Annotated in this window: 54 protein-coding genes and 2 pseudogenes (1 of these 56 running past the window's edge); 49 read left to right on the top strand and 7 right to left on the bottom strand. The window is 46.7% G+C overall.

The window, feature by feature from the left end; all coding sequences use genetic code 11:
• Both ACMP1L_RS09735 and ACMP1L_RS09730 read left to right on the top strand, forming a co-directional pair.
• On the top strand, positions 1–1248 hold the 3' portion of the coding sequence (locus ACMP1L_RS09735; protein ID WP_177304084.1) for an FAD-binding oxidoreductase. The gene continues 171 nt to the left of window position 1, outside the view; only the last 1248 of its 1419 coding nucleotides appear in the window; its start codon lies off the left edge, out of view; it ends in the stop codon at positions 1246–1248.
• A gap of 12 nt (positions 1249–1260) precedes the next feature.
• Positions 1261–1962 carry a FadR/GntR family transcriptional regulator gene (locus ACMP1L_RS09730; protein WP_373243006.1) on the top strand — a complete coding sequence of 234 codons (702 nt, stop codon included), beginning with the start codon at positions 1261–1263 and terminating at the stop codon, positions 1960–1962.
• A gap of 48 nt (positions 1963–2010) precedes the next feature.
• Here the strand turns inward: ACMP1L_RS09730 and ACMP1L_RS09725 are convergent, their stop codons facing one another.
• From ACMP1L_RS09725 to pdxR, 4 genes are all read right to left on the bottom strand, one after another.
• Complete coding sequence (locus tag ACMP1L_RS09725) at positions 2011–2343, bottom strand: nuclear transport factor 2-like protein (protein WP_177304082.1); 333 nt, start codon at positions 2341–2343, stop codon at positions 2011–2013.
• 14 nt (positions 2344–2357) lie between these two features.
• On the bottom strand, positions 2358–3149 hold the full coding sequence (locus ACMP1L_RS09720; protein ID WP_177304081.1) for an SDR family oxidoreductase: 792 nt from the start codon (positions 3147–3149) through the stop codon (positions 2358–2360).
• Positions 3150–3213: 64 nt separating this feature from the next.
• A complete protein-coding gene (locus tag ACMP1L_RS09715; RefSeq protein WP_418452894.1) occupies positions 3214–4365 on the bottom strand; it encodes an iron-containing alcohol dehydrogenase in 1152 nt (383 codons plus the stop codon).
• Between the two features lie 210 nt (positions 4366–4575).
• A complete protein-coding gene (gene pdxR, locus ACMP1L_RS09710) occupies positions 4576–6024 on the bottom strand; it encodes a MocR-like pyridoxine biosynthesis transcription factor PdxR (RefSeq protein ID WP_177304079.1) in 1449 nt (482 codons plus the stop codon).
• A gap of 167 nt (positions 6025–6191) precedes the next feature.
• Between pdxR and ACMP1L_RS09705 the strand changes: the two genes are divergently transcribed.
• The 4 genes from ACMP1L_RS09705 (at position 6192) to ACMP1L_RS09690 (ending at position 10933) form a co-directional block, all read left to right on the top strand.
• Complete coding sequence (locus ACMP1L_RS09705; RefSeq protein WP_418452893.1) at positions 6192–7232, top strand: transglutaminase domain-containing protein; 1041 nt, start codon at positions 6192–6194, stop codon at positions 7230–7232.
• A gap of 2 nt (positions 7233–7234) precedes the next feature.
• A complete protein-coding gene (locus ACMP1L_RS09700) occupies positions 7235–8197 on the top strand; it encodes a DUF3878 family protein (protein WP_418452891.1) in 963 nt (320 codons plus the stop codon).
• Positions 8198–8266: 69 nt separating this feature from the next.
• Positions 8267–8875, top strand: coding sequence for a biotin transporter BioY (locus ACMP1L_RS09695; RefSeq protein ID WP_475544537.1), 609 nt, complete (start codon positions 8267–8269; stop codon positions 8873–8875).
• Positions 8876–8962: 87 nt separating this feature from the next.
• Positions 8963–10933, top strand: a complete 1971-nt coding sequence (locus ACMP1L_RS09690; RefSeq protein WP_418452889.1) for an oleate hydratase — start codon at positions 8963–8965, stop codon at positions 10931–10933.
• A gap of 67 nt (positions 10934–11000) precedes the next feature.
• On the opposite strand, the gene ACMP1L_RS09685 is transcribed toward ACMP1L_RS09690, so the two are convergent.
• Together ACMP1L_RS09685 and ACMP1L_RS09680 are read right to left on the bottom strand one after the other, a co-directional pair.
• Positions 11001–12197, bottom strand: coding sequence for an iron-containing alcohol dehydrogenase (locus ACMP1L_RS09685; RefSeq protein ID WP_418452888.1), 1197 nt, complete (start codon positions 12195–12197; stop codon positions 11001–11003).
• Positions 12198–12269: 72 nt separating this feature from the next.
• Complete coding sequence (locus tag ACMP1L_RS09680; RefSeq protein WP_418452887.1) at positions 12270–13109, bottom strand: polysaccharide deacetylase family protein; 840 nt, start codon at positions 13107–13109, stop codon at positions 12270–12272.
• Between the two features lie 715 nt (positions 13110–13824).
• Between ACMP1L_RS09680 and ACMP1L_RS09675 the strand changes: the two are divergent.
• The 9 genes and pseudogenes from ACMP1L_RS09675 to hflX form a co-directional block, all read left to right on the top strand.
• A pseudogene (locus ACMP1L_RS09675) lies at positions 13825–14592 on the top strand (D-alanyl-D-alanine carboxypeptidase family protein); the annotation flags it as partial.
• A gap of 47 nt (positions 14593–14639) precedes the next feature.
• Positions 14640–15548, top strand: coding sequence for a metallophosphoesterase (locus ACMP1L_RS09670; protein ID WP_475544538.1), 909 nt, complete (start codon positions 14640–14642; stop codon positions 15546–15548).
• Positions 15549–15665: 117 nt separating this feature from the next.
• Positions 15666–16466: a segregation and condensation protein A gene (locus ACMP1L_RS09665; protein WP_418452883.1), complete on the top strand. Its 801-nt coding sequence runs from the start codon at positions 15666–15668 to the stop codon at positions 16464–16466.
• Positions 16467–16554: 88 nt separating this feature from the next.
• A complete protein-coding gene (locus tag ACMP1L_RS09660; protein WP_418452882.1) occupies positions 16555–17214 on the top strand; it encodes an IS607 family transposase in 660 nt (219 codons plus the stop codon).
• A complete protein-coding gene (locus ACMP1L_RS09655; RefSeq protein WP_418452881.1) occupies positions 17162–18325 on the top strand; it encodes an RNA-guided endonuclease InsQ/TnpB family protein in 1164 nt (387 codons plus the stop codon). Before ACMP1L_RS09660 ends, ACMP1L_RS09655 begins: the two co-directional genes overlap by 53 nt.
• 177 nt (positions 18326–18502) lie before the next feature.
• Positions 18503–19210 (top strand): SMC-Scp complex subunit ScpB, encoded by a 708-nt coding sequence (gene scpB, locus ACMP1L_RS09650; protein ID WP_418452880.1) that lies wholly within the window; start codon positions 18503–18505, stop codon positions 19208–19210.
• On the top strand, positions 19191–19625 hold the full coding sequence (locus tag ACMP1L_RS09645; protein ID WP_118731554.1) for a dUTP diphosphatase: 435 nt from the start codon (positions 19191–19193) through the stop codon (positions 19623–19625). Before scpB ends, ACMP1L_RS09645 begins: the two co-directional genes overlap by 20 nt.
• Before the next feature lie 5 nt (positions 19626–19630).
• Positions 19631–20386 (top strand): tetratricopeptide repeat protein, encoded by a 756-nt coding sequence (locus tag ACMP1L_RS09640; protein ID WP_418452878.1) that lies wholly within the window; start codon positions 19631–19633, stop codon positions 20384–20386.
• A 9-nt stretch (positions 20387–20395) separates the two neighbouring features.
• Positions 20396–21655: a GTPase HflX gene (gene hflX / locus ACMP1L_RS09635; RefSeq protein WP_373243034.1), complete on the top strand. Its 1260-nt coding sequence runs from the start codon at positions 20396–20398 to the stop codon at positions 21653–21655.
• Positions 21656–21697: 42 nt separating this feature from the next.
• Here the strand turns inward: hflX and ACMP1L_RS09630 are convergent, their stop codons facing one another.
• Positions 21698–22972 (bottom strand): peptidoglycan-binding protein, encoded by a 1275-nt coding sequence (locus tag ACMP1L_RS09630; protein ID WP_418452877.1) that lies wholly within the window; start codon positions 22970–22972, stop codon positions 21698–21700.
• A 276-nt stretch (positions 22973–23248) separates the two neighbouring features.
• Here ACMP1L_RS09630 and ACMP1L_RS09625 point away from each other — a divergent pair, with 276 nt between their 5' ends.
• The 34 genes and pseudogenes from ACMP1L_RS09625 to ACMP1L_RS09460 form a co-directional block, all read left to right on the top strand.
• Positions 23249–24340 carry a carbamoyl phosphate synthase small subunit gene (locus tag ACMP1L_RS09625; RefSeq protein ID WP_177304066.1) on the top strand — a complete coding sequence of 364 codons (1092 nt, stop codon included), beginning with the start codon at positions 23249–23251 and terminating at the stop codon, positions 24338–24340.
• Positions 24340–27534 (top strand): annotated as a pseudogene (gene carB / locus ACMP1L_RS09620) (carbamoyl-phosphate synthase large subunit); the annotation flags it as partial. The gene ACMP1L_RS09625 and the pseudogene carB, both read left to right, overlap by 1 nt.
• Before the next feature lie 560 nt (positions 27535–28094).
• Positions 28095–29111, top strand: coding sequence for an AAA family ATPase (locus ACMP1L_RS09615; RefSeq protein WP_177304064.1), 1017 nt, complete (start codon positions 28095–28097; stop codon positions 29109–29111).
• The gene (locus tag ACMP1L_RS09610) at positions 29108–29638 is read left to right on the top strand and encodes a hypothetical protein (RefSeq protein ID WP_177304063.1); all 531 of its coding nucleotides are present in this window, start codon (positions 29108–29110) and stop codon (positions 29636–29638) included. The genes ACMP1L_RS09615 and ACMP1L_RS09610 overlap by 4 nt, the downstream gene beginning before the upstream one ends.
• 372 nt (positions 29639–30010) lie before the next feature.
• A complete protein-coding gene (locus ACMP1L_RS09605; RefSeq protein WP_418452873.1) occupies positions 30011–30718 on the top strand; it encodes a CpsB/CapC family capsule biosynthesis tyrosine phosphatase in 708 nt (235 codons plus the stop codon).
• 68 nt (positions 30719–30786) lie between these two features.
• A complete protein-coding gene (locus tag ACMP1L_RS09600; protein WP_418452872.1) occupies positions 30787–31560 on the top strand; it encodes a YveK family protein in 774 nt (257 codons plus the stop codon).
• Complete coding sequence (locus tag ACMP1L_RS09595) at positions 31560–32360, top strand: CpsD/CapB family tyrosine-protein kinase (protein ID WP_177303534.1); 801 nt, start codon at positions 31560–31562, stop codon at positions 32358–32360. The genes ACMP1L_RS09600 and ACMP1L_RS09595 overlap by 1 nt, the downstream gene beginning before the upstream one ends.
• A gap of 11 nt (positions 32361–32371) precedes the next feature.
• Positions 32372–33463: an LCP family protein gene (locus ACMP1L_RS09590; RefSeq protein ID WP_418452871.1), complete on the top strand. Its 1092-nt coding sequence runs from the start codon at positions 32372–32374 to the stop codon at positions 33461–33463.
• A gap of 65 nt (positions 33464–33528) precedes the next feature.
• Positions 33529–34356, top strand: coding sequence for a hypothetical protein (locus ACMP1L_RS09585; RefSeq protein ID WP_418452870.1), 828 nt, complete (start codon positions 33529–33531; stop codon positions 34354–34356).
• 31 nt (positions 34357–34387) lie between these two features.
• Positions 34388–35842 (top strand): sugar transferase, encoded by a 1455-nt coding sequence (locus ACMP1L_RS09580; RefSeq protein WP_418452869.1) that lies wholly within the window; start codon positions 34388–34390, stop codon positions 35840–35842.
• A 156-nt stretch (positions 35843–35998) separates the two neighbouring features.
• Complete coding sequence (locus tag ACMP1L_RS09575) at positions 35999–37129, top strand: glycosyltransferase family 4 protein (RefSeq protein WP_418452867.1); 1131 nt, start codon at positions 35999–36001, stop codon at positions 37127–37129.
• A gap of 22 nt (positions 37130–37151) precedes the next feature.
• Positions 37152–38351 (top strand): glycosyltransferase, encoded by a 1200-nt coding sequence (locus ACMP1L_RS09570; RefSeq protein WP_418452865.1) that lies wholly within the window; start codon positions 37152–37154, stop codon positions 38349–38351.
• 24 nt (positions 38352–38375) lie between these two features.
• Entirely contained in the window at positions 38376–39392 is a 1017-nt protein-coding gene (locus tag ACMP1L_RS09565) for an acyltransferase family protein (RefSeq protein ID WP_418452864.1), read from the top strand.
• Positions 39385–40566: a radical SAM protein gene (locus ACMP1L_RS09560; RefSeq protein ID WP_418452862.1), complete on the top strand. Its 1182-nt coding sequence runs from the start codon at positions 39385–39387 to the stop codon at positions 40564–40566. The genes ACMP1L_RS09565 and ACMP1L_RS09560 overlap by 8 nt, the downstream gene beginning before the upstream one ends.
• Positions 40566–41255: a hypothetical protein gene (locus ACMP1L_RS09555; protein ID WP_118587475.1), complete on the top strand. Its 690-nt coding sequence runs from the start codon at positions 40566–40568 to the stop codon at positions 41253–41255. The genes ACMP1L_RS09560 and ACMP1L_RS09555 overlap by 1 nt, the downstream gene beginning before the upstream one ends.
• Complete coding sequence (locus ACMP1L_RS09550) at positions 41233–41880, top strand: glycosyltransferase family 4 protein (protein ID WP_418452861.1); 648 nt, start codon at positions 41233–41235, stop codon at positions 41878–41880. Before ACMP1L_RS09555 ends, ACMP1L_RS09550 begins: the two co-directional genes overlap by 23 nt.
• Before the next feature lie 27 nt (positions 41881–41907).
• Positions 41908–43077 (top strand): polysaccharide pyruvyl transferase family protein, encoded by a 1170-nt coding sequence (locus ACMP1L_RS09545; protein WP_418452860.1) that lies wholly within the window; start codon positions 41908–41910, stop codon positions 43075–43077.
• A gap of 63 nt (positions 43078–43140) precedes the next feature.
• The gene (locus ACMP1L_RS09540; RefSeq protein ID WP_418452859.1) at positions 43141–44277 is read left to right on the top strand and encodes a glycosyltransferase; all 1137 of its coding nucleotides are present in this window, start codon (positions 43141–43143) and stop codon (positions 44275–44277) included.
• A 23-nt stretch (positions 44278–44300) separates the two neighbouring features.
• Entirely contained in the window at positions 44301–44708 is a 408-nt protein-coding gene (locus ACMP1L_RS09535) for a 4Fe-4S dicluster domain-containing protein (protein WP_418452857.1), read from the top strand.
• Complete coding sequence (locus ACMP1L_RS09530) at positions 44693–45475, top strand: Coenzyme F420 hydrogenase/dehydrogenase, beta subunit C-terminal domain (RefSeq protein WP_055260476.1); 783 nt, start codon at positions 44693–44695, stop codon at positions 45473–45475. Before ACMP1L_RS09535 ends, ACMP1L_RS09530 begins: the two co-directional genes overlap by 16 nt.
• Before the next feature lie 43 nt (positions 45476–45518).
• Positions 45519–46730, top strand: coding sequence for a Coenzyme F420 hydrogenase/dehydrogenase, beta subunit C-terminal domain (locus ACMP1L_RS09525; protein WP_249236187.1), 1212 nt, complete (start codon positions 45519–45521; stop codon positions 46728–46730).
• Between the two features lie 86 nt (positions 46731–46816).
• Positions 46817–47770 carry a glycosyltransferase family 2 protein gene (locus ACMP1L_RS09520; protein ID WP_418452855.1) on the top strand — a complete coding sequence of 318 codons (954 nt, stop codon included), beginning with the start codon at positions 46817–46819 and terminating at the stop codon, positions 47768–47770.
• Positions 47771–47844: 74 nt separating this feature from the next.
• Positions 47845–49101 carry an O-antigen ligase family protein gene (locus tag ACMP1L_RS09515; protein WP_418452853.1) on the top strand — a complete coding sequence of 419 codons (1257 nt, stop codon included), beginning with the start codon at positions 47845–47847 and terminating at the stop codon, positions 49099–49101.
• 3 nt (positions 49102–49104) lie between these two features.
• Positions 49105–50145, top strand: a complete 1041-nt coding sequence (locus tag ACMP1L_RS09510; RefSeq protein ID WP_418452851.1) for a polysaccharide pyruvyl transferase family protein — start codon at positions 49105–49107, stop codon at positions 50143–50145.
• Between the two features lie 352 nt (positions 50146–50497).
• A complete protein-coding gene (locus ACMP1L_RS09505) occupies positions 50498–51904 on the top strand; it encodes a lipopolysaccharide biosynthesis protein (RefSeq protein WP_418452849.1) in 1407 nt (468 codons plus the stop codon).
• 215 nt (positions 51905–52119) lie between these two features.
• A complete protein-coding gene (locus tag ACMP1L_RS09500) occupies positions 52120–53088 on the top strand; it encodes a Coenzyme F420 hydrogenase/dehydrogenase, beta subunit C-terminal domain (protein WP_418452848.1) in 969 nt (322 codons plus the stop codon).
• A gap of 39 nt (positions 53089–53127) precedes the next feature.
• Positions 53128–54120 (top strand): Coenzyme F420 hydrogenase/dehydrogenase, beta subunit C-terminal domain, encoded by a 993-nt coding sequence (locus tag ACMP1L_RS09495; protein ID WP_418452846.1) that lies wholly within the window; start codon positions 53128–53130, stop codon positions 54118–54120.
• Positions 54092–54295 carry a 4Fe-4S binding protein gene (locus ACMP1L_RS09490; protein WP_418452844.1) on the top strand — a complete coding sequence of 68 codons (204 nt, stop codon included), beginning with the start codon at positions 54092–54094 and terminating at the stop codon, positions 54293–54295. Before ACMP1L_RS09495 ends, ACMP1L_RS09490 begins: the two co-directional genes overlap by 29 nt.
• 10 nt (positions 54296–54305) lie before the next feature.
• Positions 54306–55208 (top strand): sugar phosphate nucleotidyltransferase, encoded by a 903-nt coding sequence (locus ACMP1L_RS09485; protein ID WP_418452842.1) that lies wholly within the window; start codon positions 54306–54308, stop codon positions 55206–55208.
• 6 nt (positions 55209–55214) lie between these two features.
• Complete coding sequence (locus tag ACMP1L_RS09480) at positions 55215–55826, top strand: VanZ family protein (protein WP_418452840.1); 612 nt, start codon at positions 55215–55217, stop codon at positions 55824–55826.
• Between the two features lie 146 nt (positions 55827–55972).
• Positions 55973–56338 carry a DUF1878 domain-containing protein gene (locus tag ACMP1L_RS09475; protein WP_294647578.1) on the top strand — a complete coding sequence of 122 codons (366 nt, stop codon included), beginning with the start codon at positions 55973–55975 and terminating at the stop codon, positions 56336–56338.
• Positions 56339–56342: 4 nt separating this feature from the next.
• Positions 56343–56837 carry a hypothetical protein gene (locus tag ACMP1L_RS09470; RefSeq protein WP_294647579.1) on the top strand — a complete coding sequence of 165 codons (495 nt, stop codon included), beginning with the start codon at positions 56343–56345 and terminating at the stop codon, positions 56835–56837.
• Positions 56838–56925: 88 nt separating this feature from the next.
• On the top strand, positions 56926–57255 hold the full coding sequence (locus ACMP1L_RS09465; RefSeq protein WP_294647580.1) for a hypothetical protein: 330 nt from the start codon (positions 56926–56928) through the stop codon (positions 57253–57255).
• A 140-nt stretch (positions 57256–57395) separates the two neighbouring features.
• Positions 57396–57671, top strand: a 276-nt coding sequence (locus ACMP1L_RS09460; RefSeq protein ID WP_418452838.1) for a VOC family protein, incomplete at its 3' end; no start/stop codon positions are given.

Genomic DNA, 57671 nt, shown 5'->3' with positions numbered 1-57671 from the left:
GCGGCAGTCATGAAGATCTGCTACGAAAATACCATCCCGGTGACTCCGAGAGGCGCCGGTACCGGTCTTGCAGGCGGTGCGGTTCCGCTTCTTGGCGGTGTGCTCATGGATACCTCCAAGATGAACCGGATCTTAAGCTACGACATGGAAAACTTTGTCGTAGAGATAGAGAGCGGCGTGCTCTTAAATGATCTGGCCAATGACTGTATAAGCAAAGGAATGATGTATCCGCCGGATCCGGGCGAAAAATTTGCATGTGTTGGCGGAAACGTATCTACGAACGCAGGTGGCATGAGAGCAGTCAAATACGGAGCAACCCGCGATTACGTGCGTGCCATGACCGTGGTCCTGCCGACCGGCGAGATCACCCATCTGGGCGCGACCGTATCCAAGACCTCTTCTGGCTACTCCCTGCTGAACCTGATGATCGGCTCCGAGGGAACACTGGGTATCATCACGGAGCTGACCTTAAAGATCATTCCGGCACCAAAGGTAGTGGCATCCCTCATCATTCCGTTTGAGGATTTAAATACCGCGCTTTCCGCTGTTCCGAAGATCAAAATGTCCGGCTTAAATCCGCAGGCCATCGAGTTCATGGAGCGTGAGATCGTCTTAAGCTCCGAGCGCTACATTGGCCGCAGCGTATTTCCGCAGGAGCTGGAGGGACAGCAGATCGGTGCTTATCTTCTGGTGACCCTGGATGCAGGCAGCCAGGATGAGCTGGACAACATGCTGGAGCAGATGGCAGAGCTGGTACTGGATGCCGGTGCCATGGATGTGCTGGTAGCGGATACCCCGGCCAAGATCAAGGATGCCTGGGCAGCACGCTCCTCATTCCTGGAAGCAATCATGCATGAGACAAAGCTGCTTGATGAGTGTGATGTTGTAGTTCCGGTCAATAAGATCGCAGATTATCTGGATTTTGTCAATAAGACCGGTGAGGATTGCGGACTGGTGATCAAGTCCTTCGGTCACGCAGGTGACGGAAACCTTCACATTTACCAGTGCTCCAACGACCTGGAGGAGGAAGAGTTTAAGTCTCGTGTCGACAAATTCTTTGAGATTATTTATAGGGAAGCTACCAATTGCGGAGGTCTGGTATCCGGCGAGCACGGAATCGGCTCCGGCAAGATTAAATACCTGGTAGATTCCGTCGGAGAGACCAACATGGCTCTCATGGAAGGCATCAAGCGCGTCTTCGATCCGAAGATGATCCTGAATCCCGGAAAGGTCTGCTATCGTCTGTAGGAGGAATTTTACTTGGAAGAGAAAAGCAGCCAGAAAGCATACGAACGTGTATTTGATTATTTTACGGCGGAGATTACCTCAGGCAGTCTCCGCCTGAATGATAAGATCCCGACGGAGCGTGCTCTGTCGGAAAACTTAAAGGTCAGCCGCAATTCCGCAAGAGAAGCACTTCATGTTCTTGAGATGATGGGGCTGATCGAGTGCATTCAGGGAAGCGGAAACTATATCCGCTGCAATACCAGAGAGTATATGACAAAGCTCATGTCCCTGACCATGGTGCTGCAGCATATCAATCATACAGAAGTCTTTGAGATGCGCTGCGGATTCGAGCAGACGGCCCTGGCGGCAGCAATGGAAGGCGCTCAGCCGGAAGAGCTTGCCCGGATGAAGGAAGTACTGGAAAAGATGGATCAGCCCATGAGCGCACAGGACAGCGCAGCCCTGGATGTGAAGTTCCACAAGATTTTAATGGAGATGTCCCACAACCAGCTGATGATCTTCTACGTAGACCAGATGGAGGATCTGCTGAGGCTGTTTGTAAAGGATCTGAGATCGTCGATCCTTTCGGACCGCCGCCGCTCCGCCGTGCTACGCAAGGCGCACTGGGACATTTACGAAGCGCTTGTGGCCCACGATGAGGCAGCAGGCGCAAAAGCCCTGAAAAAGCATTTTAATGTGGTGCGCAAACATCTGCAGAAACTGATCGAAATCTGACATGGAAAAACGGAGGAAAACTGTCTGCCCGGCAGTTTTCCTCCGTTTTTATTTCGGACGCACGGTTAACCGGCGAATGTGCCCGTCCGCAGATAACTGCTGCAGTGTCACAATGGCCATCACATGATAGCCTCCGAAGCATGCAATGAACTCGGCCTGGGACGGGCTTAGTACCGTCGGCTCCAGAATGGAGTACTGGCGGCAGAGAAATTTATTCCGGAAGAACATGGAGATGGCCTCCCTTCCGTACAGGTGATAGTCGTGCTGGGCCGTTCCGTTGGCGCAGTAATCGCAGTAGTGCCCGTCCTTTGTGAAGAGGCTGCCCAGCCCCTCATAGTCTTTGTTTTCTATCGCATCAATGTATTTTTCAATTGGCAGCATCCGTCAGTCCTCCTCTAATAAACCTTTTCTGTATTTAACAGAGCATCTGTTCCGCCGTCCACAAACATGACAATGCCGTTGATGCCGCAGGCCTTTTCCGAAGCCAGAAATACGATGGCCAGCGCGATCTCCTTCGGATCCATAAAGGTTTCCTGGCCGTAACGGGTCGGGATCGGCAGGGCATTTAAGGAAGCTCTGGCGCTGTGGGACATGGTGGCTGTCATGGCGCTTCCCACGTTGCCAGGAGCCACCGCGTTGATACGGACGCCGTTGGCTGCGTAGGAGGCGGAATGGCGGCGCACCCAGCGAGCCAGGGCATATTTGGAGGCGGCATAGATGCTGTTGCCGATACTTAAGTCGGAGGCATCCAGGGAGGAGACCAGACTGCGGATCTTGTGTTCATCATCACCGTTGTTATTGAGCAGATCCGCAATGTCCATGCGGGAAATATCCTGGGAGATGATGTTGGAGGAAACCGCGACACAGCTGCCGTGCCTCTTCTCCAGCAGGTCATAAGTGCCTTTGATGACAGATACCGCACCGAAGTAGTTTAGAGAGATGATTTTCGTGAGGCTTCCGCAGGCGCCGGATACGGCGGCACTTAAGATGAGACCGTCAAGACCCTCCGGGTGCAGGGCATGCAGCTCATCAATGACCTTCTGGCGTCCCTCCAGAGTCACCAGATCTGCGGTGATGTCACCCTTTAACAGGTCAATGTTGATGACCTCATGTCCTTCCTTTTTCAGCAATTCTACGGTTTTGGCTCCGATTCCGTGAGAGCCGCCGGTGACAGCGTATATGCCCATGGTGAGTCCTCCTTCACAAACGCCGCAAAGCCCGGCGGGGCCAGGCTTGCGTGATTTTTTATTTTTAATAAGCAGCTTTGAAGATGCCGATAACCTGTTCCCTGGTTGCCTTTCTCGGGTTGGTAAGCTGGCATACATCCTTCATGGCGTTCTCTGCCATGATGCCGAAGTCTTCCTCCTTGACACCCAGCTCGCGCAGGTTCTTTGGGATTCCGACCTGCTCGGAAATCTGGCGGATGGCAGCAATGGCTTTTCTTGCCGCATCCATCGTTGAGAGACCGTCAATGTTTTCGCCCATAGCCTTTGCGATATCGCGGAAACGGTTTGCGTTGCCGATCAGGTTGAATTCCTCTACATGCGGAAGCAGAATCGCGTTGCAGACGCCGTGGGGCAGGTTGTAGAAGCCGCCTAACTGGTGAGCCATAGCGTGAACATAGCCAAGGGAAGCATTGTTGAAGGCAATGCCGGCCAGGTACTGGCCGTAAGCCATTTTATCACGGGCCTTCATGTAGGTGCCGTTTGCAACGGCCTTCGGCAGATACTGGGTGATCATGGTGATGGCCATGAGGGCAGCGGCATCGGTCAGCGGGTTGGCATCGGTGGAAACGTAAGCCTCGATCGCGTGAGTCAGAGCGTCCATGCCGGTTGCGGCAGTCAGTGACGGCGGCATGCCGACCATTAACTTCGGGTCATTGATCGCGATCTGCGGGGTGACGCGCCAGTCCACAATGGCCATTTTCACATGACGGCTGGTATCGGTGATGATGCAGAAACGTGTGATCTCGGAAGCAGTTCCGGCAGTAGTGTTGATGGCGATCATCGGGCACATCGGTTTCGTGGATTTATCCACACCCTCATAATCGCGGATATTTCCGCCGTTGGAAGCAACCAGACCGATAGCCTTTGCGCAGTCGTGGGAAGAACCGCCGCCCAGGGAGATGATGGAGTCGCAGTTTCCTTTCCGGAACACTTCCAGTCCGCTCACCACGTTGGTATCCTTCGGGTTTGGCTCTGCGCCGCCGAAAACGACACTGTGGACTCCTGCTTTCTGCAGGATCTCCTGAATGGAAGCGGCCATACCGGAGGCTGCAAGAAAGGAATCCGTTACGATCAGAGCCTTCTTTCCGCCAAGGCTCTGCATCAGGGTGCCGGCCTCCTGTACGGAATCTTCACCGAATAAGTTTCTGGTAGGTAAAAAATAGTAAGTTGTTGCCATGAGATACACGCTCCTTTTTTGTTATTTGAGTGTCAACAGGGAGGCTGTCTGTTTGGGTGGGGGAACCCTTGTGCCGCTTCTGTGTGTCTGACATGGCAATATCATAGCAATGATTTGGTGCTGACAAAACGACCAGAATAGAAAAAGATTCAGATACCAGATGACAGAACCCGGAGGATGGCTTTTCCCGGCGCAGCAAAGCGCCGGTAACTACCACTGGATGAAAATATTGCCTAGCCTCCGAACGGTCTCTGACAGTGTCCGCTCATCTAGATCACAGTAGTTTAAGACCAGTACATGCTCATATTCCGGGCGGATTTCTGTACAGAACTCCGAGAGACAGGCAAGGTTGATGCCTTTGCTTCTGGCTGCCCAGCGGATCTCCACATCCGTCAGCGAGGTGTCCAGATACACCAGAAGATGGGTGCCGCAGCTGCCTCCGGTGATGCGGGAGGAAGGAATCAGGCTGCTCTGCTTGATGATGCGTAAAAGCCGCTCGCCCTCCTGACGGTAGTATTTTTTCAGGCGGCTCAGATGCCGCTCGAAGGAGCCATTTTCGATAAACCGCGCCAGGGCATACTGCTCGCAGCTGGATGCAGAATTCGAGTAGAAATTGGCACGCGCGATATAGTGCTCCATCAGTTTCCTTGGAAGCACCATATAGCTGATGCGGATAGCCGGAGCCAGGCTCTTGCTGAAGGTGTTCATGTAGATGACCCGGTGGCTTAAATCCATGCTCTGCAGGGCAGGAATGCTCTTGGTGGAGTAGCGGAACTCGCAGTCATAATCATCCTCGATGATATAGCGGTCCGCGGCCTCTGCCGCCCAGGAAAGCAGCTCCTGGCGCCGCCCGGCGGTTGTGACAGTCCCGAGCGGATAGTGGTGCTCCGGGGAAACATGGACAACATTTGCGCCGCTTTCCCGCAGGCTGGCCATGCTGACGCCGGATTCATCCATTTCAATGCTTTTCCATGGAAGTCCGAATTCCTCGTAAATACGCGGAATCTTCCGGTATCCGGGATTTTCCGCGCCATAAACGGAGTGCTCCGGCAAAAGCTTGATGAGCTTTTCATAGAGATATTCGATGCCGGCGCCGATGACAATGCATTCCGGTGAAACATTCATGCCGCGGGAGCGGTACAGATAGTCCGCAATAGCCTTTCGCAGTGCCGGCACACCGAGAAAATGAGCCCGCTGTACCAGCTCCAGGTCGTATTCGCTCAAAACCTCCCGCATGGTCTTGCGCCAGAGGGAGAAAGGAAATTTCTCATAGATGGTATTGTTGGAGGTAAAGTCCGCATACCAGGTATCTTCTTTGTAAAGCGGTTCAGGGTCTTCGGAAGCAAAGTTCCGGTCGGCGGTCCGCTCCGGCGCAGACACGGAGCAGGCGGAAATAGAGGAGCGTTCCGGTGCGGTTTCCAGCTTTGCGGCAAAGTAACCGCGCTTCTCCTCAGAGGTGATATAGCCCTCCGTCAGGAGCTGGTCATAGGCATTTATGACCGTACGCACACTGATCTGGTTGTCTGCAGCCAGCTCTCGTTTGGACGGCAGCTTAGTGCCTGCAGGAATACGCCCGTTTAAGATGTCTGCCTTCAGGCAGTGGTAAAGATATTCGTAGAGGGGGTGTGTTCCCCGTCCGGAAAAGTCATAAATCAGCATAATCTGGTATCCTCGCTTATTAAAAATCTGGTATCGTTTTATTTCCGATTATAACACATTTTACCGATTTGTCAGCACTTTCAGATATGTTTTGAGAATTCGGTGCGAAAAGCAGAAAATAATGATATAATGTTTCCTGATAAGAAAATGAAAGAAGTGGAGACAACATGGCTGTAGCGTATTACTATGATCATATGACGAAACCGAAACAGGCGGCTTACCGCAGCATGCTGGCAGGCCTCACAGAGCTTTCAGACAGTTTTCAGCTTCCTCTTTTAGATGCAAGGGAGCTTTCGGAAGTATTTCTGCAGCTGCGGCTGGATCACCCGGAATTGTTCTGGGCATCGGGATTTCATTTCCTTCACTATCAGGATTCGCCGAACCTGATCATGAAGCCGGAGTATTTGTTTGATAAAGGCAAGGTCCGGGAGCACCAGAAGGCCATGGCATCCCGGGTGGAGAAGCTGGCGCGACCGGCCAGAACACTTTCTGAGTGGGAAAAAGAAAAATACATTCATGATTTTATCTGTGAGAATGTCCGCTACGATAAATTAAAAAAAGCCTATTCTCACGAGATCATAGGTCCGCTGGGACAGGGCGTGGGCGTCTGCGAGGGCATTGCCAAGGCGGTGAAGGTTCTCTGTGACGCACTTGGACTCTGGTGCATGATCGCCATCTGCGGCAATAACCCGGAAAAAGGCATCAAATACCGGCATACCTGGAATATTGTCCGAATTGATGGAGTTTATTACCATCTGGATGTCACGTTCGACAACAGTCTTGGAAAATGCAGTATGACAGGTGAGGAAATCCGCTACGATTATTTTAATCTGGATGACAAATACATCTTCCGGGATCACGAGCCGCTCATTGCCCCGGCGCCGTCCTGTACGAACGGAGATCATTTCTACTATAAAGAAAAGAAGCTGTCCTTCACAAAGCTGGAGGAGGTGAAAAAACGGGCGCTGCAGGCAGCAAAGAAGGGAAAACTTTTCACATTCCACTGGCGTGGCGGCTATCTGACCAGACAGGTTCTGGAGGAACTGCTGGAACAGATCACGGAAGCCGGAAAGGAGCGGGGGAAAACGCCTCATGTGAGCTTAAACTGGTCCCAGGCGGTCCTGCGGATTCGCTATACGGAAGAACCGGCGTCAGCACCGGAACCGGATGTAAATATGGAAGAAGCGAATGAGGGAGAGAAGGAATAGTTATGAACGTATATCGGATGCTGGAAATACTGGGAGAGCAGAATCAGTTTGAGCTTCTGGAGGGTGAAAACGGATTTCATACGCCGCAGGATATCCGTCTGGTGTATCTGATGAACGATGCGGTGGAGTGTTTTCTGACCTTTCGGAATGCGCGGATCACGGGAGAATATCTGCCGGACTACAGCGGAGAACTGGGAACCCGGCTGGACCGCAATGAAGAGCGCTCCTCCCTGGTGGTGCATCAGGGTCACAATGTATTTACCATTTTTTTTGAAAAGCTGGAGCTGGAATATGAGCTTTATAACTATGGCGAGATCGGCCATTTCTGGGTAAAGGGTTATGAATATCTGCGGCAGCTCGAATACCGCATTGCTATTTTGTGGGACAAATACGAGTACATGGGCGAGGACTGCTGCAGTGAAACGGAACAGAAGCTTGCGTGGCTGGCGAAATTTCCACCGTTAAACTTTACCAGCTACCCTTCTGTGCCGCCCCAGTATCTTCCGGACCGGGAGGATGGCTGGCAGCTGGCGCCGGAGGCTCTGGAGGTTATGACGGATCTGGCAAAGGAAGCCGCAGATGCGTCGTTCCTTCGCGCGCTGGAGCTTTACGGAAAACATTCCGGCAGGTGGATGACAAAGTACATTGCTGTACTTTTGCACCGGAAGAAGCACGCAAAGGTTGTGGATCTGCTGACAGAGAAGCTGAAGCAGGCATCGGCTGTCCATCCCTGCCGGAGCTTTGGACCGGAGCGGGATGCCCGGTATGCACAGATCATGAAGGCGGCAGTGGCAGGGCAGCAGGCCCTGGAAGAAAAGGGGATCCGGTCTGTTGTCCTTCGGGAAGAGCCCTTTGTCCATGCCAGTGACACGCTGGAGTTTAAAGCACATCTGATGATCTGGATGCCGGGATGGTTCAATCGGAAAACAGAGATCCGGACCTTTACCTGCGAAAAACCGGAATAGGCTTTTTTCTTGTTTTATTGCAGGAAAACGGTTATAATGGTCCGTGAATATTTATAAAAGGAATGAAAAATGCGAATGAAAGATAAAATCATAACATCCCGCAGTTCCTCCCGGAGCATTACCCAGGATGTGGCAGTCTGCGGCTTATTTACGGCTCTGATCGCCGTGGGCGCTTTTATAAAAATCGTGATCCCGGTGGGCGCGGATACCATGAACTTTACCCTGCAGTGGCTGTTTGTGCTGCTGGCTGGTCTGCTTCTTGGTTCGAAGCGCGCATTTCGCAGCGTCGCGGTTTATCTGATCACCGGTCTCATCGGCTTTCCGATCTTTGCGCGGGGCGGCGGCCCTGCTTATCTGCTGCGGCCGACCTTTGGCTTTCTGCTGGGCTTTCTCCTGGCAGCGTGGGTGATCGGCTTTTTATGTGAAAAGCTCCGGCCGGCAAAATCCATCACCTGTTTTTTCACCACGCTGGTCGGGTTTGTGCTCTACTACGGAACGGGGATCCTTTATTTTTACCTGATCACACATCTGATGGCATCCCGGACGCCGGTGGGAATGGGCGTGATCGTTGGCGTTTACTGTCTGCCGACCATGCTGCCGGACCTGATGCTCTGTGTGCTGGCGGTCATGCTGGCGGGACGTTTACGGCCTGCAGTTTCAGCAGTGCTCAAAGCCTGAATAAGGCCGGAGGGGTTTGGGAATACTTGACAGAAAATCATACATGCTTACAAATATATGTTTTTCAATAGGAAGGAGAAGACTGACATGAACAAGAAACTTGCAAAACTTGGGGCAGCATCACTGTTAGCAGTCGGTGCCGGAAGCGTGCTGATGAAAAAAAACCGAATGAAATCAGCAGATCCGGAGGCAAAAGCGCAGCGCGAGAAGGAATTAAAAGAGTTTCGCAACACCGAGCGGGGCAAACAGGCAAAAAACAGCAAGGGTATCTATTATTCCAACGGCAACTACGAGGCATTTGCCCACCCGGAAAAGCCGGAGGGCGTGGATGACAAATCAGCCTACATCGTGGGAAGCGGCCTGGCTGCCCTGGCAGCAGCCTGCTTTTTAGTCCGCGACGGACAGATGAAGGGCGGGCACATTCACATTCTGGAGGCCATGGACATTGCGGGCGGCGCATGCGACGGCATTGAAGATCCGCTCCGCGGCTATGTTATGCGTGGCGGCCGTGAGATGGAAGACCATTTCGAGTGCCTGTGGGATCTGTTCCACAGTATTCCGTCTCTGGAGATACCGGGAGCTTCCGTACTGGACGAGTATTACTGGCTGAACAAGCATGACCCGAACTATTCCCTCTGCCGCGCAACGAAAAACCGCGGAGAGGATGCCCATACAGACGGCAAGTTCAACTTGAGCCAGAAAGGCTGCATGGAGATCATGAAGCTGTTCTTCACCCGGGATGAGGACCTCTACGACAAGAAGATCGAAGATATCTTCGATGACGAAGTATTCGGTTCCACCTTCTGGCTGTACTGGCGCACCATGTTTGCCTTTGAAACCTGGCACAGCGCCCTGGAGATGAAGCTGTACTTCCAGCGATTTATCCATCATATCGGCGGACTTCCGGATTTCTCCGCACTGAAGTTCACCAAGTACAACCAGTACGATTCCCTGATCCTGCCGATGCAGAAATATCTGGAGAACGCAGGCGTTCAGTTCCAGTTCAACACCCGCGTGACCAACGTGCTGTTCGATATTGAAGGCGCGAAGAAGACTGCGAAGAAGATCATCTGCACCGTAAATGGCGTGGAGACCGAGATCCCGTTAACCGAGAAGGATCTGGTATTTGTTACCAACGGAAGCTGTACCGAGGGCACCATCTACGGTGACCAGAACCACGCGCCGGTGGGAGACGCGGAGAAACGTGTCAGCGGCTGCTGGGAGCTCTGGAAGAACATCGCAAAGCAGCATGAGTCCTTCGGACATCCGGAGAAGTTCTGCTCCGATACCGAAAAGACCAACTGGGAGTCCGCAACCGTCACCACCTCCGATGACAAGATCATTTCCTATATCCAGAAGATCTGCAAGCGCGATCCGAGAAGCGGCCGCGTGGTAACCGGTGGTATCGTCAGCTGTCAGGATTCCAAATGGCTGTTAAGCTGGACCATCAATCGTCAGGGCCAGTTTAAGACCCAGAAGAAGGAAGATGTCTGCGTCTGGGTATACAGTCTCTTTACCGATGTGCCGGGCGATTACATCAAGAAGCCGATGAAGGAATGCACCGGTAAGGAAATCACAGCGGAATGGCTGTATCATCTGGGCGTTCCGGTGGAAGAGATTGACGAGCTGGCAGAAAATCACGCAGTCTGTGTTCCGACCATGATGCCGTATATTACAGCATTCTTTATGCCGAGACGCAAAGGCGACCGCCCGGATGTCATTCCGGATGGCAGCGTAAACTTCGCATTCCTTGGTCAGTTTGCCGAGACTCCGCGTGACACCATCTTTACCACCGAGTATTCCGTCCGTACCGCAATGGAGTCCGTATACGGTCTTCTCGGCGTGGACCGCGGTGTGCCGGAGGTATGGGGCAGCGTCTACGATATCCGCAACCTCTTAGACAGCACCGTGAAGCTGATGGATGGCAGGTCCCCGCTGGAGATGGAGCTTCCGGGACCGCTCAATATGTTAAAGAAACCGCTCTTAAAGAAACTCAAAGGAACTGTGATCGAGAAGGTCCTGCGGGATCATGATGTGATCCGGGATGGGATGATCTGAACAGACTAGCATTCATAACGAAGGGCCTGGAAGTCGCCGTCGGCGGCTTCCAGGCCCTGTTTCTTTTTTATGCGAATTTTTCCGTGTGATCTGCTGCTTTATAAATCTGGTAAATCTCTTCCTCTCCAAGAACACGGAACGCTCCGATGCTCCGCGTCCGGTGGTAGGTGCAGCGGTAGGCGAGGTCGTGAAGGGTGACATCATCCTGGAGGCCAATGTCCTTGTTTTCCTCCATGGAGGTTGGCATGCCGATGGAGCGGAAGAAGGCAACGGTCTTTTTCATGCCCTCCAGAGCGGCTTTTTCCTCATCAGCTTCGGTGACTCCCCAGACATTTCGCGCAAAGCGTGCAAACCGGGATGGCTTTGTACGGTACACAGCCTTCGCCCAGGCACCCCAGACGGTGGCCAGGGAAGCTCCGTGGGCGGTATCAAACATGGCGGACAGCTCGTGTCCCAGCTGATGTACGGCGAAATCCTTCACGCCGCCGAGTCCGGTCAGTCCGTTGTGGGAGAGAGAGCCGGCCCACATCAGTTCACTCATGGAATCATAGTCCTTTGGATCCTGTACAGCAATGCGGCCCTTGGCAATGACGGTACGCAGAAGCGCTTCTGCGATGGCATCGGTCAGCTCATTTTCATAAGGATTGAAATACCGGTCCATGGTGTGCATCATGATATCGGTCACGCCACAGGCTACCTGGTACGGCGGCAGTGTCATGGTCAGCTCCGGGTTCATGATGGCAAAGCGCGGGCGGTTCAGCTCCGTGCCTAAACCACGTTTTTCTCCGGTGGCAAGGTTTGTCAGAATCGCAGAGTCGCTGGATTCACTTCCAGCAGCTGAAATGGTCAGAACAGCGCCGACCGGAAGCGCGCGGTGCGGAGTCTTTTCCCGGGTCCAGAATTCCCAGATGTCGGTCGGGGCATTGGCCGCGCCGATGGCAATGGCCTTGGCGGTATCGATCACGGAACCGCCGCCGGCGCCGATCACGAAATCAGCACCGGATTTCAGGGCGAGCTTTACGCCTTCTCTGGCGTGCTCCAGGGTCGGGTTGGCCCTGACACCGCCAAAGAGCTCATAGGGGATCTGGTTTTCGGACAGGAGCTCACAGAGCTGGCTGAGCAGCCCGCTTCGCTCAATGCTCCCGCTTCCGTAGACAAGAAGCGCACGGCTTCCGCCGTGTTTGCGGATCTGCTCTGCTAACTGAAGCTGGGTATCTTTTCCGAAGACAATTTCGGTCGGGCAATGATATGTAAATGCATGCATGATAAAAACCCTCCTTTTCTTAGGAATATCATAACATGGATGACCGGAAAATGCCAGCGGCTTCCCAGCGGTTCATGCATTGCCGGTTAGTTCATCCAGGGAACCAAACCGGAATCCCATCTCCTCCCATTTTGTCAGAAGCTCATCTAATATTTCTCCGTTGGTTTTTGAGGTGCTGTGGAGCAGCACGATCGCACCGGGGTGTATGCGGCCCAGGAGCTTTTTGAAGGCTTCCTCGTGGGTGGGCTGCTTGTTTTCATACCAGTCCACGTAGGCCAGGCTCCAGAAAAAGGTGTGGTATCCCATGTCCTTTGCCATTTTTAAATTGGCTTCACTGTATTTTCCCTGGGGCGGCCGGTAATACTTTTTCATGGTCTGTCCGGTGACTTCCCGGTACTTCTGCTCCAGCTTTGAAAGCTCTTCCGAAAAAGAGGCCTGATCCGCAATTTTAGACATGTCCGGATGGTGCCAGGTGTGATTGCCGACCGTGTGTCCTTCTGCCACCATGCGCTTTACCAGCTCCGGGCTTGTTTCCAGATAGTTTCCCACCAGGAAGAAGGCCGCCGGCGCGTGATGCTTTTTCAGGGCATCCAGAATCGCGGCGGTGTTTCCGTTTTCGTAGCCGGCATCGAAGGTCAGGTAAATGACAGGATCGGTGGTATCCGCAATGTAGTGGGCCTGGAACTGCTTTAAGTAATCCGATGTGGCATTGGCTACAGGAGGTTTCCCCTCCTGCTGAAAGCTGAGACCCCAGTTATCGCAGGAGGCAGAAGCTGGGAGGGCTTCCCGGTTGCGAAGGGAGGAAACGGTGTGGGCCAGGACATTTCCGGCAAAAAACGCGCACAGGAACAGCGCGGTGGCTGCGGCCAGCTTTTTGCAGATCATACGTTTTGGATGGGGAAAGAATTGCATAAGATTCTCCGGTCAGAACATCTTCCTTCTATATTTATGGAAGAGTGAGTGATTTCAGAAGCAGATGCTTCCGTGACTGGCTGCAGAAAAACGCGGTAATTTAAGGTTGCTGTACACGGGTAGGCATTTTCTGAACTGAAAATGCCGTATGATATCGTGGTGGCAGCAGATTTTGCCGATTTGGAATGCGAAGCATCGGCAAAATCCGTTGCTGTTTGCGCAACGCGTGAACAGTAACAATTTAAGAAATCTGATGACAAGTTTAAGAAAGTTGTCATGTTTCATAAAATAAATCCATGCTATAATAAATCGAACGTAACTGTGAAGGGACTGAACAGTTACAAACGAATACAAATAATACAGGAGAAATACTTGCATGAAGCATAAAAATAAAATACAGATAGCCGGTCTGGGCCTGGCCCTGGCTCTTTCCCAGGCTGTAAGTGCCTATGCGGCAGGAACCGTGGTAGTAGGAAAAGCACCAGGCGAGACGGCAGCAGAGACCACCGCGGCGGAAGCCACAACGGAGAGCACGGTGACAGCGGCACCGGAGAACACGACGACAGCCACAACGAAAGCTGCCCCCGCGGTTTTGAGTACCCCGGCCCACGTAGTCACGGCGGGAAGCCACGCAGCCTCCGACAGTCCGACTCCGGCACCGCAGCCATCTACTGCGGCAGCAGACAGCACGCAGTCAACGGCTTCCGCGGCAGACATCAGTCAGCCGGAGGTTGCGGCCGAGGGCGCTGTACTGTTAAACGCGGCAACCGGTGAGGTCCTTTACGGAAAAAACCAGGATCAGCAGTTTTATCCGGCCAGCATCACCAAGGTCATGACGGCCCTGGTCGTTCTGGAACATTGCAATCTGAATGAAACCGTCACATTTTCAGAGACTGCCACGACCAATCTCGAATCCGGCGCGGTGGCGCTTGGTGTGTCTGCCGGCGACCAGCTGACCGTGGAACAGTCGCTGTATGGCCTTTTACTGAAATCAGCCAATGAGATCGGGAACGGCCTGGCGGAGCATGTATCCGGCAGTGTCAGCGCCTTTGCGGAGCTGATGAATGCAAAGGCGAAGGAGCTGGGCTGCAAAAACACACATTTTGCAAATCCGCATGGTTTAAACAACGAAAATCATAAAACAACACCCTACGATATGGCCCTGATCCTCAGGGCGGCGGTAGCCAATGATACCTTCCGCAAGATCGATACTACTACGTCCTACCAGTTCCCGGCCATCAAAAATGCCGCAGCCCGCACCATTACCATGGGCCACAAGATGATGTATAAAACGGACTCCCGCTATTATGAGGGCATCATCGGCGGAAAGACCGGCTATACCTCCAAGGCCGGAAACACGCTGGTAACAGCCGTGGAGCGGGACGGCGTGCGTCTGATCGCGGTAGTCATGAAGGCAAAGGGTACCCATTATACAGATACCAGAGCCATGCTGGACTATGGATTTGCATTGCATGACGCAGGAAAAATCTGACAGAAAGGTTCGAACACATTTTGAATACAGAAATGAAAATCCTCTCAGCCCTTGTGGCCGGAGGTGCTGCCGCGGCAGCTGTCGGCCTGGTCCGCTCCGGATATGAGCGCAGGCATTTTGTAGTGGAGGAAACCAGTATTTACTCTGAAAAAATCCGCAATCCGAGGACACTGGTGTTTCTGACGGACCTGCATGATAAAGAATTCGGCGAGGCAAACAGCCAGCTGCTTGGTTCCATCCGGACCATCCGTCCTGACCTGATCCTGATCGGCGGTGACATCATGGTAGCAAAGCCGGGAAAGGCCAGTCTGGAGGTCACCAGACGCTTCCTGGATGGCCTGTGTCAGGTGCAGACCCAGACAACCGGGGAAAATTCCGGAAAGCCCTTCCGCATATATTACGGGAACGGCAATCACGAGCAGCGTCTGGGGCGGGAATACAAGACCTACGGGGAAATGTACCGGGAGTTCCGCCGGATCCTGAAGCAGCGGAACATTTCGTATCTGTCAGACCGGTCGGTCAATCTGAGCGAAGAGATCCGCATCAGCGGCCTGAACCTCGATTCCGGCTGTTACCGGGATTTCGTTCCGGCACGCATGACCGCAGAGTATCTGGAACGTCACCTTGGTCCGGCGGATGACAGCCGGTTTCAGATCCTCCTGGCCCATTCGCCGCTTTATTTTGAACAGTACGCGGACTGGGGGGCAGACCTGACCCTGTCCGGCCATTTCCATGGCGGAACCATCCGTCTTCCGTTTGTAGGCGGTGTTATGACTCCGCAGTACCAGTTTTTCCATCCGTATTGTGCCGGCGAGTTTGAAAAGGACGGAAAGCACATGATTGTAGGGCGCGGCCTCGGCACCCACTCCATCAATATCCGTTTCTGCAACCGTCCGCAGCTTATGGTAGTGCGGCTTTTGCCAAAAACCGATGAGGAAGAAGATTAACCTCTGTTTACAGAACAGGGGTTTTTTGTTATACTGTAACATACGTGTCCGTCTGCCGGAAGGCAGGCGTGAGTATCAAAAGAACAGCCGGATCCGGGAGGAATTTGGGAACAGAACATGGCAATTTCATATAAGCTGGAAAAGTTTGAAGGCCCGCTGGACCTTCTTTTACACCTGATCGAAAAAAATAAAGTAGATATTTACGATATCCCCATCGTGGAGATCACAAAGCAGTATCTGGACTATGTGAACCAGATGGAAAAAGAAGACTTAAACATTGTCAGCGATTTCCTGGTCATGGCAGCCACGCTGCTGGATATCAAATCCCGCATGCTGCTTCCGGTACCGGAAACAGAAGAAGGGGAAGAGGAAGACCCGAGAGCAGAGCTGGTGGCAAGGCTCCTGGAATACAAAAAATACAAGCTTATGGCACAGGAACTGGCCGATATGGAAGACGCGGCGGGAGATGTGCTGTTTAAAGTGCCGACCGTGCCGAAAGAGGTTGCAAAGTACGAGCCGCCGGTGGATCTGGACCAGCTGTTAGACGGCCTGACCCTGGCAAAGCTGCAGCGGATCTTTGATTCCATCATGCGTCGCCAGAAGGAAAAGGTTGACCCGATCCGAAGCAAATTCGGAACCATCAGGCGGGAGCCTGTCAGTCTGGAAGCCAAGATCATGGATGTCATGCATTACGCCAGAAAGCACCGGAAATTCAGCTTCCGGCAGATGCTGGAGCGGCAGGCAGATAAGGTAGAAGTGGTCGTTGCGTTTCTGGCCATTCTGGAGCTGATGAAGATCGGCAAGATCCATCTGACCCAGGAGTATACCTTTGATGATATGTGGATCGAGACACTGGAACAGGAAGGCGAAGAGGGCGAGCTGGAGCTGGAAGACTTAAGCGGCCTGGAAGGTGGTTAACAGTTAAATATAAATTATAAAATCATATAATTTGGTGTTGAGTTTTATAAGATATTAGAGTGGAATTTTATTGAAAGGAGTTGATACTTTGAGTAAATATTATTCTATACATGAATTTTCAAAAATTATAGGCGTATCTGCTCAGACATTACGAAATTGGGATGCCAATGGAAAACTTCATCCGCATCATACTGCAGTCAGTGGCTATAGATATTATTCCGATGAACAACTCAACCAAGTAATAAATGTAAAGCCTAAAAATCGCATTACAATTGGATATTGTCGCGTTTCCAGCTATAAACAAAAAGATGATTTGGAACGACAGATTGATAATGTCAAGACATATCTTCTAGCAAAAGGGCAGCCGTTTGAGATAATAAGTGATATCGGTTCTGGAATCAATTATAAGAAAAAAGGGCTTCAGGAATTGATCAGACGAATCTCTCAAAATCAGGTTGAAAAGGTTGTTGTTTTATATAAAGATAGGCTATTGCGATTTGGTTTTGAGTTGATAGAATATATTGCTTCACTTTATAATTGTGAGATTGAGATTATTGATAATACTGAAAAATCTGAACAGCAGGAACTTGTTGAAGATTTGGTTCAAATAATCACAGTATTCAGTTGCAAATTACAAGGAAAACGAGCGAACAAAGCTAAGAAACTTATCCGAGAATTGATACAGGAGGAAACAGATGGTAAAAGCCATAAAAGTAATGTTGATACCAAACAACGTACAGAAAACTAAGATGTTTCAGTACGCAGGAGCTTCAAGATTTGCTTATAACTGGGCTTTGGTCAGGGAAAAAGAAAGCTACGAAAAAGGTGGCAAATTCATTTCAGATTCAGAACTCAGAAAAGAATTTACAAAGCTTAGACATTCTGATGAATACGCATGGTTATTAAATATTTCAAATAATGTAACCAAACAGGCAATCAAAGATGCCTGCACTGCGTATAAGAATTTTTTCAAAGGTTTGCAAAAATTCCCAAGATTCAAGTCCAGAAAGAGATCAATGCCGAAGTTCTATCAGGACAACGTTAAGATACAATTCAGCAATACCCACGTTAAATTTGAAGGTTTTTCTTCCAGTAGAAAAGCAAATAAGCAAAAATTGAATTGGGTAAAACTTGCAGAACATGGACGCATTCCGACAGATGCTAAATATATGAATCCGAGAATATCCTTTGACGGCTTGAACTGGTGGATCAGTGTATGTGTGGAATTTCCTGATTGCAAGGAAATACTTAATGATGATGGAGTCGGTATAGACTTAGGAATTAAAGATTTGGCAGTCTGCTCTGATGCCGTTAAGTATAAGAACATCAATAAGAGTCAGAAAGTAAAGAAACTAGAAAAACAGAAACGCAGATTACAGCGTAGTATCTCTCGTTCTTACGAGAAAAATAAGAAAGGGGAAAGTTACTGTAAAACAAATAATGTAATCAAAAAGGAAAAACTTTTATTAAAACGAAATCACAGATTAACAAACATCCGTAAAAACTATTTGAATCAGACCATATCTGAGATCGTAAATCGAAAGCCAAGATTTATTTGTATTGAAAATCTGAATATCAGCGGAATGATGAAAAATAGACATTTATCCAAAGCAGTACAGGAACAAGGATTTTTTTGGTTTAGAAAACAGCTTGAATACAAATGCAATGATAAAGGGATTCAGCTTATTGTGGCTGATCGGTTTTATCCATCATCAAAGCTTTGTAGCTGCTGTGGAAACATCAAAAAAGATTTGAAGTTATCTGACAGGGTTTATAGATGTGAATGTGGGAATATGATTGACAGAGATTTCCAGGCATCTATAAATCTCAAGGCTTATGGAGAACGATTTGCAAGCTAACACTGAAACGTTAATGCAAATATGTACGGATACGTTAGTCCGGAATTTACGCCTATGGAGAGTACAAGAACCTGTGAGTAGATAGATATTTATATTATCAAAAGCATACTCGTTGAAGTAGGAATGAAACATGGAAGTTTATAACTTTTTATAAGTTTTCAGTAACGGATAGAAGATATGGGCAATTTATATGATGAAAAGGAATGGGAAGCAATCATCGAAGCGGTTCTGTTTACCATGGGCAGATCTGTGGAGCTAAAACAGCTGGCTGTGGCTATCGGCCAGAGCGAAGAGATTGCGAAGCGCGTGGTTTTACATCTGCAGAAGCGCTGCGAGGAAGAAAAGCGCGGCATGCGGATTCTGGAGCTGGAAAACGCCTACCAGATGTGCACCTGCGCAGATTATTATGAGAACCTGATCCGGGTGGCGGCAGCCCCGAAAAAGCATGTGCTGACAGACGTCATCATGGAGACGCTGTCCATTATCGCCTACCGGCAGCCGGTGACCAAGATGGAGATCGGCAAGATCCGCGGTGTCAATTCCGACCATGCGGTAAACCGTCTGGTGGAATACGGACTGGTGTATGAGGCGGGAAGACTGGACGCTCCGGGACGTCCGGCATTGTTTGCGACTACAGAAGAGTTTCTGCGCCGGTTCGGCGTCAGCTCCATGGTGGATCTTCCTACCATGAACCCGGAACAGGAGGAGGAAATCATCCAGGAGGTAGAAGAGGAGCTGCAGATGAGGCTTGGCGCGCAGGAAGAAGATGGCAGCAATCCGGTCTCTATGTCAGACGCAGTCGGGGAAGTGCTGAAAGAGCGCAATGAAGATATAGAAGAATACGAAGAAAAAGAGGAATCAGAGCATGCAGAAGATCAGAATTAAATATTTTCACGACGATATGGAAAAATTAACCTATATTGACGGTAAATCCGACTGGATTGACCTTCGGGCAGCAGAGGATGTAGAGCTGAAGGCCGGTGAGTTTAAGCTGGTGCCGCTTGGCGTTGCCATGGAGCTGCCAAAGGGCTATGAGGCCCACGTGGTTCCGCGAAGCAGCACCTACAAAAACTTCGGTATCATCCAGACCAACCATATGGGAGTCATCGATGAAAGCTACTGCGGAGACAACGACCAGTGGTTCTTCCCGGCCTATGCGCTCCGCGACACAAAGATCAGCAGGGGAGACCGCATCTGCCAGTTCCGCATTATGGAGCATCAGCCTGCTATCTTATTCGAAGAAACCGATTCCCTGGATCATGAGGACCGGGGCGGTATCGGAAGTACCGGAAGAAGGTAAGGAACATGGAGAAGAGACAGAACACAGAACGGCGCACAAGTGCCTACTCTCCGGTGCGTGCAAGGCAGATCGCACGTCGCCGCAGACAGCGCATAAGGCGCCGCCGCCGGATGATGGCTGCTTTTGTAGCCGTGGTGCTGCTTGCCGGAGGCGGAGCCTGCGGCGCACGCCAGGCATGGCTTCGCGGGCAGCGTCAGGAATATGCAGAGCAGGGCCTTGCGTATCTGGAAAGCCAGGATTATGCCCAGGCTGTCACAGCCTTTGATGACGCCATTGCGCTGGCTCATGGCCGCATCGGTGCCTTTGAAAGCCAGATGCTTTTATACCGGGCAGAGGCTCAGTACAGAAGCGGAGATTATCAGTCTGCGCTTGCCTCCTACGAGACGCTTTACGCAAAGGATGAGAGCAATGAAGCCTGTAAGACCGGCCTTTCCCTCTGCCTGTTGGAGACGGGAGATTATGACCGCGCAAAGAGCCTTGGCGTGATCCTGGGGCAGGTATACAGCCGCATCGCAAGGGATCAGATCAATGCCGGTCAGTATGACGAAGCCTTAAGCACCATCGACACCGGTCTTGCAGAAGCGGGCGCAGACGATGTGGGACGGGAAGAGCTGACCTTTAATCAGGCGGTGGCCTGGGAATATAAGGGCGACTACAAAAAAGCCCTGGAGATCCTGGAAAGCTACGACCAGAAATACACAGCAGAAGGAAACGCAGCCCGGGAGCTGGCATTTTTAAAAACCCGTCAGGGCAACCATTAGGAGAAATATATGGCAGAATTATTTGATATGAAAGAACTGGAGGAGCGGGTCATTCTCATTGCCGTCAGCACGGACGATGAAGACGACACCCGTGCCTCCCTGGACGAGCTGGAAGAGCTGGTAAAGACCGCAGGCGGCATTACCGCAGACAAAATGATCCAGAACCGCGAGCGCATTCATCCCGGCACTTATCTCGGCAAGGGAAAAATTGATGAAGTCCGGGAACGCATCTGGGAACTTCAGGCCACCGGCGTAGTCTGTGACGATGAGCTTTCTCCGGCGCAGCTTCGAAACCTGGAGGATGCGCTGGATACCAAGGTCATGGACCGTACTATGGTCATTCTTGATATTTTCGCGTCCCGCGCAACCACCAGTGAAGGTAAGATCCAGGTAGAGCTGGCGCAGTTAAAATACCGCGCCGCAAGGCTGGTGGGCCTGCGAAGCTCCCTGTCCCGTCTTGGCGGCGGTATCGGTACCAGAGGACCGGGTGAGAAAAAGCTGGAGATGGACCGCCGTCTCATCCATGAGCGCATCGGACAGTTAAAATCGGAGCTGGAGGAGGTAAAACGTCACCGTGACGTGATCCGCAAACAGCGCGAGAAGGCCCACACTCCGGTGGCAGCGATCGTCGGCTACACCAACGCGGGCAAATCTACCCTGTTAAACCGTCTGACCGATGCAGGCATTCTGGCAGAGGACAAGCTTTTCGCAACCCTGGATCCCACCACCCGCAATCTGGAGCTGGAGAGCGGGCAGCAGATCATGCTGACAGATACGGTCGGCTTTATCCGCAAGCTGCCGCATCATCTGATCGAGGCATTTAAGAGTACCCTGGAGGAAGCAAAGTACAGTGACATCATCCTGCATGTGGTGGATTGCTCCAATCCAAACATGGATATGCAGATGCATGTGGTGTACGAGACTCTGCGGGAGCTGAAGGTGGAGGACAAGATCATCGTCACCGTGTTCAACAAGATCGATCAGAAGGAAGACGGCGAGTTCCCGAGAGATCTCCAGTCTGACTATCAGGTACAGATCTCCGCAAAGACCGGAGCAGGTCTGCCGGAACTGTTAGATACGTTAGAACAGATCCTGCGCAGCCAGAAGGTCTATCTGGAGCGTGTATTCTCCTACCAGGAGGCAGGCAAGATCCAGACCATCCGCAAGTACGGTGAGCTTTTGAGCGAGGAATATCAGGCAGACGGGATTGCTGTGAAGGCATATGTTCCGGCAGAGCTGTTCGGAAGTCTGATCGTGACAGATCATTAAATCCATTAAGGAGGATCCGGTTATACCGGGTCCTCCTTTGCTTTATGCCCCATACAGCTCTCCGATCCCTGACACGGCCACATAGATATGCGAGACCTTATACCACGTCGCAAAATCCGTGACGCCGGTCGGGGGCAGGCCGAAGATGGACTGGAACTCCCGCACGGCAGCGGCGGTGGCCGGTCCGTAGATGCCGTCTGCCGCAACGCGCGGGATGGCGGTGTAGACTGTGGCGATCGCATCCAGCTGCTCCTGAAGCTGCCGGACCTTCTGGCCGGAGGCGCCGATCGTTAAGTCATAGCCGGGCCAGGAGGACGGAATCCCGGCAATCTCCTCTGCCGTGTTAATATACAGACTGTCCCCATAATAATGGCGCAGGATCTCAATGGGACTGTAGCCGCGCTCTCCCAGGGAGCAGGAGCCCCACTGGGTCATCCAGCCCCGATTCAGACACTGCACCTGCCTGCCGTCACAGTACTGGGTCAGGATGGGCTGGCGTACGCCCGGGCGGGACAGGTAGTTGTCAAAAATCTCATCCACAATGACGGAGATGCTTTCATAAATATTGCGTCCGGGGATCCACTTATGGTCAAAGGCCGTGGAGGAGGTAATGGTAAAGTCATAGCCGCGGTTCCTGTAATGCTCTGTGTAGACCCGATTCAGCGTAAAACTCATGATGGCCAGGACATTGGCTGTGATGGAAGCCTGGGGCCAGGTGGCGTAGATCTCGCTGGAGGCCACATTTTTGATGTAATCCCGGTAGGGCACGTAATAATCCCTGGCATTTGCTGTGGGCGGCCCGTCATGGACCACGATGGTCTGGGGGACCACCACGCGGCTTAACACGATCTCGCCGCTTTCCTTAACCGGCTGGATCTCGGTCTCCGCGATCTTGGGCGGATAACTGCCGTACAGGGTATGCTCCGGGATCACAATAGGATTCTCCTCGGGCATGCTGTCGCTTTCCGGCTCCAGCCGTACCGGCTGGATGGCGGTGACCTCAGGCAGCACCTCGGTCCCTTCGATCGTGGCCGACCGAAAGCCCGGTGCCTCCACGGTAATGTTGTAATCGGCATAGGGCCGGTTTTCATCCGGGCGCAGACTGTATTCTAACGGAGGCGCTGCAAGGCTGACCTCCCCGGTCTGGCCGGAGGCATTGGTGGTAAGCTGCTCCGGCGAAGCAGAAGGCTCACCGGAACGGGTGATGATAACTCTGGCGTTCTGGATCGGAAAGTTATTCTGGACATTGACAACATAGACCTGGAGAAGGCCGCTTGAGGACAGCTTTCCCGGGATACTGCGGATGCTTGCGGGCATAGGAGGACTCCTTAAAAATGAAAAATCGCTTATCATGACAGGATATGCGAAGAAATAGAAAAAGGTGCGCTGTGACGGAAAAAATCACAAAACTGCCATAACAAAAAATAAGAAAGTATAAAAATAAATCAGCTTGCATAACATTGGTATATCATGTATAATTCTATCAATTTGGGCGGACGTCAGTGTATACAATATTGTGATGCAATTCCTTGCGAGTCCCCCAAAAATCAACCTATAAATAATACGGATGAAAGAAAGGATAGGTACTCCCCCATGAAAGCATTTCTTATTCTGGAAGATGGCACCGTGTTCGAGGGAACCAGCATCGGTTCTACCCGCGAGGTCATCAGCGAAATCGTATTCAATACCTCTATGACCGGTTATCTGGAGGTTCTGACCGACCCGTCTTACGCAGGACAGGCCGTCGTTATGACTTACCCGCTGATCGGCAACTATGGTATTTGTTATGAGGATATGGAGTCTGACAGACCATGGCCGGACGGATATATTGTCCGCGAGCTGTCCCGCATTCCAAGCAATTTCCGCAGTGAGGATACCATTCAGAATTTCCTCGAGAAATATGACATCCCGGGAATTAGCGGCGTAGATACCCGTGCGCTCACCAAGATTTTACGTGAGAAGGGCACCATGAACGGCATGATCACCACCAGAGAGTATGATGATTTGACCGACCCAATCGCCCGCATGCATGCATACACCGTGACCGGAGTGGTTAAGAAAACCTCCTGCAAAGAAAAGTATATCCTTCCGGCGTCCGATGCATTTGAGAAGCCGATCAAAAAAGTAGCGCTTCTCGATCTTGGAGCAAAGCGCAACATCGCCCGTTCCCTGGCACAGCGTGGCTGCGAAGTCACCATTTATCCCTGTGATACAACTGCAGAAGAAATCCTCGCATCCAGCCCGGATGGCATCATGCTGTCCAACGGCCCGGGAGATCCGAAGGAAAACGTTGAGATCATCAAAGAAATCCGCAAGCTGTACGAGTCCGATGTGCCGATCTTTGCAATCTGCCTTGGACACCAGCTTATGGCACTGGCAACCGGAGCCGACACCTTCAAATTAAAATACGGCCACCGCGGCGGCAACCATCCGGTTAAGGATGCAGAGACCGGACGCGCCATCATCTCATCCCAGAACCACGGCTACGCAGTGGATCCGGAGAGCCTGGACCCGGCCGTTGCCGTACCGGCATTCACCAATGTCAACGACGGAACCAACGAAGGCCTCAAATACGTCGGAAAGAACATCTTCACCGTGCAGTACCATCCGGAAGCCTGCCCGGGACCGCAGGACTCCGCTTACCTGTTCGACCGCTTTATTAACATGATGGGAGGAAATCACTAATGCCAAAGAATCCTGATATTAAGAAAGTACTCGTGCTTGGCTCCGGCCCGATCGTCATCGGCCAGGCAGCTGAATTTGACTACGCCGGAACCCAGGCCTGCCGTTCCTTAAAGGAAGAGGGCATCGAGGTTGTTCTGTTAAACTCCAACCCGGCAACCATTATGACCGATAAAGACATTGCAGACCGCGTATACATTGAGCCGCTGACCCTGGAAGTGGTAGAACAGCTCATCAAAAAAGAAAAACCGGACAGCGTGCTTCCGACCCTGGGCGGCCAGGCAGGCTTAAACCTTGCCATGGAGCTCGAGGAGGCAGGCTTCTTAAAAGAAAATAACGTCCGCCTCATCGGTACCACCGCGCTGACCATCAAAAAGGCCGAGGACCGTGAGATGTTCAAGGAGACCATGGAGAAGATCGGCGAGCCGGTTGCTCCGTCTGACATCATCGAGAACGTAGAGGATGGTCTGCGCATCGCAGACAAGATCGGTTACCCGATCGTGCTTCGTCCGGCATACACCCTGGGCGGAAGCGGCGGCGGTATTGCCGAGAACCCGGAGCAGTGCCGTGAGATCCTGGAAAACGGCCTGCGTCTTTCTCGTGTAGGTCAGGTTCTGGTAGAGCGCTGCATCGCAGGCTGGAAGGAGATCGAGTACGAGGTAATGCGCGACAGCGCAGGCAACGTGATCACCGTCTGCAACATGGAAAACCTGGACCCGGTCGGCGTCCATACCGGCGACAGCATCGTAGTGGCTCCGTCCCAGACTCTGGGCGACAAGGAGTACCAGATGCTGCGTACCTCCGCGTTAAACATCATCAGCGAGCTGGGCATCACCGGCGGCTGCAACGTACAGTACGCCCTGCACCCGACCAGCTTTGAGTACTGTGTTATCGAGGTAAACCCGCGTGTGAGCCGTTCCTCCGCGCTGGCCTCCAAGGCAACCGGATACCCGATCGCAAAGGTAGCAGCAAAGATCGCCCTGGGCTACACCCTCGACGAGATCAAAAATGCCGTTACCAAGAAAACCTACGCAAGCTTCGAGCCGATGTTAGACTACTGCGTAGTCAAGATGCCGAGACTTCCGTTCGATAAATTCATCAGCGCAAAGCGTACCCTGGGAACCCAGATGAAGGCAACCGGTGAGGTCATGAGCATCTGCACCAACTTCGAGGGCGCTCTCATGAAGGCTATCCGTTCCCTGGAGCAGCATGTAGATTGCCTGCTTTCCTACGACTTTACCGGACTGAGCCATGACGAGCTGATCGATCAGCTGCACGTAGTCGATGACCGCCGTATCTGGGTCATTGCGGAAGCGCTGCGCCGCGGCATTTCCTATGAAGAAATTCATGCCATCACCAAGATCGACCACTGGTTTATTGACAAGCTGGCCATCATCGTGGAGATGGAGAATGCCTTAAAGAACGGCCCGCTGACTCCGGAGCTCTTAAAGGAAGCAAAGCGCATCGAGTTCCCGGACAATGTCATTTCCAGACTGACCGGCGTGAGCCAGGATGAGATCAAGTCCATGCGCCATGCAAACAATATCCGCGCCGCTTACAAGATGGTAGATACCTGCGCGGCAGAGTTCGCGGCTGAGACACCGTATTACTACTCCTGCTTTGACGGCATCAGCGAGGTAGAAGAGGAGCATGCAAAGAAAAAGGTTCTGGTTCTCGGCTCCGGCCCGATTCGTATCGGCCAGGGTATCGAGTTCGACTTCTGTTCCGTACACAGCACCTGGGCCTTTTCCAAGGAAGGCTATGAGACCATCATCGTCAACAACAACCCGGAGACCGTAAGTACCGACTTCGATATCGCGGATAAGCTGTATTTTGAGCCGCTGACCCCGGAGGATGTGGAAAGCATCGTCGACATTGAAAAGCCGGACGGCGCAGTTGTACAGTTCGGCGGACAGACCGCGATCAAGCTGACTGAATCCCTCATGAAGATGGGCGTGCCGATCCTTGGTACCGCGGCAGAGGATGTGGATGCAGCCGAGGACCGTGAGCTCTTTGATGAGATCCTGGAAAAATGCCAGATCCCGAGACCGGCAGGCCATACTGTATTCACCGCGGAAGAGGCAAAGAAGGCAGCCAACGACCTGGGCTATCCGGTTCTGGTAAGACCGTCCTACGTTCTGGGCGGCCAGGGCATGCAGATCTGCATCAGCGACAACGATATTGACGAGTTCATCGGCATCATCAACCAGATCGCCCAGGATCATCCGATCCTCGTCGACAAATACATTGTCGGTAAGGAGATCGAGGTCGATGCCGTATGTGACGGTACCGACATCCTGATCCCTGGTATCATGGAGCACATTGAGCGCACCGGCGTTCACTCTGGCGACAGTATCTCCGTATACCCGGCACCGAGCATCACACCCGCGGTCGAGGCAAAGCTTGTAGATTACACCGAAAAGCTGGCCCGGGCCCTTCATGTCAGGGGCATGATCAACATCCAGTTCATCGTGTCAGACGGCGAGGTTTACATCATCGAGGTAAACCCACGTTCCTCCAGAACCGTGCCGTACATCAGCAAGGTAACCGGAATCCCGATCGTACCGCTGGCAACTCAGGTGATCTGTGGACATACCTTAAAGGAGCTTGGCTACGAGCCGGGTCTGCAGAAGAAGGCAGACTACATCGCCATCAAGATGCCGGTATTCTCCTTTGAGAAGATCCGCGGCGCGGATATCAGCCTTGGACCGGAGATGAAATCCACCGGTGAGTGTCTGGGTATCGCAAATACCTTCAACGAGGCACTGTACAAGGCCTTTGAGGGCGCAGGACTGAAGCTGCCGAAGCACAAAAACATGATTATCACCGTCCGCGATTCCGAGAAGGAAAACGTGGTTCCGATCGCAAAACGCTTCCAGAACGTCGGCTACAAGATCTTTGCCACCCGCGGCACCGCGAAGTACTTAAATGAGAACGGCGTGAAGGCCCTGACCGTGCGCAAGCTTGAGCAGGAATCCCCGAACATCATGGACCTGATCCTGGGTCATGAGATCGATTTGGTCATCGATATTCCGCAGCAGGGCGCAGAGAGAAGCCGCGACGGATTTGTCATCCGCCGTAACGCCATCGAGACCGGCGTGCATGTGCTCACAAGCCTTGACACCGCAGCAGCCCTGGCAACCAGCCTTGAAAACCGCGCGAAGGAGCTGACCCTGATCGACATCGCAAAGGTGAAGCCGGTAACCTACAGCGGCATTGAGCGCGTAGAGAAATTCCTGCAGGATGCAGGCACCTACTACCTGGCAACCACAGAGGGCGATCAGCCGCGCGTACGCCCGTTCGGCACCGCGCATATCTACGAGGGCAGACTCTACATCCAGACCGGAAAGGTGAAGGATGTTTCCAAGCAGCTGCATGCAAACCCGAAGGCAGAGCTCACGGCATTCAAGGATGGTGAGTGGATCCGCGTAGCGGGCGAGCTGGTAGAGGATGACAGCAGAGCAGCCCGGGAGTCTATGCTGAATGCATACCCGACCTTACGGAGCATGTACTCCGAGGATGACGGAAACACCGAGGTATTCTATTTCAAACACGCAAAAGCAACCATTTCCGCGTTTACACACGGACCGGAAGTGATTGAGTTCTAAATAGTATAAGAGAAGCCGGTTCCATGTGTTGGGGCGGCTTCTTTTACATTTCAGATGTGTTTGGAAATTTCCAATTCGAGAGTTGTTAGCGCATCGAAATCATGGTACAATACGTGTGTGTACGTATTAAACAGTGAATGGAGATTAGCATGTCAATTAAGAAAATTCAGTTGGAAAATTTTACTGTGTTTGAAAAACTAAGTGTTGATTTTACAACAGGAATTAATGTGTTTATTGGAGAAAATGGTATGGGGAAGACCCATGTTATGAAGCTTTTGTACAGTGCCTGCCGAGCTGCGAAACATGATGTGTCATTTTCAAATAAAACGGTAAGAGTGTTTTATCCAGATAAATCCAGCATTCAGCGTCTGGTACGCCGGAAAAATGCGGGAGGCTCAGCTAATGTGAAAATTCAAACAGAAAATTCCTCCATTGCCATGTCTTTTACCACACAAACGAGAAGATGGGATGCCATTGTAAAAAACGAAGAAGCATGGGAACGCCAAAATGATGGGTTAGAGAGCGTGTTTATTCCGGCTAAGGAAATTCTTTCTAATGCCTACAATCTTCATGAGGCAGCTTCAAGAGGAAATATTGAATTTGATGATACATATTTGGATATCATCGCTTCAGCACGTGTTGATATTTCTGTAGGAAAAGACAGTGCAAGAAAGAAAAAATATTTGGACAAACTACAGAAAATCAACAAGGGTAAAGTGTTTGTGGAAGAAGATCGATTTTATTTAAAACCAGGAAATCAGGCAAAAATCGAATTTAATCTTGTGGCGGAAGGTATTCGGAAAATTGCACTTTTGTGGCAGCTGATCAAGAATGGAACATTGGAAAAAGGTTCTGTTTTATTTTGGGATGAGCCTGAAGCCAATATTAATCCAATCCATATCCCGGTAATTGCGGAAATGCTGCTTATGCTGCAGCGCGATGGCGTTCAGGTGTTCGTTTCAACACATGATTATTTTCTGACCAGATATCTGGAGGTGAAACGCTGCGAGTCAGATGTTGTGTCATTTTATTCTTTTTATAGAGAAGAAGAGGATGGTATGATAGAGTGCGAAAAAGCAGATGAATTTGCAGCACTGGATCACAATGCTATTTTATCAACATTTCGCCAGCTGTACAGAGAAGAGATAGGAGTGGCGCTGACTTGATTATAAACGAATCAGAGATGAATTTTGGAGATTATGCTCCGGAACGTGTATTCCAAATAGAAAATTCAGAACTTCATTTATCTTTTCCTTCTGGAACAAGGACTGTAGAATTTGTGCTATTAAGGAAAAATAATTGTCTTTTATTTGTAGAGGCGAAAACCTCATGCCCTAATGCAGCAAATCGCAATGAAACAGAGGATAAACAGGCGGACTTTGAAAAATTTTATTGTAAAGTTACGGACAAATTCATTGATTCCTTGCAAATGGTGCTTGCTTCCGCTGTGCGAAAAAACTTAGATACAACTGGAATGGGAAGAAAGATAAAGGAGATTGGTGATTATTCAGGAATCAAGATAAAATTCGTTCTTGTAATCAAAACAGCCGAAAATGCGGAATGGCTGAAAGGGCCGCAGGTAGAATTGGAAACTCGTTTAAAACGTTGGAAAAAGCTGTGGAAGGCAGAAGTGGTTGTTTTGAATGAAAAAATGGCAGAAGAGTTAGGCCTGTTAGTGCCAGGAAGTAATTGAGTTCTAACAAAAATATATCTTACTGCATCAAAAAAAGAACAAGGCATTTGAACAGAAAATTTGACTGCCTTGTTCTTGTTTTTTATGCATAATTTACATAGTATCCGGAAACCCTTGTGCTAAATCACCAAAAATGCGTGGGGGGGGGTAAAATGATCTGAGACTATATGTATAGAATAACATTAAATCGCATATTTCGACAAAAAATAGCGCAAGGATGCCACTAAATTGACAAAAAACGGCATGCGAGATAGAATAACTACCATGATGGGAAAAAATTCTATCATTATGATTCTGCCGGAAATATAACAGGCTTTCTGCCTGGCAGGCAGGAAAAGGGGGGATACATGCGTTCAATGTATCAGACATTCTATGAATGAGCACGGGATCATCGATGTACACGCCCACATTATTCCGGGAGTGGATGACGGTTCCCGTTCCATGGGAGAATCCATACGGCTTTTAAAGCACGCGGCGGAGCAGGGAATATGCGGAGTCATTGCCACCCCGCATTACAGCAGGCAAAAGAGCAGGCAGGTCTATCAGGACCGCTTCGAAGAGCTGAAGCAATACGTTGCAAAAAGTATTCCCGGCTTTTCACTCTGGCTTGGCCAGGAAACCTATTATCACGACGAGCTTCTGGAAAGCCTGCGGCACGGACATGCGATCCCCTATGAAAGCGGCAGACATGTGCTCATAGAGTTTTCTCCGGACGTTGCGTATAGCCGCATGTTTCAGGGACTTCGAAATATCAGCGCCTGCGGTTATGTGCCGGTGGTGGCGCATGTGGAACGCTACGCCTGCATGCGGAAGCATTCACTGGAGGAATTAAAGGCCATTGGATGCATGCTCCAGATGAACTATGACAGCCTGAAAGGGCTGGCAATCCAGCCTGATGTGCGCTGGTGCCGCACGCAGATCCGAAAAGAGCAGATCGACCTTCTTGGAACGGACATGCACCGCATGAGTTACCGTCCGCCTGAAATCCGGGAGGCCATTCACTGGCTTAAGAAAAACACCAGCCCGGAATATCTTGAGAAGCTTACCCGGACCAACCCGGAAAAGCTCATTCAGCTATAAACGTCATCTTAGCAGACTAATCTTTTTAACCCGAAAGACAAGAAACATTTTATAAGGAAAACAGACAAATGAATAACGAAATCAACAGACGAGATAACAACGACGACGAGATTGACCTTCTCCAGCTGTTCCAGGCACTGCGGCAGCGCTGGCTGGCCATTCTGGCAGCCATGATACTGTTCGGCGGGATTGCCGGAGCCGGAAGTAAGCTTTTGCTGACTCCGCAGTATACCTCCCAGACAATGGTATATATCTTATCTAAGGAAACAACGCTGACTTCCCTTGCTGACCTGCAGATAGGCAGCCAGCTGACGAAGGACTATTCCGTTGTAGTGACAAGCCGTCCGGTTATGGAGGATGTGATCGCGAACCTGAAGCTGGACATGAGCTACGAACAGCTTCGTAGCTGCATCCAGACAAACAACCCGGCAGATACCCGTATCCTGACGATTTCCGTAACCAGTCCGGATCCGGTGCTTGCCAGAGATATCGCAGATAACGTGGCAGAGGTTTCCTCCCGCTACATCGGCAATATCATGGAGATGATCCCGCCGAAAATCATTGAGCGGGCTGTTGTGGCAGACCACAAGACCAGCCCGAGCAACGCGAAAAACGCGGTTCTCGGCGCACTGCTTGGCGCGGTCCTTGTATGCGGCATCACCGTTTTGGAAACCCTGTTAAATGACACCGTTCAGACAGAGGAGGACGTAGCCCAGTATCTTGGACTCAGTGTCCTGGCTTCCGTTCCGCTCCGTGAGGAGGAGAAAAAGGAAGGCAAGGCAAAGCAAAACGCGAAGGCGCTTCGCACCAGCCGGTTATTTGGCGGAAAGGAGAGAAAGTAATGGGCAGACAGAGTATTGAGATTCAGATCAAAAATACGGATGATTACGGATACAACGAAGCCCTGAAAACGCTTCGTACCAACCTGCAGTTTTGCGGCAGCAATATCCACACCATCATGTTTACCAGCTCCGTCCCGGATGAGGGAAAGAGCGATATTGCCTTTTCCACCGCATCGGCCCTGGCCCAGATCGGTAAAAAAGTCCTTCTGGTGGATGCCGATATCCGCAAATCTGTTCTGGCAACCCGCTTCCAGCTCAAGCAGAAGGTGGATGGCCTTTCCCAGTACTTAAGCGGACAGAAGGCTTTAGCGGATGTCATCTATGACACCAACTATGAGAATCTCAGCATGGTGCTGGCCGGTCCGTACGCGCCGAATCCGGCAGAGCTTCTGGAAGAGGAGCTGTTCGCGGAGCTTCTGGCATACGGCCGGGAAAACTACGATTATGTGATCGTGGACACTCCGCCGATCGGCAGCGTGATCGATGGCGCCATTGTGGCCAGAAAGTGCGACGGAGTCGTGCTGGTCATTGAAAGCGGAGCCATCAGCTACCGTCTGGAGCAGCGTGTCAAGGAACAGTTGGAGCGTTCCGGCTGCCGTATCCTGGGCGTGGTACTGAACAAGGTGGAAACCACCCCGGGCAGCTACTACCGCAAATACGGCAAGTACAAAAAATACGGAAAGTACAAGAAATATGGCCGTTATGACGGCTATTACCGGGCATCCGAATACGGTCATTACGAGTCGGAAGACATCAAAGAGCGGGACAGCAGCTACAGCAGGCTGAAAACCGGCAGATAGGAGTCTTTAGCATGAGACGCGACAAACAGGGAAAGCTTCGCAGGGCAGTCATCGGAGGCATCGTCCTGGCAGTGGCAGCAGGCGGCTGGTACAGCGTCGGACTCTACCGCAACAAAAGGGCGGTTGAAGCCATGATCGCGGAGCGCCGCAGGCAGGAAGCCCAGGCGCAGGCCGAACGCGCAGAGAAAACAGAAGAGGCCCGGGAAGGCCGGCTTTTTGCCGGACCGGAAGAGGGCACTGTCACCTATCAGGGAAAAACCTACTGCAGAAACACTGCGGTAAAGCCAATCCTCTGCATTGGCGTGGACCGGAGCGGCTCCATGACAGAGACCACACTTTCCGGAGACGGCGGCCAGGCGGACGGCATTTTTCTGCTGGCGCAGGACACCGCCCGGAACCAGATCAAAATATTGCTGATCCCGCGCGATACCATCACGCCGATCATGAAAACAGACATCTCCTGGTCCGACAAGAACGGAACGGAACTGGGTATGGACCTGGACCACTTAAGCCTGTCCTATGCCTATGGCGATGGACGCCAGAAAAGCTGCGAGTACACCGTACAGGCGGTATCGGAGCTACTTGAGGGCTTTCCGATCCCCTATTACATGGCGGCTGACACCAGCGTGATCTCTGCTCTCAACGATGCAGTCGGCGGAGTCACCGTCACGGTACCCACCCTTGGCATGGATCAGGCAGATCCGGCCTTTGTCTTTGGTGAGAAGGTTACCCTGCAGGGCGCTCAGGCGGAACGCTTTGTCCGCTACCGCGATACCACCGTTGACAACTCCGCCATTCACCGTATGGACCAGCAGAAGGCTTACATCTCCGGCTTTTTTGAGGCGGTGCAGCAGACCTCAAAAAGCAACGGCAATATCATCAGTGACCTGTTTGACCTGACCCAGGACTATATGGTCACAAATATGCCAAAGGACCAGTACCTGAAGGTGGCACTGGATGCCCTGCAGGGCAGCGGCTTTTCGGATGACAGCTTCTGCTTTGCTCCGGGCAGCGGAACTGCAACGGAAACCTACGACGAATACTATGTCGATCAGGACGCCTTAGACCAGGTCATCCTGCAGCTGTTTTACTCAGAACAGTAAGAGCTTTCCAGCGAAAACGCTGAAAACAATATAAAAGCAATAACCAACGAAAGGGGACATGCATTATGAAAAATCGTAAACTTGTTATTTTAGGAATGGTGTGTGCACTGGCAGCTATGCCGGTTATGACATTTGGTGCAAGCACAAGTAAGTACATTCACAGCGAAAGTGACAGAGATGATTCCAGCTCTAGTTCCAACTCTGGTAGCAGTAACGGAACCAGCAGCGGGTCTACCAGTACTGTTATTACCGCAGGACAGGGTCAGACTGCACAGAATAATAATTCTGGTTCCGGTCAGACTACAACCACAATTACCAGTGGAACCATTGCACCAACGACAACCGTCGGAAATAACACAGTTACTCAGGTGATCGATACCACCAAGAACCCGACCAAAACGACTACCGATGCGGCCGGAAATGCAACTACCAATGCAAGTACCGCAACCGCCACAACCGATGGATATTACCTTGGCGTTGTAACCAACAAAACCAATGCAGCCGGAAATACGATCGCAGCCGACGCAGCCGGAAATGCAGTCATCGATGGAGTTACCGTGGGCGTTAAGAAAAAGGAGAACGGAAGCGACCTTGCTGCGTTAAGTCAGGCAGCGCAGGATAAGGTAAAGGAAATTGCCCAGAAGGGAAGCATTGACGGATTTACCGTACGCGATAGTATCTCAATCACAATGGAGAAAAACGGCGTAGCAGTCAATGAAACCAGAGTTGTTCCGGTAAAATGGAGTGCGGCACCGGTTGATGCAGCGAACATGAAAGCAGTCTGCATCCGCCCGGATGGAACAGAGGTGGCAGTTCCGATCATCAGCATCCAGAACGGCATTGTCAATATCAGCCTGACCGGTTCCGGATATATTGTCCTGCTGACCAGATAGGCAACCGTACAAAAGAACCAGGGGGGAAACTATGTATCAAAAAAATCCACAGGGATGGAGCAAGCATCTGGATTTTATGCTGCTGGATCTTGTGTGTCTTCAGTGTTCATTCCTGATCGCCTACACGATCAGAACCGGTGGCAGTATTCCGTATCTGAATGAGCATTACCGAAACCTTGCCCTGGCACTGGTCTGGATCGATCTCGGCGTCTTTATCTTCTTTACAACACTGAAAAATGTGCTGAAGCGCGGTTATTACCAGGAATTTACGAAAACGCTGAAGCATGTGATCCTGGTATTCATGCTGGCAATCCTCTTCCTGTTTTATAGCAAACGGGGAGAGGTATTTTCCCGGCTTACACTTTCCGGCATGGCAATCCTGTATCTGGCCCTGACCTATGTTGTGAGAATCTTCTGGAAAAAATATCTGATCCTTACGCGGGCAAACAGTGACAGCCGGTCTCTTCTGATCATCACGACAAAGGACATGTTGAAAACGGTGCTCCATAACATTTTAAGCTACAACTATCAGATGTTCCGTGTAGCCGGTGTAGCCGTGCTTGATGAGCATATGATCGGCACTGTGATGGAGGGCGGAGTTGAGGTGGTTGCGGATAAGGACAGCGTTGTAGAGTATGCCTGCCGGGAATGGATCGATGAAGTGTTCTTTAACCTTCCTTCCTCCGAGCCGTACCCGGACCAGCTGATGAACCAGTTTACGGAGATGGGCATTGTCGTACATATGAAGATGGCAAAGTCCTCCAACCTGATTGGCGAGAAAAAGTTTGTGGAGCGTCTGGGCTGCTACACTGTGCTGACGACCAGCATCAACTATGCTACCGCAGGGCAGTTGTTTGTAAAGCGGGCTATGGACATTCTGGGTGGCCTGGTGGGATGCATCATCACCGGAATCCTCTGCATCATTCTGGGACCATTGATCTACATACAGTCTCCGGGCCCCATTTTCTTTTCCCAGACCCGGGTCGGCAAGAATGGCAAGAAGTTCAAATTGTATAAATTCCGCAGCATGTATATGGACGCGGAGGAACGCAAGAAAGAGCTGATGAAACAGAACCGTGTCAAGGACGGCATGATGTTCAAGCTGGAATGGGATCCGCGCATCATTGGAAGTAAGATCACCAAAGACGGTACGATGAAAAAGGGAATCGGCAACCTGATCCGCGATTTCAGCCTGGATGAATTTCCGCAGTTTTTCAATGTTTTAAAGGGGGATATGAGCCTGGTGGGAACCCGGCCGCCGACCGTGGATGAATGGGAGAAATATGATCTCCACCACCGCGCCAGACTGGCAGCCAAGCCCGGCATAACCGGCATGTGGCAGGTAAGCGGTCGCAGCAACATTACAGATTTTGAAGATGTAGTAAAACTGGATACCAAGTATATTGCAGAGTGGACTATGGGATTGGATATCCGAATCCTGCTCAAGACTGTATTGGTGGTATTCAAAAAAGATGGAGCAATGTAGGCTTATCCTTGGTTTTAATCTTCGTCTGTCGGGATGTATGGGTATGGAATGGATACAAAGCAGATGCAGAACAAAATCTTCGAGGACAAGCCTGTGTGCAGAATACAATCTGCACACAGGCTTGTTCTTGTAAAAATGTGAAATATGGGAGTGTGTATGAAGAAAAAATTACGAATTGCCATGTTTGGCCACAAGCGATGGTCGAGAGAAGGCGGCGTTGAGATTGTTGTAAAGGAGCTGTGTACCCGCATGGCCCGGATGGGATGCCAGGTGACCTGCTATAACCGCTCCGGACATCATGTGAGCGGTGCGGAATATGACAGCACGGAAAAAACAGAATACCAGGGAATCCGCCAAAAGGTTGTTCCGACCATAGAGAAAAAAGGACTGGCCGCGGTAAGTTCTTCCTTTTTCGCAGCTCTCTATAGTGCTTTTGGAAGATATGATGTGGTACATATTCATGCAGAAGGTCCTGCCTTTTTCTGCTGGTTACCGAAATTATTTGGTAAGCGTGTAGTTATCACGGTACACGGCTTAGACTGGGCCCGCGAAAAATGGAAATCTGGATTTGGATCCAAATTTATCCGACAGGGTGAAAAAAATGCCGTGAAATATGCAGATGAAATCATTGTTCTGAGTAAGGGCGTGCAGAAGTATTTCTTGGAAACATACGGAAGGAAAACGTACTTTATCCCCAATGGTGTCAACAGACCGGAGATTCAGGAAGCAAAGCTGATTACGGAAAAATTCGGGCTGAAAAAAAATTCTTATATCTTGTTTCTCGGTCGTCTGGTGCCGGAGAAGGGCATTCGATATCTGGTTGAGGCCTTCAAGAATGTCAAGACAGATAAAAAGCTGGTCATCGCAGGCGGTTCCAGTGATACGGATTCCTTTATGGAGGAATTGAAAGAACTGGCGAAGGGTGACGATCGGATTCTATTTACCGGGTTTGTGCAGGGAGCAATGCTGGATGAACTGTACAGCAACGCTTATCTTTACACATTGCCGTCCGATCTGGAAGGAATGCCTCTGAGCCTGTTGGAGGTAATGAGCTATGGAAACTGCTGCCTGGTATCCGACATTCCAGAGTGCGCTGAGGTTGTGGAAGATAAGGCATTGATTTTCAAAAAGTCGAATATAGAAGACTTGCAAAAAAAACTGCAAGATGCCTGTGATTGTTCGGAAAATGTACAGGAATTTAAGAAAAACGCAGCAGATTTTATCTGTGAAAAGTACAACTGGGATGAAGTTGTAAAAGAGACGATGAAGCTGTACGAAAAATCATAAAAACATAGAAAAGAGAACAGAGATGAAAGCCCTACTGATTAACAAATTTTTGTATCCAAACGGTGGCAGCGAGACTTATATCTTCAAACTGGGTGAGCACTTAGAGAAGATGGGACATGAAGTTCAGTATTTTGGCATGGAACATAAGGGGCGCTGTGTCGGCAATCAGGTCAATGCTTATACATCTGATATGGACTTCCACGGCGGCAGCAAGCTAAGCAAGCTGACCTACCCCATCAAAACTATCTACAGCAAGGAAGCACGGGTGCAGCTGCGGAAAGTGCTGGACGACTTCAAGCCGGATGTCTGTCATCTGAACAATTTTAACTACCAGCTGACACCTTCCATCATTTTGGAAATCGTGAAGTGGCGTAAGGAGACCGGAAGGGATTGTAAGATCATCTTCACGGCACATGACTACCAGCTAGTTTGCCCGAACCACATGCTGAACAATCCGAACACTCACCAGAACTGTGAGAAGTGTCTCGGCGGCCATTTCGTGAACTGCATGAAAGGAAAGTGCATCCACGGTTCCACGGCGAAATCGGCCATCGGCATGATGGAGGCTGAGTTCTGGAAGTGGAAGGGTACCTACAAGTACATTGACACCATGATCTGCTGCTCGGAGTTCATGAAGAGCAAGATGGACAGCAATCCTCTGTTTGCAACAAAAACCGTGGCAATGCACAACTTCATCGATAAGGTGGAGTGGAAAGAGACTCCAAAGAAGGATTACGTCCTTTACTTCGGCCGCTTCTCAGAGGAGAAGGGTATCGGTACCCTCATCAAGGTCTGTAAGGAACTGCCGGATGTCCAGTTCATCTTCGCCGGTACTGGCCCGCTGGAAGAGACAGTAAATGGTATTAAGAACATCAAGAACGTTGGCTTCCAGAAAGGCGAGGCACTGGAGAAGTTGATCCGTGAGGCACGGTTCTCCATTTACCCTTCTGAGTGGTATGAGAACTGCCCGTTCTCCGTGATGGAATCCCAGATGTATGGCACACCGGTACTGGGAGCAGACATTGGTGGTATCCCGGAGTTGATTCAGGTTGGCAAGACCGGTGAGCTGTTTGAGAGCGGTAATGCCGAAGATCTGAAGAAGAAGATCGAGAAGCTCTGGGGTGATAAGAAGCTGTGTGCGGAGTACAGTGCGAACTGTAAGGACATCAGCTTTGATACTATCGATGAGTATTACGAGAAAATTATGAAGGTGTATCAGTAAGATTGTTATGTGAGGAGAGAATTTGTGGCTACAAAAGCGGATAGATATGAGGGAATAGATGGATTGAAGGCATATGCCATCATTGGTATTGCACTGATGCACGTCCTCGCAAATGGAGAATATGGGATAGGAGGATTTGTGTTTGAACGGTTAATACCATCTTTCACAAACCTTGTTTTCCTTTTTATGATGGTCAGCGGTTTTGGTATGTGCTGCGGCTATTACCAGAAAATTATTAACCAGAAGATTAGCGTAGAGGATTTCTACAAGAAACGGTACATCAAAATCTGGCCGTACTTTGCATTGCTCTGTGCGTTAGACTTTGTGATTTCACCAAGCAAGGAATCCTTGTTTGAAGTTTTCGCAAACTTGACTTTATGTCAGGGACTTCTGCCAAATGCGAATATTACGGTCATTGGTGTGAGTTGGACACTGGCGGTTATTTTTGTGTTCTACATGCTGTTCCCGTTTTTCTGCTTCCTGATTGGAAATAAGAAGAGGGCGTGGGGCGTAGCAGTTGCGGCACTGATGTTTAACTGGCTGTGTTCTTCCTATTTCAGCGCAGGAAGAGGCAATATTGTTTATGATGCGATTTACTTTATCGCTGGTGGATTGATCTTCCTCTATCGAAAAGAGCTGGCTGAGTTCGCATCGAAGCACAAGGTTATCGCCGGAGTGATTCTGCTGATTGCCACGGTTGTCTATTTTGCCGTAGGTGGCTATACGCTCATGATGTTGCTTTTCTGTGTGGCAGCATTGATTTATACCATTGGCTGCAATCGGAGGGGGGTATTGGTCAATCCAATTGTCAAGTTCCTCGGCGGTATCAGCTTCGAGATTTACCTGTGCCACATGGTAATTTATCGTGTGTTTGAAAAGTTACACCTTGTTCATCTATTTGGAAACGGTCTGCTGGCATATATCTTTACAGCTGTTGCAGTCATCTGCGGTTCGGTTGTGTTCTCGGTATGTGCAAAGTGGTTCTTAAATAAAATCGAAACATTCTTAAAAGAGAGAGTTAGGAGAGTTAATCATGTCTGAAGAAAAGAAGTTAAATGGTACGGTCATCGTCACTTATCGTTGCAATGCTCGTTGCTCTATGTGTAACCGCTATAAAGCACCTTCCAAGCCGGAAGAAGAAATCAGCATCGAGACCATCAAGAAGCTGCCGAAGATGTACTTCACCAACATTACCGGCGGCGAGCCGTTCATCCGTACCGATCTGAAGGATATCGTGCGCGAATTGTACAAGAAGTCTGACCGTATCGTTATTTCTACCAACGGTTTCTTCACAGACCGTATCGTTGACCTGTGCAAAGAGTTCCCGCAGATCGGTATTCGTATCTCCATCGAGGGTCTGGAGAAGACCAACAACGAGATCCGAGGTCTGCAGAACGGCTACCAGCGTGGTTATGGCACGCTGAAGAAGCTGCGTGAAATGGGTATGAAGGATGTTGGCTTTGGCATGACCGTTCAGGATAAGAATGCCCCGGATCTGGTTCCTTTGTACAAGATTTCCGATGAGATGGGCATGGAGTTTGCAACTGCTTCTCTGCACAACAGCTTCTACTTCGTTGAGGCGAAGAACATCATCCACGATCGTCCGATGGTTGCTAAGAATTTCGAGAATCTGGTCAACGAACTGCTCCGCAGCAACAGCCCGAAGAAGTGGTTTCGTGCTTACTTTAACCACGGTCTGATCAATTACATCTACGGCCAGAAACGTCTGCTGCCTTGCGATATGAGCTTCGATACCTTCTTCATCGACCCGTATGGTGATGTCATGCCTTGTAATGGCACCAAGGATAAAGAGGTCATGGGCAACCTGAACAATCAGACCTGGGATGAGCTGTGGAACAGCCCTGAAGCAGAGAAGGTTCGTGCAAAGGTTCGCTGCTGCGACCGTGACTGCTGGATGATCGGTTCTGTCAGCCCGGCTATGCACAAGTATATCTGGAAGCCTGCTACTTGGGTTCTGGTACATAAGTTCAAGGCTCTGTTCACTAAGCATCCGTACAGCATGTATGAGCTGAAGATTTGCCGTGACTATCGTGATGGCAAAGTTACTAAAGAGGATTTGGACAAGTGTAGCACTTGCGATATGAACTGTGTGATCAACAACGGTCTGAGTGAAGCATCCAAGGAACAGCTGAAGCATAAGACTGGCGAGGAAATCGTGGATGCTGATATTGCACAGCAGATGGAGACGAAGTGATGAATATCCTGTATATAGCTTATTCATGTAACCCTTTTGCTGGAAGTGAAGATAAAATCGGTTGGTGCGTTCCTTATGAAAGTTCAAAAACAAATAAAGTTTATGTAATTACAAAAGAAGAACAACGTGAACCAGTCGAAAAATATTTGCAGAGTCACCCACTTGAAAATATAAAGTTTTATTATGTTGACATCCCTAATTTTTACAAAAAAATCTTCAAGGGATTTATGTATTCTGGAAGACTTAATGTGTGGAATAGACGGGTACTTCCTCTCGCAAAAAAAATCTGTGCGGATCAAAAAATTGACGTTATTCATCAGATTACGCCAATTGAATTCCGTGCAATTGGAGACTATGGAAAGATAGCAAATATCAAATTCGTCTGCGGACCACTTGGCGGAGGAGAGTCTTTGCCTAATGGATTAAAAGATTACGCAAAGGGGCATGAAATCATTGAAGTCGTTCGCTCAGGGATAAATCGCTGGTATCGTTTTAAACTGAGAATCACTGGCAAACTAAATCGCTGCGACTATATTATGTTTGCAAATAAAGAGACTCAAGAATTCCTCGTAGAGGGGGCAGAACTAAACTGTCCGTATGAATTAGTCTTTGATAACGGATTAAGACCGGACGAATTGGTGAGCTGGACAGAAAAGGAAAAAGTGAATGAAGAATTACAATGTAAGTGATGAGCCAGTGACTGAGGTTGCGGTAGATATAAATGATATTAAAGATACTTGCAATGAAAAGGGCAGAAATGAAGAATGCGTCTTTCTGGTTGCTGGAAGAATGATATATCGAAAGGGCTTGGATTTTCTTTTTGATGCATTGATGAGAATTCCGCAGGAGACTAGATATCAGGTTAGAGTTGTAGGCGATGGCCCGGAACTTGAGCATCTACGTAAACGCGGTAAGGAAGACCTGAACTTGTCTGAGCATGTGCACTGCATGGGTTCTATTCCCTATATGGAAATGGAAAAGGAATATGCAGGTGCGGATGTATTTATTATGCCGAGCATTCGAGAGACGACAGGCACGGTCTTACTGGAGGCAATGTCAAAAGGTATTCCGGTTATCACCATTAATAAGTTTGGCGGAGCAACTCTTTTTGATGAAAACACCGGTTGGCTTTATGGAGGAAACTCGAAAGAGGAATACATTGAGAATTTAAAAAAGGCAATTCTTGAATGTATTGCTTATCCTGATGAAGTAACAAGGCGTGGAAAAAACGCACGAAAGAAAGCAGAAAAGTATACCTGGCAGAAAAAAAACGAGAAGTATCAGGCAATATATGAGGAACTGCTGAAAGAGTAAGATGTGCAGCATAGAGGAGAGGTTAAAATGGTTGGAGTATGCATAAAATATATGCATGAAAATTACGGAGGCATATTGCAAGCATATGCAACTGTTAGTTATTTGGAAAATCAGAATATTGAGTATGAGCTGGTTCGATATACAAGAAAGAAGACTATGACAGAAGCACTGAAAGACGTGCCGCGTCTTTTTAATGCAGTTTGGTTTAATAGCAGGTATGAGGGAATTCAGAGAAAGCTTAGTCTGAAAAAGCATCCTGAGTATGCAAAAAACAATGAAGTTCGTATGAAAGCATTTGCGAGTTTCAAAAAATGGGCTTTTAAGGATTTCTCCGATGAGTATATCGGCTATGCGGCATTATGCGAGGGTGGAAAGAAATATTCGGCGGTTATAACAGGAAGCGATCAGCTTTGGAGTCCGGCAGGATTGCCGACGAATTATTACAATTTGATGTTTGTTCCGGATGACACGCTAAAAATTTCAATTGCTTCTAGTTTTGGAGTAAAGGAAATTCCGTGGTATCAAAGGAAAAGAACGGTACAGTATTTGAACCGCATCGAATACATTAGTATGCGTGAAAATCGAGGAAGTGAGATTGTCAAGGAACTGACTGGTCGAGATGTTCCTACGATTTTAGATCCTGTTTTCTTTTTGAGTAAAAATGAATGGTTGGAGAGAATTCCTAATAAGAGAGAAATCAATGAGCCATATATTTTTGCATACTTCCTTGGTGCCACACAGGAATATCGCAATGCAGTAAAGAAATTAGCTCATGACAAGGGCATGAAAGTCGTTGCGTTACGACACATGGATCAGTATGTAGAAGAAGATGAAAACTTTGGAGACTTTGCTCCGTATGATGTGAGTCCAGAAAGATTTCTAAATCTTCTGCGAAATGCAGAGTATGTCTGCACGGATTCTTTCCACGGGACAGCATTTTCTATTCTTAATGAAAAGCAGTTTGTGGTATTTAACAGATATGCTGAAAATTCCAGCTTTTCAAAAAATTCTCGTATTGATACCCTGTGTGTGAATTTTGGTCTAGAAAATCGGCGCTATAAAAATGGAATGGACTTATCAGACGTTGTAAAAGATGATATTGACTATAAAGCTGTAGGGGAAAAGTATAAAAACCTTAAGATGGTAACAGATCAATATTTAAAGACTGTATTGAAAGAAATTAGAAAGCGTGTGTAATCGTGCCGAAATAGGAATATGAAATAATGCATGAGATTGTCGCCGCGAAAGGATAAATATTATATGAATAATGAAGTAGTTAGAGTATTGGTGACATCTCCGCTTGGTGTTGGAGGTGTAACTAATATGATGATTCATATCCAGGAACACCTGGACAGATCTAAAATAAATTTTGACTATCTTGTTTTTCATGATAGGCACGAACCTATGGAAGACAAAGTTCTTTCATTGGGAAGTAAAAAGTATGTTGCCTCAGCGGATAATGTGAAATTTAGACCTTTTAGAAGAATTTGGAGAATTAATGAAATTCGGAAAGTCTGCAAGAGAAATCATATTAAAATCCTACATTATAATGCGGATTGTGCAGCAGATATGACAAATATTATTGGCGCAAAATTGGGTGGGGTTCAATATATTACAATACATAGTCACAATGCTGGCTTTGGAGCAGCAGGTAATGGAATTCGATTTATGAGCAAAATCTTAAAGCCATTAATTCCACTCTTTTGCGATAACTTTTATGGCTGTTCAGAACTAGCTGCAAGATTTCTATTTCCGAGGTCGATTATTGAATCTGGTAGGTATTCAGTACTTCCGAATGGAATTGATTTGGAGAAATATGATTATAATGAAGCTGTTCGTCGAGAAATACGAAAAAAGCTGAATCTGGAAGGTAAGTATGTTGTAGGACACGCTGGACGGTTTTCTGATCAAAAAAATCACAGCTTTTTGCTGGACATCTTTCAAGCAGTACACCGAAAAAATCCAAATACTGTGTTACTTTTATTTGGCGTTGGTGAACTACAAGAAGCGATGAAAAATAAGGCTAGGACATTAGGAATTGAAGACGCTGTAATTTTTTATGGAGCTTCAAATGAAATGAATAAAATGTGGCAGGCAATGGATGTTTTTGTAATGCCATCTTTACATGAAGGTCTTCCGGTCACGGGGGTTGAGGCACAGGCGAGCGGATTGCCATGTGTTTTCTCAGATGCAATAACAAAAGAAGTAGGCTTAACTTCAAATACAGAATTCCTTTCTCTTCAAGAAAAACCTGATGTGTGGGCGGAACATGTTTTGAAGTATATGAATGTGCAAAGGAAAAGTGAAAGAAAAATATTGGAGCAGGCAGGTTATGATATTCAGCAGACAGCAGATACACTTGCACAACTGTATTTGAATGTTGCTGAAAAACTATAAAGGATGGAAGGAGAAAGTGCTTAATGATTGTAGTGAAGAATAAAGCAGATTGCTGTGGATGTACGGCATGCTATAGTGTATGCCCGAAAAAAGCTATAAGTATGCAGCAGGATCAAGAGGGCTTTTTATATCCATTCGTGGAAATTTCAAAGTGTATAGATTGCAAATTGTGCGATTCTGCTTGTCCTATTGAAAATAAAATCGAGTCTAAAATGTTTGATAGAAAAGCATACGTACTCAGAGCAAAGGACGTAGAAATTGTTTCTACAAGTACCTCTGGAGGATTTGTAACACCGTTAGGCGAATGGATCCTAAATCAGGGAGGTGTTATTTGTGGCGCAACTTATAATGAAGAATATAAGGTAATTCATAAAATTTCCGGGGGGGGGCAGAAGAATTTCGAGGTTCAAAATACGTGCAGAGCGATTTAGGCGATTGCTTTTCTGAAATAAAAAAACATTTGATGCAAGAAACGAAAGTGTGCTTTATTGGAACGCCTTGTCAGGTGTATGGATTAAAATCATATCTGAGAAAAGAATACGATAATCTGGTAACCGTAGATTTGGTTTGCCATGGTACACCGTCGCCGAAACTTTGGAAAAAATATTTAGACGAACAAAAAGACAAATATCATTCAGAAATAGATGATATTGTTTTCAGAAATAAAACATATGGATATCACAGTGGCACCATGCGTATAAGATTCAAAAATCAGTTTGTTTATTATGGAAGCGCCCGTGTGGATCCAATGCTTAAGAGTTTCTTTGCTGAAATTTCGTCAAGACCAAGTTGCTATCAATGTCACTTTAAATCAGTGGAACGATGTAGTGATTTCACTATTTATGATTGCTGGCATGCAAATAACTTAGTGGAAGGTCTTGTTGATGATGATAAAGGCTTTACTAATCTGATCGTGCAGTCTTCAAAGGGAGAAAGGATTCTGGATAGAATTGCAGACAGGTATGAGCTTTATGCAACAAATTTGGAAAAGGCTATAGAATTGGATGGCACGATGATTTGCCATTCAGCAGAGCCTCATCCAAGACGAGATGAATACTATCTGAATTTGGATAAAGAAACCCTAAGAGCACATATACAAAAGTTTGTACCAATCAGAATAAGGGATTATTTAATAGAGAAATCTAAAGGAATCTTTTATCGGATGGGTGTGTATAAGTTTCTGAAGAACAAGAAATGAGGATCTGTTATTGCTTCTGAATGATTTGGATTCAGGAGGATATATGATTCAAATAAAGAGCAAATTGGATTGTTGTGGCTGCACTGCCTGTGCAAGTTCTTGTCCTAAAAGTGCAATTACGATGGTTCCTGACGAAGAAGGTTTTCTGTATCCTAAAATTGATATGAGACGTTGTATTGAATGTGGAGCATGCGAAAGAGCATGCCCGATTCTTAATAAAAAAACGGTAATATCTGAAAAAACAGAAGGCTATATTATTAGAATTAAAGATAACAAAATTCTCTATGAGAGTACCTCTGGTGGTGCATTCACAGCTCTAGCTGATTATATCCTTGAGCAGAATGGTATAGTTTATGGAGCTGGATACGACAATAACATGAGAGTAGTGTGTAAAAGGGCTACTACAAAGCAACAGTTGCAGGAGATGCGAGGCTCTAAATTTGTTCAAAGTGATCTTGGAAACATTTTTCAAGATATTAAAAAAGAATTAAAAGAAGGCACGACTATTTTGTTTTCTGGGACACCTTGTCAAGTGGCAGGGCTGCTAAGCTTTTTAAGGAAAAAACCAGATAACCTTTTATGTGTGGATTTTGTTTGCCGAGGTGTACCATCGCCTGGCTTGTGGGATAACTATGTGAAGTATATGGAAAACAAATACAGCTCGAAAATAGTTGGAGCCCGTTTTAAACATAAAACATATGGGTATCACACGAGCACGATGAAAATAGATTTTGCAAATGGAAAAACCTACTATGGGTCTGGTAGAGTCGATCCATACATGAAGGCGTTTGTAAGAGAAATCTCATCAAGACCATCTTGCGCAGCATGTGCTTTTAAAGGAATAGAAAGACCAAGCGATATCACTGTCTTTGATTGTTATGAATATTCAAAAATCACCGGAAGAAAAGATGATAATAGAGGGTATTCATCAATATTTGTGCATACTGAAAAAGGTGGAAAGATTTTAGAGGCCATAAAATCACATATTGAAATACAAGAAGAAGATGTAAATAGTCTTGTGACGGAAAATGGTGTTATGGTTTGCAATAGTGCAAAACCACATCCTAGGCGGGCTGAATTTTACCAGCTGGCTGAACATTATCCAATTGATAAGGCTTTGAATAAAATTGATCCAATTACATTAAAGGATAAAATAATTGAAAAATCTAAAAGATTTCTATTCAAAACAGGCCTAATAACTGTTGCACGCCATTTAAATAAAGGAAAAAAAGTTGAGGTTGTTGAGAATAAGTAATTGGATTGCTTCGATTTATTCACACACATATTTGAAGATGGAGAGTGTAAGATTTTTGAATAGAATGATTCTATGGGAGGACACCAATGCCACATATTAGTGTTATTATCCCTGTCTATAACGCAGGAAATTATATAGTTGATACTTTAAATTCAGTTTTGCAACAAACATTGAAAGATATAGAAGTTATTGTCGTAAATGACGGATCTAATGATCAATCTCTTGCTGAATGCTATAGATTACAAGAGATTGATAAGCGCATTATCATAATAAATCAAGATAATCAAGGCGTATCAAAAGCTCGTAATGTAGGAAAGCAAAATGCAACAGGTGACTATATTATTTTTATAGATGCTGACGATGAACTTGATTGCAGAATGCTTGAGATTTTATATACTCAAGCAAGGAAAACTGATTCAGATATATCTGTGTGTGGAGTTGATAGGATTTTTGAAAAAAAGCAAGAGGAGAAGAAAAAGTATCATTGCAATTATGAGGAAATTACTGTTGATCAGGCGATAGAATGGCTGTTGTTGGGCCAAAAAATTGAGTCGGGCGCATGGAATAAGTTGTTTAAAGCTTCTACGATCGAGGATGTTCATTTTGAAGAAGGTAAGAAGATAAATGAAGATAAATATTTTGTATTTAGATCTCTGCTGAAAAGTAAAAAAATAGTCTATTGTGCTGAAAAATTATATTATTATTATTGCAGGGAAAATTCGGTGACTAATCAATCCTTCTCTGAAAGGTGGTTCGATTCACTGTACTTTGCGGATAGAATATATGAAGAACTTAAAGGCCGTAATAATTTGGAAGTCTTTGCAAGATATCAATTATTGATTGCATACTACACTGTTCTACGTAGGATGTATCCTTTCAGAGATCAATACAAAAAGGAGTATCAGCTAGTTATTGATAAAATTAAATCTACTAGTTTTAAATCAGTGCTTTCATATATGGACAAAAAACAAGTGTTTGGTGTTTTATCTATAAAATATTGCATTCTTTTGTATAAATTTATGAGGTGTGTTTCAAAATGATTATCTTGAAAAAACGTGCTGCAGAGAGAATGTATTTTGTATGAAAAATCTATTTGCTAGATGGAGGGATATAGATGCAATTAAAAGTTAAGAAACATGAACTACGACTTTTACTCCAATGTATACCAATTTTGACTTTTGCTACGCTAGCGTCTCTTGGTTCGCTTTTGCCAAGCGTAGTTCAGTTCAGTGCTGCAGTTATTTTGGCGGGACAAGTTGTTTTTATATTTGGCACTAAAGGTATAAAAAAAAATATTGGATTATTGTGGATACCATTAATGATATTCTTTTATGTACGAAATAATCCCAATATTAAATTCTATAGTCTAACGTATATCCAGGTTTTATTGCTTTTTGTCTGCTGTATATTATTTTCAGCATCGGGAGGTTTCAATGATCGGTGTTGGATGATAAAAATGGTAAGCTCTTGGCGATATCTTTACTTTATTTATATTGCATTTACCATTTATATGTTTTTAGATAGTTCAGCGATAAATTTTGTATGTAATTTGTTCCCGGATGCTGCGAGTACAATTCTTAATCAGTATCATAATGCGGGAATCCCAGGGTTAACAAAGCACTATTCAACAAATGGAATGCTTCTTGCTGTTGGGACGATGATATTTGGAAGCTATGCATTGACTGAAAAAAGACGTTCTGACTATTTATTGTTTTTGATATCGGTTGCTGCATTGCTTTTATCAGGAAAAAGAGCACATACTGTTTTTGGACTTACTGCGTTGTACCTCTGTTATTTTGCATATAATTCAAATGCTAAAAAAAGTCGACTCGTAAAATGCATAGGCGTTTTATTGGGAGCATTAACTGTATTTGCTGTAGCAAGTTATTGCGTGCCGGCACTTGCAACTGTTGTTTTTCGTTTTATTGATACTGCAGAGACTGGGGATATGTCAGTAGGTAGAGTTGATGTATGGTTAAAGGCGTTTTCTATGTTCGGCAAGCATAGTCTTGTTGGTATAGGTTGGGGACAGTATGTTAACCAAGGTGGCTGGTTCTGGAATATTCATAACATATATATTCAGTTACTTGTTGAAACCGGTATAATAGGATTTATAATCTATTGTGGATGGTTTCTGTTTCATCTAGTAAGGACATGGTCGACGTATTCAAAAATGCGTGTAAATCCACAAGATTATATGAATAAAGATTATTGCTTGATGAATTTTTCGTTGGCAATGCAAATATTTTTTTTATTATATGGCTTCACAGGAAATCCTTTGTATGATCGTGAAATGTTTGTGCCGTATTTTATTGCATGCGCAATAAGTGTTAATTATGCTAATAATGATGATGGGAGTGAATTAGAGTAAATTATGAAAATAGGAATAGTAACTCCGTATGATTCGGCGAACTGCGGTGCTTATTTGCAAGCATATGCTAATAAATGTTTTTTAGAAAAAAATAACCATAATGTGTGTTTTATACAGTGGAGAAATGAAAAGCAGCGAAAAAAGGAATTTTTTTCTAAACCCAAGACCATAAAGGAATTGATTAGGTGTATTCAACGATATCCCTTTTTATGTGCACGTTATAAGCGCATGACTCAGGCATTAAAGGAATTTGATATTCAGAAAAATACTGATGATTTAGATTGTATAGTAGTAGGTAGTGATGAAATTTGGAACATAAAGGTTTCACAATTTCAAAATCCGATTTTTTATGGTGGTGTGGAGCAAAAAAGCTGTATAGCATATGCACCTAGTGCAGGACAGGCAGCACTCAAGGATTATAATGATTTTCCATGGGTTAGAGAGTGCTTGGAAAAAATGACGTATGCGGGTGTAAGAGATGAAAATACTAGGAATATTGTTGGAAAACTTGTTGCAAAGCAAGTAGAAATTGTTTGTGATCCTACAATGTTACTGCCTATTAATGAATTTGATTTTCCGCACGAACGTAAGATTAAAGATAAATATATGATTGTTTATTCATATAGCGTTCCTAAAGAACATCAGGCATATTTAAAAAGATATGCAAGAAAGAATAATTTAAAACTTGTATCGATATGTTTGTATCAGTCCTGGTGTGATTTAAATATTAACTGTCACCCGTTGGAGTTTAGTTCATATATTCAGTTTTCTGAGTGTGTTTACACAACAACATTCCATGGGACGATTTTCACATTGTTGAATCATAAGAATTGCGCTATCTATAGTTGTTCAAAAAAATTGAAAGATTTACTTGAGTGGACACATAAAGAAGAGACAATGTTGTCATTGACAGCTACATATGATGAATTTGAGAGCCTGATTACCAAACAACATAGCTATGAATTATTCGAGACTATAATCGAAAAAAAAAGGCAGGAATCACAAAAGAGATATATAGACGCTCTTAAATCATGTGAAGTCTGAAACGGAAAGTGAGTCAGTAATCAACAATACAAGGAATGAGTCGATAGGAATAGTATCCATGGGGGAGGACACCCGCTTGATAGCCACTATAGTTATAGGTAAAGGCAGTTAGGATTTCTGGAGACAATGATATTCTTGATGGATATGGAAGATATATTTCCATAGAGAAATGGAGATACGCTAGGAATGGTTAAACGAACATCAATGAAGGTTTATTTCGAGTAGCCTTCTGTTGCCATTTTAGTATCTGACGCAGTGAAGTGCCTATAGCTTTGGCTCATTCACTGAGATATTGAGAACTGAAAAATTCTACACAGTCAAAAAATACTTAATTATATGAGGAATAATATTAATGAGTCGTAAAACAGAATTAGCAAAAAATACGGCTATACTTACAGTGGGAAAACTATGCACACAATGTATTAGTTTTTTCCTTCTTCCTTTATATACGGCAATTTTGTCAACGGAAGAGTATGGCACGTTTGATTTATTGGTCACATATTCAACATTATTACTTCCACTCGTAAACTGGCAGTTGGATCAGGGACTGTTCCGATTTATGCTTGATTATCGTGGAAACAAAGAAGAACAAGGAAAGCTCTTTTCTACGCTGTTACTATCTAGTACAATACAAAGTATTATTTACATTATTCTTTTTGTTTGTGTAGAACCTTTTTTGAAAATTCAAAATGCATATTTTTTATTGCTGTATGTGGTGTTGCATGTCTACACGGCATTGTTTCTTCAATTTGTTAGAGGATTGGGAGATAGTGTTAAATATACAATTGCATCGTTTATATCCGCTTCGGCAACAACAGTTTTAAATGTCATTGCGCTGGCTATTTTGAAAATGGGGCTACAAGGATTGTTCTTGTCCACTCTGATAGCTCAGTTTTTGACGTTGTTGTATTTGGTGTTTACATCCAGAGCGTGGGAGTATTTTTCTGTTAAGAGTATTCGGCCGACGGTATTCAAACGGGTTGGTGCTTATTCTATTCCTTTAATTCCCAATAATCTGGCTTGGTGGGTTGTAAATGCGTCGGATAGAACTATAATTGCACATTTTTTAGGAACCGCTGCCAATGGTATTTATTCTATAGCAAATAAGTTTCCTAATGTGTTTATCAATTTTTATAATATCTTGAATTTGTCCTGGACGGAGACAGTATCATTACATTTTGATGATGAGGATCGCGATGAATTTCTAACGGAAACAATGACATCTCTTTTTAAACTGTTTGCAGCTGCATGCTTTGGCATTGTTGCGTGTATGCCATTTGTATTCCCGATTTTGATTAATGAGAAGTATGTCGCTGGATATGATCAAATCTTGATTTTGATGTATGCAATGCTTTTTAGAGTGCTCGTCGGATTATATAGTTGTATATATGTAGCTCAGAAAAATGCAAAAAAGATTGCTTATACTTCTATTTCTGCAGCTATAATCAATATTACAGTGAATTTGATTTTAATAAATAAAATTAAGATTTTTGCAGCATCAATATCTACACTGGTTGCATTCTTTTCAATGTTTATCATTCGTTATATTGATGTAAATAAGACTGTGCATATGCAAATTCGGAAGCCAATTATTATCGGAAGCATTCTAATTGGTACTATGCTGATGGGAACATACTATTGTGAAAATAAGATGATTCAGTTCATCGCACTTTGTATCACAGCAATCTACGCAGTGCTGACGAATGTTGATATGTTGAAATCTGGCATGAAATTAGTAAAGAGTCATCTTGGGAAATAGGTCTTGGCTGTGATTAAAGAGAGTATTTCACATGATTTAATATTCTTCATTCGATTCTTATTACTGCTTTTTAGAGAGTAGTAGATAAGCTCGAAGTTTAATCGATTTATAGATATATTGCGCCAATTTTATGTGTAACGATTATATTTCTTGTTGTTCTATAGAAGAAGGTCAAAACTGTAATTAAAAATAAATAATAAGAGGAGGAACAGCTTATGGAGGAATTGATAGATACAATAGTATATGCAGGAAGGTTAAAAGACAAATCTGCCTTGATGAGCAGTTCTTCTGGTGGCGCATTTACTGCACTTTCGGATGCTTTTCTGAAAAGCGGAGATGCTGTGGTGGCTGCAGTCTATATTTATGAGAATCATACTGTGGAATTCCAGATGATTCTGGATGAGAAGCAGCGTGAAAGAGCAAAAGGCTCAAAATATATGCAGAGCAAGCCCGGTGATATTTACCAGGAAGCGTATCATTGGTTAATGGATAATCCAAAGAAAGAATTGCTCTTTGTTGGCATGGGATGTCAATCAGATGGATTTCGGAAGTTCAGTGAAATAAAAGGAATCCGTGATAGGGTGTATATCGTAGACATTATCTGCCACGGCTCTCCAAGTCCGAAACTGTGGAGAGAATATGCAGAATCAATACAAAAGAAGGATGGAAGGATAACTTATCTTACCTTCAAAGACAAGCGCAATGGTTGGAAATCGCCTACAGCTTACGTGAAAGTCAACGGGTCAGAGAGACCGCTTAAAGATTATGTTAAGGTGTTTTATAATCGGTGTGCGTTACGGCCGTCTTGTTATGAATGCCCTTATGCTACGACAGAACGAAAAACAGATATGACCATTGGGGATTTCTGGCATATTGAAGAGACTATTCCAGATTTTTATGACCCTAATGGTAATTCTCTGTTCTTGATTCATACTGACCGGGGTGAAGAATTGTTTGAAAAGATTCGAGATAATTTGGATTATAGATTAAGCAATACAACACAATGTTGGCAGGCGAATCTTGAAGCGCCGACTCAAAAGTCTGAACAAAGAGATGCATTCTGGAACGATTATCAAAAGAAAGGAATTGATTTCGTGATGAAGAAATATGGAACAGTTCCAATGAAGACAAAAGTAAAGAATAAACTCATCAAAATTTTGAGGGGGGGGGTACGAACTAAATAACCTCGATTATGCTGATTACTCCGAAAGGAGGGCGGCATAATGAATTGGAAGCAGCCTAAAGTATATGCAGTAAGACATAAGGATGAAGCAACAAGAGCAGCTTCCAGATCGGGTGGTATTTTTACAGCTCTTTCGGATCAGGTTTTATCCAACGGTGGTGTGGTCTATGGGTGTGTTTTGACGGATGAATTTGATGCCGTACATATTCGCGCTGATAATGCAGAAGAGCGTAATCGAATGCGAGGCTCAAAATACATCCAGAGCAAGTTGGGTGATACATTCAGAAATGTGAAAGCAGATCTTGATGTGAGGAGAAATGTACTTTTTTCTGGAACTTCCTGTCAGGTATCTGGACTGAAAAAATACCTTGGAAAAGAGTATGATAACCTATTCTGTGTGGACATTGTCTGTCACGGTGTGCCAAGTAAAAAAGTATGGAATGCATATCTGCGTTGGCAAGAGCAGAAAAATCACTCTGAAGTTGCAATGGTGGATTTCCGAAATAAGAAGGATTTTGGTTGGCATGACCATGTGGAAACACTTTGTTTTGAAAATGGCAGGTCTACGAGCAGCCGGGTGTTCAAAGAACTTTTTTATGGGCATACGGTGTTGCGGCCCAGTTGCTACGAATGCCCTTATAAGTCTGTGATGCATCCGGGTGATATTACAATTGCAGACTACTGGGGTATCGAAAAAGCAGCTCCTGAGTTTGATGATAACAAGGGCGTTTCATTGATGCTAGTAAATAATGAGGCTGGAGAAAAAATATTTGAAAAAGTAAAAAAGAGACTGATTTGGAAGCAGACAAAGCTAGAGGACAGTATGCAGCCGCCTCTTAAAGCTCCATTTCCAAAACCAGATAATAGAGAGCAGTTCTGGAGTGACTTTGATAATAAATCGTTTGAGTATGTTGCCAAGAAATACGGTGGCATCGGACTAAAAAATGATGCTAAGTTGCTTTTGAGAAAGATTAAGAGAAAAATTAAAAAGTTGGTGGTAAAAGGTGGAAAGAGAGATTCCAATATTATATAAAAGAAAAGAAGAATGCTGTGGATGTACGGCTTGTTATGCCATCTGTCCGAAAGAGGCTATTTCTATGGTCGAGGACAAAGAAGGCTTTGAATATCCACAAATTGATGAAAGTAAATGCGTGCGGTGCTACCAATGTATTAAAGTATGTCCGATAAAAGCAGCACGAGCACAGTAAGGAGAGAGTTATGAAAACAACATTACTTATCATGGCAGCCGGTATCGGTAGCCGTTTCGGAACAGGAATTAAGCAGTTGGAGCCGGTGGATGATGCTGGTCATATCATCATGGATTACTCGATTCATGATGCAATTGAGGCTGGTTTCAATCATGTAGTATTTATCATCCGCAAGGATATCGAGAAGGAGTTCAAAGAGGTCATCGGTGATCGCATTGCCTCCATTTGCTCTTCTCATAATGTAACTGTGGACTATGCTTTCCAGGATATTAACGATATCCCGGGAACTCTGCCGGAAGGTCGCACGAAGCCGTGGGGAACCGGTCAGGCCGTGCTTGCTGCTAAAAATGTGATTGATACTCCATTCATTGTGATCAATGCAGACGATTACTATGGCAAGGAAGGTTTCAAAGCCGTACATGAGTATCTGGTGAATGGTGGCAAGTCCTGCATGGCAGGCTTTGTTCTGAAGAATACTCTGTCCGATAACGGTGGTGTGACTCGTGGTATCTGCAAGATGGATGAGCAGAACAATCTGACGGAAGTTGTGGAGACCAAGAACATTGTAAAGATCGCAACTGGAGCGGAAGCAGACCGCGTGGCTGTGGATGTAAATTCTCTGGTTTCCATGAACATGTGGGGATTGACTCCGGAGTTCCTGGATGTACTGGAGGAAGGCTTCAAAGAGTTCTTTGAGAAAGAAGTTCCGGGCAATCCGCTGAAAGCAGAGTATCTGATCCCTATCTTCATCGGCGAACTGCTGGAGCAGGGAAAGATGTCCGTAAAAGTTCTGAAGACCAACGACACCTGGTATGGTATGACCTACCATGAGGATGTTGCAGCTGTAAAGGACAGCTTCAAGAAGATGTTGGAGAACGGCGTGTATAAGGCCGACCTGTTCAGTGATCTGTAAACGACGATGAAAGAAACGATTGATTTACTCGGAAAGATCATCACAAACATCCTGACTGCTCTCTATGAGCCATTTGGATTTTCACTCCTGCTTTCCTTCCTAGCTATGTTTTTCTATCTTTATGCTTATGAACCTACCGAAGCCGGCAAAGGATGGAAGAGCGCCATAGTGACTTGGTATCAGAAATTTAAAGAGAGCGTGTTCTTTCGGAAGATGTTCTTACTGGTTTTCGTGACATCGATGATCTTGTTCCGAACGCTGCTGAATCGGAACCTGTGGCTAAATCCTTTGTCAAATATCATGGGTGGCTGGGGCATCTGGGAGACCGTGAACGGCGAGCAGAAACTTACAACTGAGTGCATTGAGAACGTGATCATGATGGTGCCGTTCACCAGCATGGTTATATGGACATTTCAAGAGAAAGTGGGCAGTAGCTGGAAGAAGATACTGTGGTATAGCGGAAAGATAGCGTTCATTTTTTCGATAAGCATTGAGATGCTACAGCTGTTTTTAAGGCTCGGTACATTCCAACTGTCTGATTTGTTCTATAACACAGTCGGTGGAGTGGTAGGCGGTTTAGTGTACTACGGAATCGTGAAGGCAAGAAAGCATCTGTAAAACTGGTTGAAATTGTGATATACTGGGAGCGGTAGCTTCCATGCTGCTCTGATAATCACACACCTCTTCGTGGTGAGCAGCAGGCAACGATTTATGATCGGCTGAGATGTGATGAACTATAATAAGATGATGAAGGAGCAAGAGCTATGGATGCTAAAGAGTATAATAATATTATGGAACGTTTGGACTTTATTGAGTTCCGTCAGCAATTGCTTTTTGATAACGATGATGTGAGCCGTAGTATTTTTGAGTACGGTTTAACCAGAGAACAGTACAAAAGAATCATGGCTCTTATGCAAGATTACAGAGAACGCATTGAGCGAGGAGAAAAGTGTGATCATAGGGGGTTTGAACAGGCAATGTATGAAATTGTTCCAGACCATAGAGGCGATTATCACATGTGTGAGGAACTTGCAAAAGGATTCAGAGACGAGAATAGATGGGAAGAGGTTTTTGATAATTTATATGGAGAAATGCCCAAGTATTCTTATTTAAAGTCAAAAGAAGAGTAAAATTATGTGGAGTGCTGTTGGAAATTTAGCAAGTATTGTCACGATTGTTGGATTTGTAATTACGATTTGGCAATTATTTGCATTAAAAAAATCAGTGAAAAAATCTGAACAAGCCATACGAGAAGTACTTGATGATAAAGAGTATGAAAAACTAAAACATATTTTAGAAGTCACGGAAAATCAGCTCAAAGAAGTCAGTAGTTTATTGATCAAAGTAGATAAACAAGGAGTTAACCAAAAATCAATAAGAGAACGCTGTGTTAATGTTTGCAGCGAACTTAATAAGTGTTATATTTCATTACCAAGTGGAGATAGCTATAGTAATATTAAGAATCAGTTTCTGGAAGCAAGAAATTATATGGAATCTTTTATTGAACTAAATAGTAAATCAGAAATGAAGGAGGCACGAGCATTTCTTGAAAATGCAATGGAAGGAATAAAGAAAGCCGAAGAAAAATTTGCGGAGAAAAAAGTTCAAGCGGCTACACATAGAAATTGATTCTGATTGCATAGGCTGTAGTCATATTGCCCGTACTCCAACACAGTGCTATACTTAAACAACTAAAAAAGGAAAGAGGTTATCACCTATGCCCAGAACTAAAGGTAGCAAGAATAGACCCAAAACTGTGACTGCTGATTTTGCGACACAGATTGCAGAAAAGCAGTCCGCAAAGGAAGCACTCACAGCTGAGATTGCATCCATCACCGCGAACATTGACACTTTAAAGTCTGATCTGAAAGCAAAAAAGACTGCTTTGAAGAAGGCCGAAAAGGAAGTAGCAACCCTGGAAGCAAAGAAGGCAAAGGCAGATGCTAAGGCAGCTGAAGAAGCTAAAAAGGCTGAAGCAGAGGCTGTGCTGAAGAAGCTGCTGGCAAACGGTATGAGTGCAGATGAGATCCTTGAAAAGCTGAAATAAACAAGAATCCAAGAAAAAAATAAATGCCGTGTGGACAAACTGAACTTCAGGAGTTCACGCGGTATATTTTGATGGTCGCTATATAGTTTATAACGAAAATAAAATAAGGACATAAACAAAAGAAACGGAGCGTGAGAAAAATGAACTTATCAAAAATACATCATATTGCAATCATCGTATCTGACTACGAAGTAGCCAAGGATTTTTATGTGAACAAGTTGGGATTCCCTGTCATCAGGGAAAATTATCGCCCGGAGCGTAAGGACTGGAAGCTGGATCTGCGAGTAAATGAGCACACTGAGTTGGAGATTTTCGCTGAGGAAAACCCGCCGAAGCGTGTGAACCGCCCGGAGGCTTGTGGTCTGCGTCACCTTGCCTTTTGCGTAGAGAGCGTGGAGCAGACGGTGAAAGAACTG

Source organism: Ventrimonas sp., from assembly GCF_048380235.1.
Lineage (GTDB): Bacteria > Bacillota > Clostridia > Lachnospirales > Lachnospiraceae > Brotaphodocola.
The sequence above is the reverse complement of the archived record's forward strand: the minus strand, read 5'-3'. Positions and strand labels throughout refer to the sequence as shown.

Bases quoted from the DNA above. Each gene is read 5' to 3' on its own strand.
- ACMP1L_RS09705 (WP_418452893.1), top strand. From the start codon at position 6,192: ATGGCTGTAGCGTATTACTATGATCATATGACGAAACCGAAACAGGCG.
- ACMP1L_RS09680 (WP_418452887.1), bottom strand. From the start codon at position 13,109: ATGCAATTCTTTCCCCATCCAAAACGTATGATCTGCAAAAAGCTGGCC.
- ACMP1L_RS09720 (WP_177304081.1), bottom strand. From the start codon at position 3,149: ATGGGCATATACGCTGTCACCGGCGGCTCTCACGGAATCGGAGCCAAA.
- pdxR (WP_177304079.1), bottom strand. From the start codon at position 6,024: ATGCTGATTTATGACTTTTCCGGACGGGGAACACACCCCCTCTACGAA.
- ACMP1L_RS09685 (WP_418452888.1), bottom strand. From the start codon at position 12,197: ATGCATGCATTTACATATCATTGCCCGACCGAAATTGTCTTCGGAAAA.
- ACMP1L_RS09600 (WP_418452872.1), top strand. From the start codon at position 30,787: ATGAATAACGAAATCAACAGACGAGATAACAACGACGACGAGATTGAC.
- ACMP1L_RS09605 (WP_418452873.1), top strand. From the start codon at position 30,011: ATGAATGAGCACGGGATCATCGATGTACACGCCCACATTATTCCGGGA.
- ACMP1L_RS09560 (WP_418452862.1), top strand. From the start codon at position 39,385: ATGTCTGAAGAAAAGAAGTTAAATGGTACGGTCATCGTCACTTATCGT.
- ACMP1L_RS09480 (WP_418452840.1), top strand. From the start codon at position 55,215: ATGAAAGAAACGATTGATTTACTCGGAAAGATCATCACAAACATCCTG.
- ACMP1L_RS09465 (WP_294647580.1), top strand. From the start codon at position 56,926: ATGCCCAGAACTAAAGGTAGCAAGAATAGACCCAAAACTGTGACTGCT.
- ACMP1L_RS09595 (WP_177303534.1), top strand. From the start codon at position 31,560: ATGGGCAGACAGAGTATTGAGATTCAGATCAAAAATACGGATGATTAC.
- ACMP1L_RS09510 (WP_418452851.1), top strand. From the start codon at position 49,105: ATGAAAATAGGAATAGTAACTCCGTATGATTCGGCGAACTGCGGTGCT.
- scpB (WP_418452880.1), top strand. From the start codon at position 18,503: ATGGGCAATTTATATGATGAAAAGGAATGGGAAGCAATCATCGAAGCG.
- ACMP1L_RS09545 (WP_418452860.1), top strand. From the start codon at position 41,908: ATGGTTGGAGTATGCATAAAATATATGCATGAAAATTACGGAGGCATA.
- ACMP1L_RS09550 (WP_418452861.1), top strand. From the start codon at position 41,233: ATGAAGAATTACAATGTAAGTGATGAGCCAGTGACTGAGGTTGCGGTA.
- ACMP1L_RS09535 (WP_418452857.1), top strand. From the start codon at position 44,301: ATGATTGTAGTGAAGAATAAAGCAGATTGCTGTGGATGTACGGCATGC.
- hflX (WP_373243034.1), top strand. From the start codon at position 20,396: ATGGCAGAATTATTTGATATGAAAGAACTGGAGGAGCGGGTCATTCTC.
- ACMP1L_RS09715 (WP_418452894.1), bottom strand. From the start codon at position 4,365: ATGGCAACAACTTACTATTTTTTACCTACCAGAAACTTATTCGGTGAA.
- ACMP1L_RS09555 (WP_118587475.1), top strand. From the start codon at position 40,566: ATGAATATCCTGTATATAGCTTATTCATGTAACCCTTTTGCTGGAAGT.
- ACMP1L_RS09700 (WP_418452891.1), top strand. From the start codon at position 7,235: ATGAACGTATATCGGATGCTGGAAATACTGGGAGAGCAGAATCAGTTT.
- ACMP1L_RS09625 (WP_177304066.1), top strand. From the start codon at position 23,249: ATGAAAGCATTTCTTATTCTGGAAGATGGCACCGTGTTCGAGGGAACC.
- ACMP1L_RS09505 (WP_418452849.1), top strand. From the start codon at position 50,498: ATGAGTCGTAAAACAGAATTAGCAAAAAATACGGCTATACTTACAGTG.
- ACMP1L_RS09590 (WP_418452871.1), top strand. From the start codon at position 32,372: ATGAGACGCGACAAACAGGGAAAGCTTCGCAGGGCAGTCATCGGAGGC.
- ACMP1L_RS09695 (WP_475544537.1), top strand. From the start codon at position 8,267: ATGCGAATGAAAGATAAAATCATAACATCCCGCAGTTCCTCCCGGAGC.
- ACMP1L_RS09500 (WP_418452848.1), top strand. From the start codon at position 52,120: ATGGAGGAATTGATAGATACAATAGTATATGCAGGAAGGTTAAAAGAC.
- ACMP1L_RS09580 (WP_418452869.1), top strand. From the start codon at position 34,388: ATGTATCAAAAAAATCCACAGGGATGGAGCAAGCATCTGGATTTTATG.
- ACMP1L_RS09515 (WP_418452853.1), top strand. From the start codon at position 47,845: ATGCAATTAAAAGTTAAGAAACATGAACTACGACTTTTACTCCAATGT.
- ACMP1L_RS09540 (WP_418452859.1), top strand. From the start codon at position 43,141: ATGAATAATGAAGTAGTTAGAGTATTGGTGACATCTCCGCTTGGTGTT.
- ACMP1L_RS09725 (WP_177304082.1), bottom strand. From the start codon at position 2,343: ATGCTGCCAATTGAAAAATACATTGATGCGATAGAAAACAAAGACTAT.
- ACMP1L_RS09655 (WP_418452881.1), top strand. From the start codon at position 17,162: ATGGTAAAAGCCATAAAAGTAATGTTGATACCAAACAACGTACAGAAA.
- ACMP1L_RS09665 (WP_418452883.1), top strand. From the start codon at position 15,666: ATGGCAATTTCATATAAGCTGGAAAAGTTTGAAGGCCCGCTGGACCTT.
- ACMP1L_RS09485 (WP_418452842.1), top strand. From the start codon at position 54,306: ATGAAAACAACATTACTTATCATGGCAGCCGGTATCGGTAGCCGTTTC.
- ACMP1L_RS09520 (WP_418452855.1), top strand. From the start codon at position 46,817: ATGCCACATATTAGTGTTATTATCCCTGTCTATAACGCAGGAAATTAT.
- ACMP1L_RS09575 (WP_418452867.1), top strand. From the start codon at position 35,999: ATGAAGAAAAAATTACGAATTGCCATGTTTGGCCACAAGCGATGGTCG.
- ACMP1L_RS09615 (WP_177304064.1), top strand. From the start codon at position 28,095: ATGTCAATTAAGAAAATTCAGTTGGAAAATTTTACTGTGTTTGAAAAA.
- ACMP1L_RS09525 (WP_249236187.1), top strand. From the start codon at position 45,519: ATGATTCAAATAAAGAGCAAATTGGATTGTTGTGGCTGCACTGCCTGT.
- ACMP1L_RS09570 (WP_418452865.1), top strand. From the start codon at position 37,152: ATGAAAGCCCTACTGATTAACAAATTTTTGTATCCAAACGGTGGCAGC.
- ACMP1L_RS09690 (WP_418452889.1), top strand. From the start codon at position 8,963: ATGAACAAGAAACTTGCAAAACTTGGGGCAGCATCACTGTTAGCAGTC.
- ACMP1L_RS09470 (WP_294647579.1), top strand. From the start codon at position 56,343: ATGTGGAGTGCTGTTGGAAATTTAGCAAGTATTGTCACGATTGTTGGA.
- ACMP1L_RS09585 (WP_418452870.1), top strand. From the start codon at position 33,529: ATGAAAAATCGTAAACTTGTTATTTTAGGAATGGTGTGTGCACTGGCA.
- ACMP1L_RS09630 (WP_418452877.1), bottom strand. From the start codon at position 22,972: ATGCCCGCAAGCATCCGCAGTATCCCGGGAAAGCTGTCCTCAAGCGGC.
- ACMP1L_RS09645 (WP_118731554.1), top strand. From the start codon at position 19,191: ATGCAGAAGATCAGAATTAAATATTTTCACGACGATATGGAAAAATTA.
- ACMP1L_RS09495 (WP_418452846.1), top strand. From the start codon at position 53,128: ATGAATTGGAAGCAGCCTAAAGTATATGCAGTAAGACATAAGGATGAA.
- ACMP1L_RS09475 (WP_294647578.1), top strand. From the start codon at position 55,973: ATGGATGCTAAAGAGTATAATAATATTATGGAACGTTTGGACTTTATT.
- ACMP1L_RS09640 (WP_418452878.1), top strand. From the start codon at position 19,631: ATGGAGAAGAGACAGAACACAGAACGGCGCACAAGTGCCTACTCTCCG.